Origin of the sequence: Dokdonia sp. Asnod3-C12, assembly GCF_045063975.1 — a bacterium.
Lineage (GTDB): Bacteria > Bacteroidota > Bacteroidia > Flavobacteriales > Flavobacteriaceae > Dokdonia.
Map to the genome: position 1 here is coordinate 2,265,957 of NZ_JBEFNY010000003.1, position 57,671 is coordinate 2,323,627.

At 36.8% G+C, this 57,671-nt stretch carries 47 protein-coding genes and 1 tRNA gene (2 of these 48 cut by a window edge); 17 read left to right on the plus strand and 31 right to left on the minus strand.

The window, feature by feature from the left end; all coding sequences use genetic code 11:
* From obgE to ACJJVW_RS10295, 4 genes are all read left to right on the plus strand, one after another.
* On the plus strand, positions 1–132 hold the end of the coding sequence (obgE, locus tag ACJJVW_RS10280) for a GTPase ObgE (protein WP_298326815.1). Its footprint begins 867 nt before the window's first position; only the last 132 of its 999 coding nucleotides appear in the window; its start codon lies beyond the left edge, outside the window; it ends in the stop codon at positions 130–132.
* A 112-nt stretch (positions 133–244) separates the two neighbouring features.
* Positions 245–4,384, plus strand: coding sequence for a T9SS type A sorting domain-containing protein (locus ACJJVW_RS10285; protein WP_405251715.1), 4,140 nt, complete (start codon positions 245–247; stop codon positions 4,382–4,384).
* A gap of 51 nt (positions 4,385–4,435) precedes the next feature.
* Positions 4,436–4,960: a DUF4136 domain-containing protein gene (locus ACJJVW_RS10290; protein ID WP_405226788.1), complete on the plus strand. Its 525-nt coding sequence runs from the start codon at positions 4,436–4,438 to the stop codon at positions 4,958–4,960.
* A 46-nt stretch (positions 4,961–5,006) separates the two neighbouring features.
* A complete protein-coding gene (locus tag ACJJVW_RS10295) occupies positions 5,007–5,969 on the plus strand; it encodes a tetratricopeptide repeat protein (RefSeq protein ID WP_405251717.1) in 963 nt (320 codons plus the stop codon).
* On the opposite strand, the gene ACJJVW_RS10300 is transcribed toward ACJJVW_RS10295, so the two are convergent.
* The 7 genes from ACJJVW_RS10300 to ACJJVW_RS10330 all read right to left on the minus strand — a co-directional run bounded on the left by ACJJVW_RS10300 (position 5,966) and on the right by ACJJVW_RS10330 (position 20,059).
* The gene (locus ACJJVW_RS10300) at positions 5,966–6,703 is read right to left on the minus strand and encodes a M15 family metallopeptidase (protein ID WP_405251719.1); all 738 of its coding nucleotides are present in this window, start codon (positions 6,701–6,703) and stop codon (positions 5,966–5,968) included. The genes ACJJVW_RS10295 and ACJJVW_RS10300 overlap by 4 nt on opposite strands.
* Entirely contained in the window at positions 6,700–7,665 is a 966-nt protein-coding gene (locus tag ACJJVW_RS10305) for a GNAT family N-acetyltransferase (RefSeq protein ID WP_405251721.1), read from the minus strand. The genes ACJJVW_RS10300 and ACJJVW_RS10305 overlap by 4 nt, the downstream gene beginning before the upstream one ends.
* A complete protein-coding gene (locus ACJJVW_RS10310) occupies positions 7,665–7,946 on the minus strand; it encodes a GNAT family N-acetyltransferase (protein ID WP_298326970.1) in 282 nt (93 codons plus the stop codon). The genes ACJJVW_RS10305 and ACJJVW_RS10310 overlap by 1 nt, the downstream gene beginning before the upstream one ends.
* Positions 7,947–8,013: 67 nt before the next feature.
* On the minus strand, positions 8,014–9,162 hold the full coding sequence (locus ACJJVW_RS10315) for a gliding motility-associated C-terminal domain-containing protein (RefSeq protein WP_405251723.1): 1,149 nt from the start codon (positions 9,160–9,162) through the stop codon (positions 8,014–8,016).
* 4 nt (positions 9,163–9,166) lie between these two features.
* A complete protein-coding gene (locus ACJJVW_RS10320; RefSeq protein WP_298326796.1) occupies positions 9,167–9,820 on the minus strand; it encodes a hypothetical protein in 654 nt (217 codons plus the stop codon).
* Between the two features lie 3 nt (positions 9,821–9,823).
* On the minus strand, positions 9,824–12,094 hold the full coding sequence (locus tag ACJJVW_RS10325) for a hypothetical protein (protein ID WP_405251725.1): 2,271 nt from the start codon (positions 12,092–12,094) through the stop codon (positions 9,824–9,826).
* A 9-nt stretch (positions 12,095–12,103) separates the two neighbouring features.
* Positions 12,104–20,059, minus strand: coding sequence for a beta strand repeat-containing protein (locus ACJJVW_RS10330; RefSeq protein WP_405251727.1), 7,956 nt, complete (start codon positions 20,057–20,059; stop codon positions 12,104–12,106).
* A gap of 335 nt (positions 20,060–20,394) precedes the next feature.
* Here ACJJVW_RS10330 and ACJJVW_RS10335 point away from each other — a divergent pair.
* Positions 20,395–20,470, plus strand: a tRNA-Gly gene (locus ACJJVW_RS10335).
* A gap of 130 nt (positions 20,471–20,600) precedes the next feature.
* On the opposite strand, the gene pepE is transcribed toward ACJJVW_RS10335, so the two are convergent.
* Positions 20,601–21,305: a dipeptidase PepE gene (pepE, locus tag ACJJVW_RS10340; RefSeq protein WP_405251729.1), complete on the minus strand. Its 705-nt coding sequence runs from the start codon at positions 21,303–21,305 to the stop codon at positions 20,601–20,603.
* Positions 21,306–21,430: 125 nt separating this feature from the next.
* On the opposite strand from pepE, the gene ACJJVW_RS10345 reads away from it, so the two are divergent.
* From ACJJVW_RS10345 to ACJJVW_RS10365, 5 genes are all read left to right on the plus strand, one after another.
* On the plus strand, positions 21,431–22,234 hold the full coding sequence (locus ACJJVW_RS10345) for a hypothetical protein (protein WP_405251731.1): 804 nt from the start codon (positions 21,431–21,433) through the stop codon (positions 22,232–22,234).
* Positions 22,234–23,031 (plus strand): carboxypeptidase-like regulatory domain-containing protein, encoded by a 798-nt coding sequence (locus tag ACJJVW_RS10350; RefSeq protein ID WP_405251733.1) that lies wholly within the window; start codon positions 22,234–22,236, stop codon positions 23,029–23,031. The genes ACJJVW_RS10345 and ACJJVW_RS10350 overlap by 1 nt, the downstream gene beginning before the upstream one ends.
* Positions 23,024–23,797 (plus strand): hypothetical protein, encoded by a 774-nt coding sequence (locus tag ACJJVW_RS10355; RefSeq protein ID WP_298326773.1) that lies wholly within the window; start codon positions 23,024–23,026, stop codon positions 23,795–23,797. The genes ACJJVW_RS10350 and ACJJVW_RS10355 overlap by 8 nt, the downstream gene beginning before the upstream one ends.
* A gap of 70 nt (positions 23,798–23,867) precedes the next feature.
* Entirely contained in the window at positions 23,868–24,368 is a 501-nt protein-coding gene (locus tag ACJJVW_RS10360) for a DUF6702 family protein (RefSeq protein ID WP_405251735.1), read from the plus strand.
* Between the two features lie 59 nt (positions 24,369–24,427).
* On the plus strand, positions 24,428–26,731 hold the full coding sequence (locus ACJJVW_RS10365) for a M1 family metallopeptidase (protein ID WP_405226747.1): 2,304 nt from the start codon (positions 24,428–24,430) through the stop codon (positions 26,729–26,731).
* A gap of 100 nt (positions 26,732–26,831) precedes the next feature.
* On the opposite strand, the gene ACJJVW_RS10370 is transcribed toward ACJJVW_RS10365, so the two are convergent.
* From ACJJVW_RS10370 to ACJJVW_RS10400, 7 genes are all read right to left on the minus strand, one after another.
* On the minus strand, positions 26,832–27,101 hold the full coding sequence (locus ACJJVW_RS10370; RefSeq protein ID WP_379952976.1) for a hypothetical protein: 270 nt from the start codon (positions 27,099–27,101) through the stop codon (positions 26,832–26,834).
* 270 nt (positions 27,102–27,371) lie between these two features.
* Positions 27,372–27,677 (minus strand): immunity 53 family protein, encoded by a 306-nt coding sequence (locus tag ACJJVW_RS10375; RefSeq protein WP_379952977.1) that lies wholly within the window; start codon positions 27,675–27,677, stop codon positions 27,372–27,374.
* Between the two features lie 8 nt (positions 27,678–27,685).
* Entirely contained in the window at positions 27,686–28,219 is a 534-nt protein-coding gene (locus tag ACJJVW_RS10380; RefSeq protein ID WP_405251738.1) for an NUDIX hydrolase, read from the minus strand.
* A 189-nt stretch (positions 28,220–28,408) separates the two neighbouring features.
* Complete coding sequence (gene arsB / locus ACJJVW_RS10385; protein ID WP_405251740.1) at positions 28,409–29,455, minus strand: ACR3 family arsenite efflux transporter; 1,047 nt, start codon at positions 29,453–29,455, stop codon at positions 28,409–28,411.
* Between the two features lies 1 nt (position 29,456).
* On the minus strand, positions 29,457–30,089 hold the full coding sequence (locus ACJJVW_RS10390; protein ID WP_405251742.1) for a low molecular weight phosphatase family protein: 633 nt from the start codon (positions 30,087–30,089) through the stop codon (positions 29,457–29,459).
* 25 nt (positions 30,090–30,114) lie between these two features.
* Positions 30,115–30,582, minus strand: a complete 468-nt coding sequence (locus ACJJVW_RS10395) for a DUF6428 family protein (protein WP_298326748.1) — start codon at positions 30,580–30,582, stop codon at positions 30,115–30,117.
* 48 nt (positions 30,583–30,630) lie between these two features.
* Positions 30,631–30,963 (minus strand): metalloregulator ArsR/SmtB family transcription factor, encoded by a 333-nt coding sequence (locus ACJJVW_RS10400; protein WP_339848068.1) that lies wholly within the window; start codon positions 30,961–30,963, stop codon positions 30,631–30,633.
* 662 nt (positions 30,964–31,625) lie between these two features.
* On the opposite strand from ACJJVW_RS10400, the gene ACJJVW_RS10405 reads away from it, so the two are divergent.
* On the plus strand, positions 31,626–32,300 hold the full coding sequence (locus tag ACJJVW_RS10405; RefSeq protein WP_405251745.1) for a class I SAM-dependent methyltransferase: 675 nt from the start codon (positions 31,626–31,628) through the stop codon (positions 32,298–32,300).
* Here the strand turns inward: ACJJVW_RS10405 and ACJJVW_RS10410 are convergent.
* The 15 genes from ACJJVW_RS10410 to gldA all read right to left on the minus strand — a co-directional run bounded on the left by ACJJVW_RS10410 (position 32,297) and on the right by gldA (position 51,255).
* On the minus strand, positions 32,297–33,751 hold the full coding sequence (locus ACJJVW_RS10410; protein WP_405251747.1) for an FAD-dependent oxidoreductase: 1,455 nt from the start codon (positions 33,749–33,751) through the stop codon (positions 32,297–32,299). The genes ACJJVW_RS10405 and ACJJVW_RS10410 overlap by 4 nt on opposite strands.
* Positions 33,752–33,779: 28 nt before the next feature.
* A complete protein-coding gene (locus ACJJVW_RS10415; RefSeq protein WP_405251749.1) occupies positions 33,780–34,670 on the minus strand; it encodes a hypothetical protein in 891 nt (296 codons plus the stop codon).
* A gap of 201 nt (positions 34,671–34,871) precedes the next feature.
* Entirely contained in the window at positions 34,872–35,747 is an 876-nt protein-coding gene (locus tag ACJJVW_RS10420) for a CPBP family intramembrane glutamic endopeptidase (protein ID WP_405251751.1), read from the minus strand.
* Positions 35,748–35,774: 27 nt separating this feature from the next.
* The gene (locus ACJJVW_RS10425; RefSeq protein ID WP_379952986.1) at positions 35,775–36,260 is read right to left on the minus strand and encodes a hypothetical protein; all 486 of its coding nucleotides are present in this window, start codon (positions 36,258–36,260) and stop codon (positions 35,775–35,777) included.
* A 207-nt stretch (positions 36,261–36,467) separates the two neighbouring features.
* A complete protein-coding gene (locus ACJJVW_RS10430) occupies positions 36,468–37,097 on the minus strand; it encodes a PH domain-containing protein (protein WP_379952987.1) in 630 nt (209 codons plus the stop codon).
* 317 nt (positions 37,098–37,414) lie between these two features.
* Positions 37,415–38,023: a hypothetical protein gene (locus ACJJVW_RS10435; protein ID WP_405251753.1), complete on the minus strand. Its 609-nt coding sequence runs from the start codon at positions 38,021–38,023 to the stop codon at positions 37,415–37,417.
* 115 nt (positions 38,024–38,138) lie between these two features.
* The gene (locus tag ACJJVW_RS10440) at positions 38,139–38,660 is read right to left on the minus strand and encodes a DUF695 domain-containing protein (RefSeq protein WP_405251755.1); all 522 of its coding nucleotides are present in this window, start codon (positions 38,658–38,660) and stop codon (positions 38,139–38,141) included.
* A 201-nt stretch (positions 38,661–38,861) separates the two neighbouring features.
* On the minus strand, positions 38,862–41,663 hold the full coding sequence (locus ACJJVW_RS10445) for a TrlF family AAA-like ATPase (RefSeq protein ID WP_379952990.1): 2,802 nt from the start codon (positions 41,661–41,663) through the stop codon (positions 38,862–38,864).
* 436 nt (positions 41,664–42,099) lie between these two features.
* Complete coding sequence (locus ACJJVW_RS10450) at positions 42,100–43,515, minus strand: PKD domain-containing protein (protein WP_379952991.1); 1,416 nt, start codon at positions 43,513–43,515, stop codon at positions 42,100–42,102.
* A 270-nt stretch (positions 43,516–43,785) separates the two neighbouring features.
* Positions 43,786–44,553, minus strand: a complete 768-nt coding sequence (locus tag ACJJVW_RS10455) for a hypothetical protein (RefSeq protein WP_405251758.1) — start codon at positions 44,551–44,553, stop codon at positions 43,786–43,788.
* Between the two features lie 283 nt (positions 44,554–44,836).
* Positions 44,837–45,922 carry a DUF1444 family protein gene (locus ACJJVW_RS10460; RefSeq protein ID WP_405251760.1) on the minus strand — a complete coding sequence of 362 codons (1,086 nt, stop codon included), beginning with the start codon at positions 45,920–45,922 and terminating at the stop codon, positions 44,837–44,839.
* 195 nt (positions 45,923–46,117) lie between these two features.
* Positions 46,118–48,322: a polyribonucleotide nucleotidyltransferase gene (locus ACJJVW_RS10465; protein WP_298326709.1), complete on the minus strand. Its 2,205-nt coding sequence runs from the start codon at positions 48,320–48,322 to the stop codon at positions 46,118–46,120.
* A 527-nt stretch (positions 48,323–48,849) separates the two neighbouring features.
* Complete coding sequence (gene rpsO / locus ACJJVW_RS10470) at positions 48,850–49,119, minus strand: 30S ribosomal protein S15 (protein WP_298326707.1); 270 nt, start codon at positions 49,117–49,119, stop codon at positions 48,850–48,852.
* Between the two features lie 259 nt (positions 49,120–49,378).
* Positions 49,379–50,221 (minus strand): bacteriorhodopsin, encoded by an 843-nt coding sequence (locus tag ACJJVW_RS10475; protein ID WP_298326704.1) that lies wholly within the window; start codon positions 50,219–50,221, stop codon positions 49,379–49,381.
* 137 nt (positions 50,222–50,358) lie between these two features.
* Positions 50,359–51,255 carry a gliding motility-associated ABC transporter ATP-binding subunit GldA gene (gene gldA, locus ACJJVW_RS10480; protein WP_298326699.1) on the minus strand — a complete coding sequence of 299 codons (897 nt, stop codon included), beginning with the start codon at positions 51,253–51,255 and terminating at the stop codon, positions 50,359–50,361.
* A gap of 395 nt (positions 51,256–51,650) precedes the next feature.
* On the opposite strand from gldA, the gene ACJJVW_RS10485 reads away from it, so the two are divergent.
* The 4 genes from ACJJVW_RS10485 (at position 51,651) to ACJJVW_RS10500 (ending at position 55,680) form a co-directional block, all read left to right on the plus strand.
* Positions 51,651–52,469, plus strand: a complete 819-nt coding sequence (locus ACJJVW_RS10485; RefSeq protein WP_405251763.1) for a prephenate dehydratase — start codon at positions 51,651–51,653, stop codon at positions 52,467–52,469.
* On the plus strand, positions 52,466–53,608 hold the full coding sequence (locus ACJJVW_RS10490; protein WP_405226680.1) for a pyridoxal phosphate-dependent aminotransferase: 1,143 nt from the start codon (positions 52,466–52,468) through the stop codon (positions 53,606–53,608). The genes ACJJVW_RS10485 and ACJJVW_RS10490 overlap by 4 nt, the downstream gene beginning before the upstream one ends.
* A gap of 78 nt (positions 53,609–53,686) precedes the next feature.
* Positions 53,687–54,538, plus strand: a complete 852-nt coding sequence (locus tag ACJJVW_RS10495) for a prephenate dehydrogenase (RefSeq protein ID WP_013749998.1) — start codon at positions 53,687–53,689, stop codon at positions 54,536–54,538.
* 59 nt (positions 54,539–54,597) lie between these two features.
* Positions 54,598–55,680, plus strand: coding sequence for a bifunctional 3-deoxy-7-phosphoheptulonate synthase/chorismate mutase type II (locus ACJJVW_RS10500; RefSeq protein WP_298326689.1), 1,083 nt, complete (start codon positions 54,598–54,600; stop codon positions 55,678–55,680).
* A gap of 77 nt (positions 55,681–55,757) precedes the next feature.
* Here ACJJVW_RS10500 and ACJJVW_RS10505 read toward each other — a convergent pair whose 3' ends face one another.
* Positions 55,758–56,411, minus strand: coding sequence for a hypothetical protein (locus ACJJVW_RS10505; protein WP_298326687.1), 654 nt, complete (start codon positions 56,409–56,411; stop codon positions 55,758–55,760).
* Between the two features lie 146 nt (positions 56,412–56,557).
* Here ACJJVW_RS10505 and rsgA point away from each other — a divergent pair, with 146 nt between their 5' ends.
* Positions 56,558–57,514 (plus strand): ribosome small subunit-dependent GTPase A, encoded by a 957-nt coding sequence (gene rsgA, locus ACJJVW_RS10510; protein ID WP_405251766.1) that lies wholly within the window; start codon positions 56,558–56,560, stop codon positions 57,512–57,514.
* Positions 57,515–57,516: 2 nt separating this feature from the next.
* Positions 57,517–57,671, plus strand: partial view of a D-aminoacyl-tRNA deacylase gene (dtd, locus tag ACJJVW_RS10515; protein WP_405251768.1) — the 5' end (the start) only. Its footprint extends 298 nt past the window's final position; only the first 155 of its 453 coding nucleotides appear in the window; it begins with the start codon at positions 57,517–57,519; its stop codon lies beyond the right edge, outside the window.

A 57,671-nucleotide genomic window follows, 5' to 3' on the forward strand; every position in this document is an offset into this window, starting at 1 on the left:
GAAGAACTAAAAGCAGAAGTCTCAGAAGAACTAGATAGAGAACTTCCAATACCGTACTTGTTTATTTCTTCTATTGCACAACAAGGTCTTGTAGAGCTTAAAGATGCATTGTGGAAAATGATGAATGAGTAGATTTTCGCTTTCGCGAAAGCGTGATAATTAGTCATTTAGTTATTTATTTATAAGTGGTTTCTTACGTCAATAATAGTTATTTAACTATTTTCGGCGGAAGAAACCATTTTTTATGAAACGACTATTACTCACCTTTTTACTTTCTTTTTTAATATTACCCTTAATTGCTCAATGTCCATCTAGTGGGTTTATACAACTACTTTCACAAGAAGATGTAGACTCTTTTCTTGTGGAATATCCTAATTGCACGGAGATTTTTCAAGAGTTACAAATAAATGGACTAGATATTACTAATCTAGCGGGATTACAAAACTTAACAGCTGTAGAAAGTCTTTCTATAATTAATAATGACAACTTAGAAAGCCTTGATGGGTTACAGAATTTAGAAAGTGTAGTAGGTACTCATTTTCGTATTTCTAACAATCCAGCTCTACAAAATTTAGATGGATTATCTGGTTTAACTACTGTAGATGGATTGTCTTTTGATATATCATTTAATGCATCTCTTAGTCAGATTGATGGCCTTGCAAATGCTTCAATCATCACCTCTGAATTTACAGTTGCTCATAATGCCGTTTTAGAAAATCTCAATGGACTTGTAGGTATCTCAGAAATAATAGATGCTCCGCTATTTAATATCGTGTATAATGCATCATTAATTTCAATTAGTGGGCTCAGTAATGCTCAGATTACAGGTGCTGGTCAATTCTCAATATCCCATAACAATTCATTAACAAGTCTACAAGGATTGGATGGTGCTTATGGGTTTATTGATATTCTTGAGGTAAGTAATAATAATGCTTTACAGAACATAAGTGCTCTTTCGGGAATAAGTGTAGCGGGTATGATTGTTATACTTGATAATCCCGTACTTACTTCCCTTGATGGTCTAGACGGAATCGAAAGTGGTTATAATAACTTTTTATCTTTTGATATTATTAATAACAATCAACTTGTAAATATAAATGCGTTAAATGGAATTGATCAGAATTTGATATCTGATTTTTCATTATTTAATAACCCAAACTTGTCAGAGTGTAGTTCTTTTTGGCTGTGTAACTTAATAGGCAATACGACCAACGCATTTTTGGATATTTATAATAATGCTCCTGGCTGTAATAGTATAGAAGAAGTAGAAGAAAACTGTGTTGCCTGTCCTTCTGGGGATCTTATCTTAAACTCTCAAGATGATGTAAACGCTATATCCATTAATTATCCTGATTGTTCAATAATCAGCGGACTAGTTATAGAAGGAAGTGATATTACAGACTTAACTCCATTATCTAATATTTCTGAGGTTCTTGGAAATATCATTATACAAAACAATACGGTTTTAGAAAATCTTCAGGGACTTGAAAATCTTGTATCATACTCTGGTGAAGAACTTATCATATCAAATAATCCAGAGTTGACATCAATAGAAGGATTAAGTAATCTTGTTAATGCAGTGTCTGATATAAATACGTTTGTGAAGGTTGAGAACAATTCATCTCTAAATTCATTAGAGGGATTGCAAAGTGTTGATTTTTCGTCTATAGGAGAAGTCTATATAGTAAATAATGATGCGTTAGAAAACTTAATAGGTTTAGAGCATGTCAGTTTTGTTTTTAGTTTGATACTATCAGATAATGAGAATTTAACTTCTTTATCTGGATTAGACAATTATAATGAAGGAATGGATCTCACACTCAATAACAATCCAAATCTTACAACTGTTAACTTGCCTAGTTTTGAAACTATTCATTATTTGACAATTTCAAACAATACTTTATTAGAAAACATAAGTGGTTTGTCTTCTTTGCAAAATGTATTTGTGGGTATTTCTATTGTCAATAACGATAGCTTAATCAATCTTGAAGGATTGAATGGAGTTGATTTGAGTTCGGGAATAGATGATTTAAATATTACAGACAACGATATATTAAGTACTTGTACGGCAGATTTTGTTTGCTCCTATATCGCAAATGGAAGTCAGGCTATTATTGCAAACAATGATGAGGGATGTAATTCGGTTGAAGAGGTCGATATGCTTTGTAGACCTTGTGACTTTCCAATAGTTTTAAGTAGTCAAGAAGAGGTTGATAATTTCCCTACGCTATATTTAAATTGCCCTAATGGGATACTTAACGGATTAGTTATAGAAGGTAATGATATCGTTGATTTAACACCGCTTAATGTAATTACAAGTGTAGAAAATGGATTGGTTATTTCTGGAAATCCTTTGCTAGAAAATCTTAGTGGCTTGGAAGAACTTGTAAGTGTAGACTTATTTGAAATTAATCAAAATGAACAATTGACTTCACTTGCAACATTTTCATCTGAACTTATTGTTGAACATTTAAGTTTATATGGAAACGCATCTTTAACGAATCTTTTAGGGTTTGATAATATTCAACGTATTGATATTTTAGGGATAATTGCGGCTACAGGGTTAACCTCTTTAAATGGATTTCCAAATGCACAGTCATCCATATTAGAAATTGATATTTACGGTACGAGCCAGCTTAGTGATATTAATGCTTTGTCAAATATTAATTCAGCAGCAATTATAAGTATAATATCAAATGAGATGCTTATCAATTTAAACGGATTTGATGGTCTTACGATAGTAGAGTCGGGTGTAATTATTAGTGAGAATGAGGTGTTAGAAAGTCTTCAAGGATTAAATAATTTGACTTCAGGTACAGAACAAATTGTAATCACAGCAAATCCTCTACTTACAGATATAGCTGCTTTAGGTAGCATGATGACAACCTCTCTTAACACGCTGCAAATTACGGATAACAACATATTAGAAATTTGCAGTAACCTAGCCATTTGTAATTATCTCAATAGTGGTGGAGTTGCGACAATTAACAATAACAGCGAGGGCTGTAATTCTATTGAGGAGATACAAGATGCTTGTGAAGTTTATTTCAATACAATTTCAGGTACTTTAGCTTTTGATTTTAACAATGATGGTTGTGATACTTCTGATTATGATGCGAGTAATATCATAATCAGCACAACTAATGGAATAGATACATACACCTCAATCACAGATAGAGATGGTTATTATGAATTAAATGTGCCTACAGGAGTTTATACTTCATCAGTGGTTCAGTCCTCACTGCCCGATGATTTTATAGGTTCACCTGATACAATTGAGACTATTTTTGAAAACTTGGGAGAGAATGAAGAAATTCTTTTCTGCCTTATCGCAGAAAATGAGAGAATTGATGTGAGTATTTCACTGTTACCATTACAAGATCCAAGACCAGGAGTAATAGCTTCCTATGTAATTCAATATGAAAACCTAGGTACACTACCCGTGACCGGGAATATTATATATGAATTTGATAATGAAATTATGTTTTATCAAAATTCATCACTGTCTACTACATCAATTAACGAAAACAGCATAGAGTGGGAATACGCCAACCTTGCTCCATTTGAGAGTAGAACTTTTGTTGTTAATTTTGAGTTGTTTGTACCGCCTACAGTACAAGGTGGAGAAGAGCTCAGTTCAGTAGTTCAAATTACACCTCTTAATGAAGATGTTAATACTAGAAATAACATTATAGCACTTAAAGAGATTGTTGTGAATTCATATGATCCTAATGATAAAGCGGTAGTTCAGGGATCAGAAATTTTAGAGGAACAAGTGGGGGATTATCTCGATTACCTTGTTCGTTTTCAAAATACTGGAACTGCAGATGCCCTTGAGGTTGTAGTGACAGACACTCTTAGTGAAAATTTAGATTGGAGTTCTTTTAGGGTTTTAGATGCAAGTCATGACTATAGAGTGGAGATAACTAATGGGAATGAAATTGCTTTTATATTTGAAGATATCAACCTGCCTCCAGAGGAAGTTGATGAGCCAGGTAGCAATGGATATATAGCTTTTGAGATTAAAACTAATGATAATCTTATAATTGGTGATTCAGTAGAAAACACAGCAAATATTTATTTTGATTTCAATGAGCCTATCATTACAAATACTGTTGTCACAACTGTTGTGGAACCACTTTCGATACAAAAGTTCACAAATAAAACAATACAGGTAATTCCAAATCCAAGCTCTAATTATTTTAAAATTGAATCAGAACATTCCTTAGAGATTAAAAACATAGAACTTTTCTCACTATATGGGCAAGTTGTTTTAAAAACTACATCAAAAGATGTTGATATTTCTTCATTATCTACAGGTCTTTACCTTTTAAAAGTAAATACAGATCAAGGGATATTTACTAAGAGAATAATTAAGAACTAGTATAACAACAATCTGCATAATCCTTTGTTATCTTTATACAAAACAAAGGATATGCGGATTTTTTTATGTCTTATCGCCTCATTAATGCTCACTAGCTGCGGGACGATGTATGTAGATTATGATTACGATACTAAGAAAGATATTGCTGGTTATAAAAATTACGATTACGACTTCTCTGAGCCATCAGGCTTATCAGAGTTTGACGAGCGTAGATTCTTAAAATATACAGATAGTATATTGCAATCTCGAGGTTTTGTAAAAACGCAGGAAAATGATATTTTCATCAAAATAAAAGCAGACGAATTTGAGACTAACTCTAGAAACACCATAGGCGTAGGTCTTGGTGGAGGTGGGGGTAATGTGGGAGTTGGCGTAAGTGGTGGGATTCCTATAGGAGGAGCCGAAAGGCACTTACAGCTTGTCTTTACCATTTATGAAGCTCAAAATGCGCAAGCTACCTTATGGGAGGCGACGAGTGAGAGCGATGTAAAGGTAAAAGCGTCTCCTGAAAAAAAGGAAGCTCATTTTAAGAAGCTGGCCGAAAAAATTTTAAGTAAATATCCACCTCAGAAGTAAATCAGTTTTGGCATCATATTGGTATATATTTGATAAAAATTTGAAAATGATAAAATGGATTCTCTTATTGTGTTTTCCTGTTTTTGTGGTAGCACAAAATGATACCGCTTTCGCGAAAGCGGAAACTCTTTTTAAGAAAGAAAAGTATCAACAAGCAAAACCATTTTTCAAAACATACTTATCTACGCATCCCACTCATGCAAAAACTATCGAATACTTAGGCGACATCGAAGGCTACGCCGAAAATTGGAATGATGCAATATCATATTATGAGCAGCTTGTAGAGCAATATCCTAACAGCGCAAACTATCATTATAAATATGGTGGTGTGATGGGTATGAAAGCGCTAGCAGTAAATAAGCTGAGAGCGGCGACGATGATAGGCGATATCAAGGAAGCTTTTGAAACTGCAGCTACATTAGACCCAAAACATATAGAAGCCAGATGGGCGCTTATTGAGTTTTATATTCAGTTACCAAGTATCATAGGTGGAAGTGAAGATAAAGCCATGAAATATGCAGATCAGCTTGCAAGCATATCACCAGTAGATGGGTATCTAGCTCATGGATATATTGCAGAGTATAATGATCGCCCTAATGACGCAGAGGTAAATTACAGAAAGGCAGTTCAAGTAGGTGGTTCTGTAACTTGTTACCAGAAATTACAAGAACATTACGAAAAAAACAATAAGCCGGAAGAGGCACTAGCTACGGTAAAGGCTGCTCAAACTAAGCATGAAGAAGATAATAGATTGCATTATCAGTTTGGAAAAATCGCTGGTCAATACGGTATAGGCCTAGATCAAGGAATATCTTGTTTACATAAATATATTGATAATTATACAGCCAAAGACGGAGTGCCAAAAGACTGGGCTTATTTGCGTCTAGCGCAGATTTATAAGCATAAAGGAGATAAAAGTAAGGCAGAGCAATGGATAGGTAAAGCCTTAGCCAGCCGTTCTGACTTTAAAGAAGCGCTACTAGAACGCAAAGAAATCCAGTTGCTTTAAGAGCGTAAGGCTGGATTAATATCCTTTACATTATCTCGAAGATAGCGATCTATAAATGCCTCTGTAAAATCCTCACTTCCTAATAATTTAGCTGATTCTAATTTGCTTTTGATATCAAGTTCTTGATACTTGTTGAGGTAATCTAGTGATAAGCTTTTAAAGCTGTAATGCCAAGGCTCGTAGTTAAAACCCTTACGATTTTGGTCATCTGTGTAGACTAAGTAAAATCCGTAAGTATTTGCATTATTATCCATCCATTCTTTAAACTTGCAGAAGGGCCCATTACCATGAAATTTAGATGGTACGAGTAGTCCTCCAGATACTTTTGGAGTGCCGTCTACAATATCTATATCTGTACCCCAGTGATGTCTTGAAGTTCCAGGGATGGTGGAGTATTCAATTATTTTTTCAATTGCCGCAGTAGGGTTGAGTCCGCTTTCGCGAAAGCGTTTGTATTTGCGTTCCCAGATTCTATTTTGGTGGTTATAGTCTCTATAACTAGATACTACTTGGAATTTGATTCCTTCCAGAAGCGCTGCACTTTTCATCTCTTCATAAGCAACTGCAGCTTCCGGTCGAAGTCTGTATGCTGAGGTCTTAGTAAGAAGCGGAGCACCTTTGCCAAGTAATTCATCTTCAGAAATACCTTGAAAAAATGACGTCGTTGCGTGAAGTGGGAGGGAAGCAGCAACGGCTCCTAGCAATGTTAATTTTGAAAATGTGCGTCTGTTCATATTAAGTCTTTTTTCATTCTAACATGTGGGCCTACTTGCGGAATATCAAATTCTTCTCCTATCATTGTATAACCTAGGTTTTTATAAAAGTCTAGTGCCACCGTACGAGCGTTAAACCATAAGATGTTGCGTTTTCTTTCCTTTAAGATTTCTTCACCCTTATTAAGTATTTGTGCGGCTATTCCTTTATTGCGATATTCTGGTAATACAGCCATTCCTCGTAAACGTGTTTGGACGCCTGTAAATTCCTCGTAAGTATCTCCCATAAAACTGGCTACACCAACAATTTTGTTATGGTGGTACATACCTAGGTGAAAAGTAGTAGCTTTTTCATCTGCCTCCATATATACATCTTCAAGGGGTCTTCCAGCTCGTAAAACAGGATGTCTTACTGGCCACGTATCTTGAGCGTCAATTTCCCGAAGTGAGTAATCTTCATTATCTAGACGATACAAGATTGAAGGATTATTGTCGTAATTAATCTTTTCTATTTCATTCATACTACACTTCTCTAAAACCTTGCGAGATTGTAGATTATCAACATGTGCGTGAGCAATTATAAATGGTAATTGTAGATTTAAAAAAGCGTAAGCTATACAACCTCTGGTACTTTCTGTAGCATATCCTTGTTTCCAGTATTGCTTATAAAACCGAAACCCTATATCTACTGCTCCTTTATCTTTATGTAGTTTAAGCCCACACCATCCTAAAAATGCGTTATCTTCTTTTCTAATGACAGCATATCTCGCCAAAGATTCTTTTGATGAATCTTTGGTTGTTTTAATAGTGCGCAACCCAATATATTCACTTATGAAATCCTGAGCTTCTTTTAGATTTTTGAACGCGCTATCTCCGGTGTATTTAATAACATCTGGATTGTTATTCATTTCATAAAGATGCCTAGCATCTTCATAGATAAATGCTCTTAAATATAAACGTTCTGTTTCCAGAATGGTAGTCATTACGCTAGAACGTCTTTAAATTCTGGGTTACGATCAAATTGAACCTCTGCAAAAGGACATAGCGGATTAATCTTAAGATTATTTTCTCTTGCAAATGCTACAGCGTGAGCCATAAGCTTTGAAGCAAAGCCTTGACCTTCCTGTGGGATTTTAGTCTCTGTGTGGTCTATGGTGATGATAGAGTTATCATCTTTAGAATAGGTTAATTCTGATATAATACCATTTTCACCTTTTATATAAAAGACACCTCTGTCTTCTCTTTCTTTATGCTGTATGGTCATCACTTTTTTATTTAAAAATATAAATAAAGAGTAAAGCAGCCTAACAAAGTTCGTTTTTGGGAAATATTTAGCGATTTATGTAAAATGCACCTGCTAGATCCTTTTGATCTTTAAGTTTGAGCACATAAAAGTAAGTTCCTACTGGCAGTTTGTCGTCTTGAGACACAGTCACCCTTCCCTGTGAGGTTCCATCAAAAGAGTTGTCGTAGTTTTTCATCGAGAAAACTTCTACACCCCATCTGTTAAAAATGAATAGTTCATTATCTGGACTGGTAGCTAATCCTTCTATGACAAAAGTTTCATTGATGCCATCACCATTAGGGGAGAAGAAGGTATAAACATTTATGGAGCTGCCTCCTCTCAAAACAGACCCGAGCGTAAGCGCAGAAAAACCATTTGGTTCAAAGATGTCAGATGTAATCTGACCATTAGTTTCATTTCCTGTAATCTGTGTATTTCCTAAGTCAACCCACCTATTTAGAACTTCAGAGTAACCCACGACTCTCAGAGACTCTATGCCATCTGCAAGTACCGGTACTTGTGTTTCTTCATCCCAAGTAAGTCTAGCTTGTACTGGCAGTGTGCCATTTAAATCCCAATATTCATTAGGGTCAATAATAGATAATGTGTTTTGAAAAGAATCCCTGTCAAAAGATCCAGAAAGAGTACTTGGAGTATTAGGATCTTCAAAGAAATATGCTGCCTGATACAAGTCACCAGCAGGATCTAGAGGAACTACTGTGAGTTGGCGTATTTTAAAATCATCACCTATAGGGAAGTCAAACTCTAGATTACCTTGATTTGTTACATAACCGTCCACATGGTTGTCATCACTTTCTCCTAAGTAAATTGCATCATTAGTAAAATCAAGATTAATTCCTAAGTCTTCTCGTGGGGTTGTGATTCTCCCGTTTATAAAATCTAAAAAGTTTGTAACACCCACAGACACCTCAAAGTTGAGGTCTTCTGGAACATCTACCTCCATATTGAAGAAAATAGGCTTGTTGTTACCTAAAATAAATAGTTCTTCGTCTTGATTGTAAAAACCTGCTAGACCTAAATTATTATCAAAGTCTCCGTCATTCACAAGATCACCATGAAAGCCTATTGATCCACTTTGATGAATCTGAACATTGCCAAAATTATGTGCGGTCTCTTGCGCTTTCGCGAAAGCGAAACCACAACAAGCCATGATTATTATTAATATATTTTTCATTGTATTACAATTTCGTTATTGACGCGTTTGTGAATACTGCATTGAGGCTAGATCCTCCAGCATTAATCACATATTGAAAATTTATACGATCTCCCGCATTGAGTGCGTATGAGATAGTCCCAGAAGCTCCCCAATAATCTCTGCTGGGTAAGGTTACAAAACCTCTTGATAAATACCCTATGAGAGTTCCATTGCGTCGTGCTGCCAAAATATATTTAGTATTACCCGCAGGCATATTACTGCTTGACAATGAAGCAGATAATGTGTAAAGACCATCTTGAGCAACTTCAATCTCTCCAGTACCTATTACAGTAAATAAACCTCCTTCGTTTGCTTGTATGTGAGATGCATTAATAGGCATGTCAAAGTAAGTGTTATTAGCAGTGGAAAGTATTCCAGACCCTCCATTTCTATTGAGGATTATACTTCCTCTAGATGGTGTACTCATTGCTTGCCATGTAGTGCCATCATAAATTTTTGCAACCTTTTGGTCACTGTCATAAGCCATAACACCGGCTTCAGCGCCAGTCGTATTGTTTATTTCTGCTGTTGTGCCATCATTCAATTTCAATAGCAACTGGGGATTTAATGTTTGCGCTTTCGCGAAAGCAAAAAATAAAAAAAAGCAAGCTGTAATATATAGGGATATTTGTTTCATACTTTATTTATATGCCGTAAAAATGACTAGTAATGCTTCGTTGTTAACATCTCCTGGTTGTATATCGACCAGAGCATTTGCGCTGTTTACTGTAATTACACCATCTGTATAATTTACATTTAGTGTAAAGCCATCAGTTGTAAACGCTCCAAATGCGGCTTCTATTTTACCAAGGCTACTTCCATTCTGGTCACCATAGCGTATACCAATGCAATTGCTGCTACTCGCATAGCGAGAAATATCGTTTATAGAGTTACCGTGACCTCCAGAATACATAGCTTGTTGTACTAAAGAGCCATTTATATTGCGAGCAAAACCATTCATCGTTCCATAAGCATTGTCAATACCTCTATCATTGTTACCTACGCCATTATCTGTATCTATATTGAGACTTTCAATATTTGCATTTGCAACAAAAGTTACTTGTGATGGCTCAAATGGAATTCCAGTTACCGTTACTGTTCCTTCTGCTGAGATAATGAACGTTCCTGTATAAACAGTCGGTCCTAAATAAGCACCACCATTAGTGCCTACTTGAATTTGATTGTTTGTATCATCACTTACCACTTGAGCCGTAAAAGGAACACCATCCTCGTCTGTGTATGTGATTTCTCCTGTTGCTGCTGGATTTACAGCAGTAGTAGTATCATCTTGCTCAAATGTAGTCACAGTTTCTAAGTTCTGTACAAGTGCAGTGAGATCTAATTGTGTGGTTGCACCATCCTCGGCTATGTAGTCTATATTAGCATTATCAGCATTGAGAGCGATACTTGTAAGTGTTTCGGCACTCATTATATCTATAGTTACTGGTGCTCCGTCATTATTATCAAATGTGAATGTTCCATCCACATTTTCGGTTAGGGTTGCTTTGTTTACTATATCTAAAGTTCCATCTGGATTAGAAAGGCTAAAAGAGCCATCACCATTATCTATAAGAGCTACGGTGTCTATATAGGCCTTGTTTGCGGCGTCACCACTATTTACTGGAGTAGCAATATTGAGAACACTGTTATTGCTCATGTTTAGATCACCTACCATTGTATCGCCTTGAACCTCTACATAACGGGGGTCATAAAGTACTGCATTAAATGGGTTTGTTAATATCCACGTGGTAGAGTCATTATCATAAACATAAGTTTTTCCTACTTCGCTTGCTGGTGTAGCTGAGTTGTTTACAATATAAATATCTCCCTCTACTGCGCCTGATGGCACCTCATTTGCCGAAATTAAAGCGGGGTCTACCGTGTCTCCAGTATAAACGCTGCCTATTGTAACAGCTACATTTCCAGATGCATCTGGGCTACTTCCGTTGACGGTAGCTACACGAGTACCATAGACCCAATCAGTGCCATTCCAATAAATTTCATCATTAGTTGTCGTTCCATTTGATAACATTGGTAATGTAATCTTATCAGTAAGGTCGACTAGGTTACTAGGAGTCGCTGGAGTTGTAAGTGATAATTCTGTACCCGTTAATTGGATATCTTGTAATTCATTTTCTACATCTGCATCTGCATCTTGGATATTGATATCTACACTACCTCCATCTTCTAGAGCTACATTAACCAATTCTAAAGGTGTTGTTACTGTTGAAGAAATAGCTTGATTATCTGTGCTAACGCTAGAAATGTCTATTGTTTGGTTTCCAGCCGAGTCGGTAATTGTCAATTCTGTACCATTAAAAGCAATACCAGTATTAGTCTCATTTAAAGGGTTTGCATCGGCATCCTCTATATTGATAGTTGTGTTTGTTCCATCAGATATTTGAATTTCAACTTCTTGGTTGGGTGTTACTACATCATTTGATAGATTTTGAAATTCATTTAAAGGATCAGCATCTGCATCCTGAATGTTAATTGTAGCGTTTGTGCCATCTGTGATATTAACACGTGCCTCTTCATTAGGTATGGTGACTGTTGTGCTCAAATCTTGAAATTCATTTGTAGCATCAGCATCAGCATCATTAATACTAAAAGAAGTTACAGTACTATTTTCTGAGGTATATGTGAAGCCATTATTACCATCGTCAATAAGTGTCGTTATTGTTTCGTCGGCTTGTGTTAGGATGGCTAGAAACCCAGTTGGGGTATATTCAAATATTCGATTTATATCTGTGTTGTAAACGAGCATACCTATTTCTAGATCAGCTATGTTAAAAGCATCAATTTCTGCTTGAGATGCCTTTTGGATGTTTACTAATAGGGCAGGGTCTGTGGTTTGCGCTTTCGCGAAAGCGTAACTACATAATAGAATAATAAATAAAAACTTTTTCATTGTGTTGTTTTAAAATCCAGGGATGGTAATTACAGTAAACATAAATTCTGAGTCAAAATCTGCTCTATCAGTTCCGCCATTATCATTGTCTCCAATATTAACAGTAAATCCATCAGCAGTTTGATTGTAATAGCTTGAATCTGGGTCGTCATTACCAGCACCGTTTCGATCTAGAACCGTTAATTGAATCACATAATTAGCACTTGGCAGCGGTGATGCGAATGTTATTCTATAATCCCCATTTGTATTTCCTCCACTAGTGTTATTTGTAGTAACCTTAACTGCTGTAGCGTTAAAAATAGCGCCTCCCCCAGCTGGGGCAACTTTACCTGTAGCGTATATAGTTGGTGCAACAGCTAAATATGCACCGCCGTCTGTTCCCACCGAAAGTGCGTTATCTGCATCTGCGCTTACAACCTGAGCCGTAAAAGGATTACCAGCTTCATCTGTATAAGTGATTTCTCCAGTTGCTGTAGCATCTGTAATAGTAGGAGTGTCGTTTTGTACAAAAGTGGTTACTGTTTCATTTATAGCAAAAGGATCTCCTTCTTCATTATTGTAAGTTCCAATCAGGTTTGTACTTGCAGCAGCATTTAAGTCTGTTACATCTGTTGCTGTTTCTTCTGCAGATACATCAACAAATAATGCTCCGTCAGTTCCAGCAGTAATGTTGTTATCTGCGTCTGCTGATATTAGGTTCACATTATCATTAGTTGCATCTTCATTTGCATAGGTAAGTTCACCGGCTGCGATAGCTATTGCTGTTACTGTTTCATTGATAGTAAAAGGATCTCCTTCTTCGTTATTGTAAGTTCCAATCAGGTTTGTACTTGCAGCAGCATTTATGTCTGTTACATCCGTTACTGTTTCTTCTGCAGATACATCAACAAATAGTGCTCCGTCAGTTCCTGCAGTAATGTTGTTATCTGCATCTGCTGAGATTAGGTTCACATTTGCATTAGTTGCATCTTCATTTGCGTAGGTAAGTTCACCTGCTGCGATAGCTATTGCTGTTACAGTTTCATTGATAGCAAAAGGATCTCCTTCTTCGTTATTGTAAGTTCCAATCAGGTTTGTACTTGCAGCAGCATTTAAGTCTGTAACATCTGTTACTGTTTCTTCTGCAGATACATCTACAAATAATGCTCCGTCAGTTCCTGCAGTAATGTTGTTATCTGCATCTGCTGAGATTAGGTTCACATTTGCGTTGGTAGCATCTTCATTTGCGTATGTAAGTTCCCCTGCTGCGATAGCTATTGCTGTTACTGTTTCATTGATATCTACTGGAGTTGCTGCTGGATCTTCATTAGTGTATGTTGCGATAGTATTTCCTGTTGCTGCTGTTGCTGTAACAGTAGTTACTGTTTCATTGATAGCAAAAGGATCACCTTCTTCATTGTTGTAAGTTCCAATCAGGTTTGTACTTGCAGCAGCATTTAAGTCTGTTACATCTGTTACTGTTTCTTCTGCAGATACATCAACAAATAATGCTCCATCAGTTCCTGCAGTAATGTTGTTATCTGCATCTGCTGAGATTAAGTTCACATTAGCATTGGTAGCATCTTCATTTGCGTAGGTAAGTTCCCCGGCTGCGATAGCTATTGCTGTTACTGTTTCATTTATAGCAAAAGGATCACCTTCTTCATTGTTGTAAGTTCCAATCAGGTTTGTGCTTGCAGCAGCATTTAAGTCTGTTACATCCGTTACTGTTTCTTCTGCAGATACATCTACAAATAATGCTCCGTCAGTTCCTGCAGTAATATTGTTATCTGGGTCTGCTGATATTAGGTTCACATTTGCATTAGTTGCATCTTCATTTGCATAGGTAAGTTCCCCGGCTGCGATAGCTATTGCTGTTACTGTCTCATTGATAGTAAAAGGATCTCCTTCTTCGTTATTGTAAGTTCCAATCAGGTTTGTACTTGCAGCAGCATTTATGTCTGTAACATCCGTTACTGTTTCTTCTGCAGATACATCAACAAATAGTGCTCCGTCAGTTCCTGCAGTAATGTTGTTATCTGCATCTGCTGAGATTAGGTTCACATTTGCATTGGTAGCATCTTCATTTGCGTATGTAAGTTCCCCTGCTGCGATAGCTATTGCTGTTACTGTTTCATTGATAGCAAAAGGATCACCTTCTTCATTGTTATATGTTCCAATAAGGTTTGTACTTGCAGCAGCATTTATGTCTGTTACATCCGTTACTGTTTCTTCTGCAGATACATCAACAAATAGTGCTCCGTCAGTTCCAGCAGTAATGTTGTTATCTGCATCTGCTGAGATTAAGTTCACATTAGCATTGGTAGCATCTTCATTTGCGTATGTAAGTTCCCCGGCTGCGATAGCTATTGCTGTTACTGTTTCATTGATATCTACTGGAGTTGCTGCTGGATCTTCATTAGTGTAGGTAGCAATGGTATTCCCTGTTGCTGCTGTTGCTGTAACAGTAGTTACAGTTTCATTGATAGCGAAAGGATCTCCTTCTTCGTTATTGTAAGTTCCAATCAGGTTTGTACTTGCAGCAGCATTTAAGTCTGTAACATCTGTTACTGTTTCCTCTGCAGATACATCTACAAATAGTGCTCCGTCAGTTCCTGCAGTGACGTTGTTATCAGCATCTGCTGAGATTAGGTTCACATTTGCATTAGTTGCATCTTCATTTGCGTAGGTAAGTTCACCGGCTGCGATAGCTATTGCTGTTACTGTTTCATTGATAGCAAAAGGGTCTCCTTCTTCATTATTGTAAGTTCCAATGAGGTTCGTACTTGCAGCAGCGTTTAAGTCTGTTACATCTGTTACTGTTTCCTCTGCAGATACATCAACAAATAGTGCTCCGTCAGTTCCTGCAGTAATATTGTTATCTGCGTCTGCTGATATTAGGTTCACATTTGCATTAGTTGCATCTTCATTTGCATAGGTAAGTTCCCCGGCTGCGATAGCTATTGCTGTTACTGTTTCATTGATATCTACTGGAGTTGCTGCTGGATCTTCATTAGTGTATGTAGCAATGGTATTTCCTGTTGTTGCTGTTGCTGTAACAGTAGTGACTGTTTCATTTATAGCAAAAGGATCTCCCTCTTCATTGTTGTAGGTTCCAATCAAGTTTGTACTTGCAGCAGCATTTAAGTCTGTTACATCCGTTACTGTTTCTTCTGCAGATACATCAACAAATAGTGCTCCGTCAGATCCTGCAGTGACGTTGTTGTCAGCATCTGCCGAGATTAGGTTCACATTTGCGTTGGTAGCATCTTCATTTGCGTAGGTAAGTTCACCTGCTGCGATAGCTATTGCTGTTACAGTTTCATTGATAGCAAAAGGATCTCCTTCTTCATTGTTGTAAGTTCCAATCAGGTTTGTACTTGCAGCAGCATTTAAGTCTGTAACATCTGTTACTGTTTCTTCTGCAGATACATCTACAAATAATGCTCCGTCAGTTCCTGCAGTTATATTGTTATCTGCGTCTGCTGATATTAGGTTCACATTTGCATTAGTTGCATCTTCATTTGCATAGGTAAGTTCACCTGCTGCGATAGCTATTGCTGTTACTGTTTCATTGATAGCAAAAGGATCTCCCTCTTCATTGTTGTAGGTTCCAATAAGGTTTGTGCTTGCAGCAGCATTTAAGTCTGTTACATCCGTTACTGTTTCTTCTGCAGATACATCTACAAATAATGCTCCGTCAGTTCCTGCAGTAATATTGTTATCTGCATCTGCTGAGATTAGGTTCACATTTGCGTTGGTAGCATCTTCATTTGCGTATGTAAGTTCCCCTGCTGCGATAGCTATTGCTGTTACTGTTTCATTGATAGCAAAAGGATCACCTTCTTCATTGTTATATGTTCCAATCAGGTTTGTACTTGCAGCAGCATTTATGTCTGTTACATCCGTTACTGTTTCTTCTGCAGATACATCAACAAATAGTGCTCCGTCAGTTCCAGCAGTAATGTTGTTATCTGCATCTGCTGAGATTAGATTCACATTATCATTAGTTGCATCTTCGTTTGCGTAGGTAAGTTCTCCTGCTGCGATTGCTAATTCAGTTACTGTTTCATTGATATCTACTGGAGTTGCTGCTGGATCTTCATTAGTGTATGTTGCGATAGTATTTCCTGTTAGTGCTGTTGCAGTTACAGTAGTTACTGTTTCATTGATAGTAAAAGGATCTCCTTCTTCGTTATTGTAAGTTCCAATCAGGTTTGTGCTTGCAGCAGCATTTAAGTCTGTTACATCCGTTACTGTTTCTTCTGCAGATACATCTACAAATAATGCTCCGTCAGTTCCTGCAGTAATATTGTTATCTGCGTCTGCTGATATTAGGTTCACATTTGCATTAGTTGCATCTTCATTTGCATAGGTAAGTTCCCCGGCTGCGATAGCTATTGCTGTTACTGTTTCATTGATATCTACTGGAGTTGCTGCTGGATCTTCATTAGTGTATGTAGCAATGGTATTTCCTGTTGTTGCTGTTGCTGTAACAGTAGTGACTGTTTCATTTATAGCAAAAGGATCTCCCTCTTCATTGTTGTAGGTTCCAATCAGGTTTGTACTTGCAGCAGCATTTAAGTCTGTTACATCCGTTACTGTTTCCTCTGCAGATACATCTACAAATAATGCTCCGTCAGTTCCAGCAGTAATGTTGTTATCTGTATCTGTAGAAATCAGGTTTACGTTTGCATTAGTTGCATCTTCATTTGCATAGGTAAGTTCTCCTGCTGTGATAGCTATTGCTGTTACTGTTTCTTCTATGTTAGTTAGTGTTCCGTCAGCTTCTGTGATCGTCGCAATAATCTTTCCGTCGTTAATATCTGCAACAACTATCCCGTTTGTGTTTATGACGACATCAGAACCATCGTTGTTAGTAAATGTATACGTTCCGTTTCCATTGTCTGTAATATCGGACTTAGCTACAGTTTGTGGATCTCCATTTTCATCTGTATAAGTAATTAAGCCATCCATTGCATCGGCAAATGTTGTTACAGTTTCATTAATATCTGTTGCATTTCCTGCCGCGTCAGTAACCGTTGCAATTGTATTACCTGCTACGGTATTTGTGATATTAAAGCCGTTGGTATCAATTACTGTGGTTATTCCAGTTTCATCGGTATAACCATAAGTTCCATTGCCATTGTCAACTAGCGTTGATACAGAAGTATCTGCGATAGTAGTTGTGGTTCCACTTGCGTCAGTGAAGTCGTATGTTCCGTCACCGTTATCCACGAGCGCTACTGTTCCTGCTGCTGCGTTGATTTCGTCGATTGCATCTTGCACATTTGTTGCTGCTAGTCCTGACGTTGTATTGTCATAAGGATTTGCAGAAGCGTTTGTGTCGATTACTTGCGTAGCTCCGGTTTCATCAGTGTAGGTGTATGTTCCGTCTGCGTTGTCTACGAGTGTTGAGATAGAAGTATCTGCGATGGTAGTTGTGGTTCCACTTGCGTCTGTAAAGTCATAAGTTCCGTCACCGTTATCTACGAGCGCTACTGTTCCTGCTGCTGCGTTGATTTCGTCAATGGCGTCTTGCACGTTTGTTGCTGCTAGTCCAGACGTTGTATTGTCATATGGATTTGCAGAAGCGTTTGTGTCGATTACTTGTGTTGCGCCAGTTTCATCTGTGTACGTATATGTTCCATCTGTGTTGTCAACTAGCGTTGATACAGAAGTATCTGCGATGGTAGTTGTGGTTCCACTTGCGTCAGTGAAGTCGTAAGTTCCGTCACCGTTATCTACTAGGGCAACTGTTACTGCTGCTGCGTTGACTTCATCAATGGCGTCTTGAACATTTGTTGCTGTTAGTCCTGAGGTTGTATTGTCATATGGATTTGCAGAAGCGTTTGTATCAATTACTTGCGTTGCTCCAGTTTCATCAGTGTATGTATATGTTCCATCTGCGTTGTCAACGAGTGTCGAGATAGATGTATCTGCGATAGTCGTTGTAGTTCCGCTTGCATCAGTGAAATCATATGTTCCGTCACCGTTATCTACAAGTGCTACTGTTCCTGCTGCAGCGTTGATTTCATCAATAGCGTCTTGTACGTTTGTAGCTGCTAGCCCTGAAGTTGTATTATCATAAGGATTTGCAGAAGCGTTTGTGTCAATTACTTGTGTTGCTCCTGTTTCATCAGTGTACGTATATGTTCCATCTGCGTTGTCAACTAGTGTTGAGATAGAAGTATCTGCGATGGTAGTTGTGGTTCCGCTTGCGTCAGTGAAGCTGTATGTTCCGTCACCGTTATCTACAAGTGCTACTGTTCCTGCTGCAGCGTTGATTTCGTCAATGGCGTCTTGAACGTTTGTTGCTGCTAGTCCTGACGTTGTATTGTCATATGGATTTGCAGAAGCGTTTGTGTCAATTACTTGTGTTGCTCCTGTTTCATCAGTGTACGTATATGTTCCATCTGCGTTGTCAACTAGTGTTGAGATAGAAGTATCTGCGATGGTAGTTGTGGTTCCGCTTGCGTCAGTGAAGCTGTATGTTCCGTCACCGTTATCTACAAGTGCTACTGTTCCTGCTGCAGCGTTGATTTCGTCAATGGCGTCTTGAACGTTTGTTGCTGCTAGTCCTGACGTTGTATTGTCATATGGATTTGCAGAAGCGTTTGTGTCAATTACTTGTGTTGCTCCTGTTTCATCAGTGTACGTATATGTTCCATCTGCGTTGTCAACTAGTGTTGAGATAGAAGTATCTGCGATGGTAGTTGTGGTTCCGCTTGCGTCAGTGAAGCTGTATGTTCCGTCACCGTTATCTACAAGTGCTACTGTTCCTGCTGCAGCGTTGATTTCGTCAATGGCGTCTTGAACGTTTGTTGCTGCTAGTCCTGACGTTGTATTGTCATATGGATTTGCAGAAGCATTTGTGTCGATTACTTGCGTAGCTCCAGTTTCATCAGTGTACGTATATGTTCCGTCTGCATTGTCAACTAGTGTTGATACAGATGTATCAGCAATCGTAGTTTCATTACCAAATACGTCAGTAAAAGTATATGTCCCATCACCATTGTCTACTAAAGTTACGTTTACAGCACTTAAAGCTCCTGTAATTTCATCTATAGCGTCCTGCACATTTGTTGCTGTTAGTCCAGAAGTTGTATTGTCATAAGGATTTGCAGAGGCGTTTGTGTCGATTATTTGAGTCGCTCCAGTTTCATCAGTGTAAGTGTAAGTTCCATTTCCGTTGTCAACTAATGTCGAAATAGAAGTGTCTGTAATTGTTGTAGTAGTCCCGCTAGCATCTGTAAAGTCGTAAGTTCCATCTCCGTTATCAACGAGTGCAACGGTTCCTACTGCGGCATTGATTTCTTCTATTGCTTCTTGTACGGTATCTGAGGAAAGTCCGGTGCCATTATTTTCAAAAATATTCCCAGATGCAGTAGTGTCAATTATTTGCGTTGCCCCAGTTTCATCTGTATACGTGTATGTTCCGTCTCCATTATCAACTAAAGTAGAAATTGAAGTATCTGCAATGGTAGTTGTGGTTCCGCTTGGGTCTGTAAAATTATAAGTTCCATCACCGTTGTCTACAATTGTAACATTACCTATTGCTGTATTAACTTCATCTATAGCATCTTGTACGTTTGTCCCTACAAGTCCTGAATTTGAGTTGTCATATGGGTTAGAAGAAGCTTGAGTATTGATAATTTGAGAGTTTCCATTGGCATCTGTATAAGTGTATGTGCCATCGTTATTATCAACAATCATTGAAGCTATCTGGCATAAGCTCTGCCAGTTTGATCCTGTGTATTGGAAAAAGCAATTTTCATCAGTATTGAATACTAAACCTCCAGAAAGTGGTGTGATTGCATTCATTTGACTTGTGCTTACTCTAGTGGCAACTAAGACCTTGTTGGTGCTCTCAAGTTCTAGTAGAGAAGAGCCATTAATTGTATTTGGATTGTCACCTATCTTTACCTGACCAAAGGCAGATATCGATAATAATAAAAAGCACGAAAGGATTAGTAATTTTTTCATTTAAGATGTAATTAAATAGGGTAATTTTATTCTAAATCAGTTGTCTTTATAGATGTTTTTAGGTCAACATATTTATGTCAAGAGCATCGGACTACTTCTAAAATAAACTTTTTTTTTATGTTGAATAATTGGTGTTTACAAGCCCTGTTGGCAATCAGTTGGTTGTAGATTAAGTGTTGTTTAGTATCGACGAAAGGCACTTTTTTGAAAAATGTTAGCTAGTAAATATTTTTTGTATTTTTCTTGCAAGTATCTAAAAAAAAACTATTTTTGCCACGCTTTAATATCAAACATGACTTGATGTTAATACCATTTGAAGTTAAACTTCAATAAATGCGGGAGTAGCTCAGTTGGTAGAGCGTCAGCCTTCCAAGCTGAATGTCGCCAGTTCGAACCTGGTCTCCCGCTCCAATAGAAAAGGCTCTACATTAATGTAGAGCCTTTTTTTTATGGATTTAAATCACTACACTATGTATATACGAGATTTAAACGTTTTAGGATCTGTGGGTTAAAAGAAGATGTTTTCGCGAAAGCGTAATTCTTAGAAAGTGAGAAGTGTATTTGTGTCTATCTCGTAGGGAGTTTTGTTTTGTTCAAATACTCTAGCCGAAAGAGTTCCTTCTAAAGTGATTTTTTTTCCTTCTACTCGAATCCAGCTTCCTTCTCTTATACCTATTACGGGTACCGTATTATAAGCGTGGTATTCCTTTATTCTAGTTTCTCTAGTCTCTCCCATGTGCGTAGAGTTTGTGTCTGGATCTAAATAATGCGGATTGATATTAAAAGGAACCATCCCTAGTGTCTTAAAGCTAGGTGGGTAACTTATAGGCATGTCATTTGTAGTTTGCATCGTAAGTCCACAAATATTACTTCCAGCACTAGTCCCTAAGTATGGAGTGCCTTTAAGTAATACTTCTCTGAGTGGTTGCATCACCGCATTTTTATAGAGCTGGTTTACTAAAACAAATGTATTCCCACCACCTGTAAAAATTCCTTGGGCAACCTTTATTGCTTCTGCAGCGTCTTTATAAGTATGAATCCCTATTACCTTTTTATTGATTTTTGAGAATGCTTTCTGAGCAATGGCTGTATAATCGTCATGAGTTATGCCTCCTGGTCGTGCGTATGGGATAAATAATATCTCATCGACACCGGTATATAGTTTTTTAAGGGTAGGGAGTAAATATTCTAGATAAGCACTGCCATGAATAGTGGAGGTGCTTGCTATGATAAGGTTTTTAGACATTGTAAAGCTTTGGGTAAAAATACAAACTAGTGATCATGTGATTGCCAATTAACAAAATTTTAGAGCTGTATTGATTGTTTTTTGGGGTAGTTACAGTTTTCTTTGAAAGGACTAACTGATTGTAAATGAGATTATTTTTGCTGGTAATGTTTATGTGTGGCACCATTTTAAATGGTCAAGAATCTCGTGAAATTACGGGGAAGTTACTTAATATAAAGGATGATGTAGGGCAAGTGACAGTAGCCAATATCACAACAAAAAAAGGAACCATCACTAGTGCTAAGGGGACATTCAATATTGAGGTACGCAAAGGAGATACCCTAATAATTAAAGCACTGCAGTTTAAAACAGAACAACTTACGGTTACTAATAAGATATATGATGGTGGGTTAATTGAAGTGTTTATGACTCCTGATGTGAGCGAACTACAAACGGTTCAATTATCAAATAATGGGCTATCAGGTAATATTAAGAAAGATGCAAAGGAAGTAAAACTTGTAGTTAGACCTAAGGCGCTTGGTGTTAAGAGAAAGCCCATTGCCGTCGAATATCGCAGATTGCATACAGCAACATCGAGACCGCCAGATCAAGTAGGAAGGCAAAATCTTAGGTTAGATGTTTCATTAGATGGAATTATCAATAAGCTTTCTGGAAAGACTAAACGTCTTAAAAGGGCGGTTGAGATTATGGAATATCAAAAAAGGGTTGATCAACTGAGAAACTATTATGCAGATGCTGTTTTTACTAGTTCGCTACAAATAGCAGAAGAATACATTGATGATTTTACATTTTGGGTGCTTAAAGATGACGAGCAGTTAACAGATGTTGATTTAAAAAATAAGCTGAGTACACTTGAATATTTACTATCTAAGCAAAAGGAATATAAGATCTTGCTCCTAGCACAAGGTGCGCAACTTAAAGGGAATTAATGAAAAGACTATTACTACTTATAATATCTACTGTTGCCTTTTCGGGATTAGGTCAAGAAGTAACAACCCTTACCGGTACCGTTCTTAACGATACGATAGGAGTAAGTCAACTCAATATTGTCAATCTTACGCTTAAAAGAGGTGCTACCACAAATGCAAATGGAGTTTTTGAAATTCCTGTAAGAGTGCATGACACAATCAATATTAGTGCTGTGCAATATGAGAGTAGACAGATTGTTGTGACTCCAGTAATATATGGTAGAGGCAAGATTTCCTTTTACTTAGAACCCAAGGTGAATGAACTTGACGAGGTTGTTGTAAGCAATATAACCTTAACTGGTGATTTGTCTAAAGATTTAAATGCTGTTCCTTTGCAAGTTTTTATTGATCCAAGAGACTTAGGTATTCCAGCAAATGCTAGACCTACAATGACTGCCGAAGAACGCAGGTTTTATGGAGCAACAGGAGGTGCAGGCCCACTAGGATCGCTTATAAATGCGATAACTGGTCGCACAAAAATGCTTAAAAAACAGCTCGAAATTTCAAAATTCAGAGCGTTGGTGGAGGGTAATAGGGATAACTTTAATGACAGTATGTACATCAAGTCACTCAATATTCCTGATGAGCTTATTTTAGATTTTGTCTATTATGTTTTTGAAGATGAGCAAGCAGAGGCAATAGCAAACGAAGGTAATACTTTGGGCTTGCTAGACTTTATGCTCACAAAATCTCCCGTATATTTGAAACTAAAAGCCGCCGAAAGCGTCTTACCTAAAAATGATGAGAACAATGAATAAATATCTATTAGTAGCACTATTATTTATGAGTGCGCTTACTGCGGTAAGTCAGGATACGATTATGCTAGAAGGACAGGTTCTTAATGATACTATAGATAAGGCAAATCTTACCATTGTAAACCTCAACATGCGACGCGGTACGATTACCTCCAGTAATGGACAGTTTTCTATAGAAACTCGTCTTAATGATACTATTAATATAAGCGCTGTACAATATGAGCCAAGACAATTTGTTGTAAATGAGACAATGTATAATCGAGGTAAGATTACCTTATATCTTATCCCAAAAATTACAGAGTTAGATCAGGTAAACATAAGCAATACAGACCTCACGGGAGATATTACTAAAGATATAGGGAGTACAACTTATGAGCGCACAATCACACCTACAGACCTAGGTATTCCAGAAAATACCGCGCCACCACGCACGGTAGAAGAACGTCGTTACCATACTGCGATCTCTAGTGGGGGAGGGATACCTATAGATGGACTCATAAACTCCATTACCGGAAGGTTGAAAATGCTTAAGAAGCATATTGAAGTTTCTCGTTTTGAAAAGTTAGTTCAAGAAAGCAGGTACACATTTTCAGATAGTATATATATGAATGAGCTTAATATTGAGAAAGAATATATAGAGGACTTCGTGTATTACACTTTTGAAGATCCAAAAGCTAAGGAACTTGTAGACGCAAATAATGCATTAGGTTTACTCGATTTCATGATAAAAAAATCTGCTGCATATAAAGCCTTGATGAAAAAAGATTAAGCTGTGGCATATTTGTTGACAACGAATAAGTACGCTTTCGCGAAAGCGTAACCCATCCATTAATTCCACTATGAAAAAAATCATTCTACTTCTAGTTGTTGCACCTTTAATTATTGCAGCATCAATACATAAGTACTATCTAAGTGTTACAGATCTCAATTATAATGAGGAGGCACAATCCATACAGATAATCACTCGATTGTTTTATGATGATCTAGAAGCTGTAATTCAAGAACGTTATGACACCGATGTTGTTGTAGATGCGGCATCAGATCAAGAAGAGCTTGATAAGTATCTCGTAAAATACTTTCAAAAAAAGATGCTTATTACTGTAAACGGAGAGCGACGCAAGATGAATTTTGTGGGTAAAAAGTATGAGGACGACTACGTAGTTTGTTATCTAGAAGTGCTTGATGTTACGGCAATAAATACGTTTGAAATTGAGAGCACATTACTTATGGATGTATTTCCAGATCAGAAAAATATGGTTCACACAACTATAGCTGGAAAAAAGAAAAGCTTTCTTCTTACTGCGGCAAATGCTAAAGGCTTGTTAAATTTTACCAAATAAAGCCTTAACCCCTTCATTGTTTGGCTATTTTTAAGCGATAAAACAAATTCAACAAACTTATGATTCGTTACACGTATATGCTGCTCGCGGCATTTTTACTTCTAGGGACAAGCGCTTTTGCTCAAGAAGAACAAACACAAGAGCGTCCTATGGGACACGAAAACACAAACAGGTTTAGACAACTTTACAATGAGATGTCTACTCCTAATGAGTATAGAACTGCTTCTGGTGCGCCTGGTCACGCGTACTACCAGAACACTGCAGACTATAAAATGTCTATTAACCTTAACGATGATACACAGATTATCCAAGGTTCTGAAACTATTACTTACACAAACAACTCACCAGACGATCTTGAGTACTTATGGGTACAACTTGATCAAAATGTGAGAGAAAAAGACTCTCCGGCAAAGGAGAAAAACGGTGAAGGAGTTGGAGCTGTATCTCAGCCAGGTTCTTTTGTTGGTTCTTTCATGAAAAGTGAGCCTTTTGACGGAGGTTTTAAAATCCAAGAAGTAAAAGCAAATGGTCGTGATTTAAAGCACACTATTAACTGGACAATGATGCGTATTGATATGCCACAACCACTTAAGGCTGGAGATACTTATACGTTTTCAATTAAATGGAATTACTTAGTTCCTGAGCACACGGTAGATCGTGCTCGTTCTGGTTATGAAACTTATGCAGATGGTAACAAGGGTTACATTATCGCTCAGTTCTTTCCAAGAATGGCGGTTTATAATGATGTAGAAGGATGGCAGAACTACCAGTTCTGGGGTAATGGAGAATTTGCATTACCATTTGGTAATTACGAAGTAGATATTACAGTTCCTAAAGATCACTTACTTGATGGTACTGGTGAGATTACAAACTTAAAAGACGTTTACAGTAAAGAAGAAATGAAGCGCTGGGAGCAGGCAAAGAAGTCTTACGACAAGCCTGTAATTATCCGTACACAAGCAGAGGCAGAGAAGCTTGCTGCAGGAAATGTAAAAGCAACACAAACATGGAAGCTTAAAGCAGAGAATGTACGTGATTTTGCATTTACATCATCTCGTCGTTATATTATGGATGCACAGGCAGTAAAATTCCCAGAACGTGATGTGATGGCAATTTCTATCTACCCTCCAGAAGGAAACCCATTATGGGAAGAGTATTCTACTAAGGCTATTGTACAAACACTTGATACATACTCAAAATATACATTTAACTATCCTTACCCTAAAGCAATCTCGGTACACGCAAAAGGACAAGGAATGGAGTACCCTATGATTTGCTGGAACTATGGACGTCCTAACGAGGATGGAACATATAGTGACAGAACAAAATTCGGGATGATCTCTGTAATTATACACGAGGTAGGTCATAACTACTTCCCTATGATTGTAAACAGTGATGAGCGCCAGTGGGGATGGATGGATGAAGGTCTAGATACCTTTATGCAATTTCTTACAGAGCAAGAATTTGGACAGAATTTCCCTAATGCAATCAAAGGAAATGACGCATACCCTTCTAGACGTGGAGCGCCATCTAAGATTGTAGGATACATGAAAGGAAATCAAGAATATATAGCACCTATCATGTCTAACCCAGAAAATGCTTTCAACCTTGGTGCAAATGCATATGGTAAGCCAGCAACAGCATTAAACATACTTCGTGAGACAGTAATGGGTCATGAGCTTTTTGATCATGCATTTAAAACGTACGCTCAGAGATGGATGTTTAAACACCCAAGCCCAGAAGATTTCTTCCGTACAATGGAAGATGCATCTGCAGTAGATCTTGACTGGTTCTGGAGAGGATGGTTTTATAGCACAGAAGCTGTAGATATAGGTCTTAAAGAAGTAAAGCAATACTATATTACAGATAATGTAACAGCAGCTGGTAAAGAATTACTTGCTCGTTACGGTGTTACAGATCCTAGCGCTATTGACGCAATCTATGTAGTAGATGAGGATAGCCCAGAGTTTACAGAAGATATGAGAGGTAGAGATATTTTAGAATCTTCATCTACACTTAAGGAGTATCTTATGGATAACTTTACTCCAGAAGAGCGTGCAAAAATCAATACACCTAAGTTCTTATACAAAGTTGTTTTTGAAAAGCCAGGAGGAATCCCAATGCCTATTATCGTAGAGTATGAGTATGCAGATGGTTCTAAGAAAAAAGTAACGTATCCAGCTCAAGTATGGAGAAAGAATGATGCAGAAGTAAGTAAAGCAATCGCATCAGATAAGGAGATCGTAAAGATTACCGTAGATCCAGATCTTGAAACAGCAGATATTGATACTGACAACAACAGCTGGCCAAAAGCTAAAAAGCTAGGTGAGTTTGATAAGTTCAAAAATCAAAATAAAGGATAATACTAGTTTCGCTTTCGCGAAAAAGTGAAAAACTGCTTCTCCATCGAGAAGCAGTTTTTTTTTACTATTATTTTATTAATGGGAAATAATGAAATTTGGATTACTTAAAACCAAGCGTATCACTTGCCGAAATTAATTGCTCTAACGCATTAATTTTGTTTTGTAATTTTTTAAGGAACATATGCTGCTCACGCTCACCTGCAGTATTTATAAATTTACTCTGTTGTAATTGCTCGGTAATGTAAGCATGTGCTTGATTACAAGTTTGACCGTCATAAGTTTGAAAATAACTTAGAAATGTAAAGGGAACGTAAAAGGCCTTTTTATAAGGAGTATTTATTAATACCGTACATAGCATATCTAGAATCAAATAATCTATCGTTATATAACTAATAGAATCACTGTATACTACGCTGCAAATTAGTTAATCACGTTTCAATTCAATAAGTATGATGTTTACATCAAGAAGCGATTTAGTATACATCTGTTGTAGTTGTTCTACATATTTCTGAGCAGTTTCAATAGTTCCAGATATTGTTGCTTTTCCACGCTTTCGCGAAAGCGTGCCTATTAAAAGTTAATATAGAGAAGGAAAATATGTAGTTGTTATTGAAGAGTAAAATCAATTTTTAAAAAGATCTTATGCATCCATTCCTTCAATTTTCTCTACAGTTTCTCTAAAGAGACCTAGTAAGAATTTCAATTTTCCAGCATCACCTGAAGCGCTGAATCTTTGGTTCTCAATTTTCACACCGTACCAATCATCTTTACTGTTTTCATTGAGAATCCATGGGATGGTGATCATAGCTAAAGAGGTGTTTGAGACGTCAATCTCTAGCTCCCATCCAGGGTTATCTAATGTTGTGATCTGGATAACTTCTCCTTGTTCCCAGTCGCCATCACAATTTCCTTTGAACCAATCTTGTATCCAGTCTATTATCTCCATGTTGTTTTTTATAAGTGGTTATTGTTGTTGAGCTGTGCGGCGATAAGGGTGAGTAAATAGGTTTCTCTCACGATAGACATTCCCTGTTTGCCACTAGTTGCTATCGTATGTTGGTTGTGAGCAATCGCCTCTTCAATGTCTATCCAAACAGCCTTCATTCCATTGCCTTTCTCGTAATCTTCCAGGCTTGAATCTCCTAGCGTTTCATTAATCTCACAAGTGTAGCAATATGAAATCATGTGCTGCACATCATAATCTGCTTTGTACCAAGGTCTATATTCTTCATAAATCCCGAAGGGTTTTATGTTTTGTATTCCCGTTGCACCAGTTTCTTCGTTGAGTTCTCTCATCATCCCAACAATCATATCTTCTCCTTCATCAAGACCTCCACCGGGGAGACTGTAATCCTCATATCGCTCAGTATACATGAGTAAGATGCGGTTACCTTGTGTGGTAATACTTCTCGTGCTCAACCGCTGTAAAATTTTTTTATTATCTAGCGTGGTGATATCAGGGTGAAAGTGAGTTTTTAAATGTCGCACAAAATGTAATTCAATGAACTTGCAAAAATAAGAACTGAATCCTACGCAAAGCGGCTTTTATGAAGTAAAATGACTTAGCGCTAGGGAGTTTGAAAGAAAAGATTACCGACCCCTAATTAATATTAAATAAAAAGAGAGGTTCACTTAATCACAAGTAGACCTCTCTTTTCTTACTGTAATAAGTTTGTACTATAATGCTGCTTTCTTGTAATATTTTTTACGCAACCAGTAGGAAACCCGCACCAGTAATATCAACGCCGGCACTTCTACTAGCGGACCAATAACGCCTGTAAATGCTTGTCCAGAATTAAGCCCAAACACTGCAATAGCTACTGCAATTGCTAGCTCAAAGTTGTTTCCTGCTGCTGTAAACGCTACAGCTGTTGTTTTGTCATAATCAGCTCCAGTAGCTTTGGTCACAAAGAAACCTATGATAAACATCAATGTAAAGTATATGAGCATTGGGATAGCAATAATTACCACGTCCATAGGTATTTGAACAATGAGCTCCCCTTTAAGTGAAAACATCACAATAATGGTAAAAAGCAATGCAATTAACGTCAATGGTGATATGGTTGGGATAAAAGTATTTGTATACCAATGCTCTCCTTTTAGTTTGACTAAGATAAGTCGGCTCAAGATACCTAGTAAAAAGGGTAGTCCTAAATAAATGGCTACGCTCTCTGCTATAGTAGCAATAGAGATATCTATGATTGCTCCCTCAAAGCCAAAGTAGGGTGGAAGCACCGTTATAAACAACCAGGCATAAAAGCTATATGCAAACACTTGAAACACGCTGTTAAGTGCGACAAGTCCTGCGCCATACTCGCTACTCCCTTCTGCAAGATCATTCCAGACTAGTACCATGGCGATACATCTCGCCAGACCTATTAAAATAAGCCCGACCATATATTCAGGATAATCTCTTAGGAATGTAATCGCTAGAATAAACATCAAAACCGGACCTACAATCCAGTTAAGTAATAGCGAAATAGAAAGAATCTTTGTGTTTTTAAACACTTTAGGTAATAAGGCATAATTCACTTTGGCAAGCGGCGGATACATCATCAATATTAATCCTATCGCGATAGGGATATTTGTGGTTCCGCTGTTAAATGAGTTAATGACATCTGGAAAGGAAGGTATAAAGTACCCTAAACCAACGCCTATAGCCATTGCTACAAAAATCCAAAGCGTAAGATTTCTATCTAAAAAATTTAATTTCTTTGGTGCCATGTTATGCTTTTATTTGAGCGAATACAAATAGTAATTCGGTTGCGATTTGTAGACTTCGTTCTTGATATTTTTCTACTTGTTGCGGAGTATTATCAAACGTTTTTGGGTCATCATAAGTTATAGGAAAACGTTTTTCTGCACCTGGCACAAAAGGACAGCCTTCATCTGCTTGGGAGCAAGTCATGATTGCTCCAAACTTACTACTAGGGTTGAAAGCATGATCTATTGTTTTTGAAAATCCGATTACTGGCTGCTCATTGCTTCCATATTTGATGCTGTACACTGGGTTTTCAGATGGTGACATCACCAATATTTGAAAACCTGCACCCTCAAGTGTTTGTGCTGCCATCGGGAAGAGCGCCGTTGCTTCCGTACCACCAGAATAGCAAGACACGTTTGATATATCAAAGTAGCCTGCCATTGCCTGTGCCCATACTTGCGACAGGTGACTCCTACGTGAGTTGTGAGTACAAATAAAATTAAGTCTAATGGCTTCTTTGTTGGAAGCCTTAGACTGTATATAATCTGCTAGTGGTTGCAAGACTGCTTTGCGCTCCTCAGATATCGAAGCAGTTGATAATCTTTCTATTGTTGTTACTATTTCTGGAAATAGTGCCGTTCTATTTATAGCCATGATGACAATGTTTATAAGAGATTTACTAGCAACATCCGCTACCTGGTTCACAAGAACTTCCTGCTGGTATATCAGCAAATTGTAGCTTGGTCTTTTCCTCAGGAATACCACAATTATCTTTTGCAAGGCAATCTGTTTGCTTACTTGTGAGTAAAAATGAAGTGCCATCAAAGTCAAGCCCAAATTTCCCTATCGTTTCTGCTTGGTACTCTACCTCAATCTCAAGATCTCCTATGTGTAACATCTTTTCAGAAAGTTGGATGATATCTAGTAACTTTCCTGGGTGAAGTCTGTGATCATAATCATCTGCATTCCAAAGTTGGAAATTTGCAACTTCTTCATAACGTACGGTACCTCCGCAGTCAATAAAATTCTTAGTGACTTTTCCCACTTCTGTAACGTGAAAGTGATTAGGAACTAAAGAGCCATCTGGCAACTGGAAAGAAATTGTTTTTAACTCTTGTAAAGCTGTTTTAATTTGTGATAGTTTCATAATGCTATTTGTTTATTGCGATAATGCGATTAATAAAAGTAATTTTTTTTAGCAGCACTCTCCGCTACTCTTAAGATCTTGGTCAAGAAAAGCTGTCATTACATTTTTCATGGCGGTCCAGTTTTCTTTATCTATACAGTAGCACACACTTGTACCTTCTACATTTCCTTTAATGAGACCTAAAAGTTTGAGTTCCTTTAAATGTTGTGAAATGGTAGGTTGCGCAAGCCCTATTTCGGCAACTAGGTCTCCGCATACACAAGAATCTATTTTAAATAAATGCTGTAGTATGGATACTCTAGCCGGATGACCAAAAGCTTTGGCAAAAAGAGAAATCTCATTTTGCTCATCTGTAAACATTTCAGTTTTTGCTAATCCCATGATTGAGTTATTTGTTGATTGCAATATTACGATTAATTATTGTTGTGCAATTTAATTGTGTGTTAATTTTTTTGTTGTCTCTTTGCGGACATCTCCCTAAATCCCTCTTCAAAGAGGGACTTTTTATTTGTTTTGTGGGTTGCTTTTTGCTCTTGACAGAGCAAGGGTTTTTAGTTTTTATTTATGGTAAGTTGCTATTGAGTTTCTCTTTGCGGACATCTCCCTAAATTCCTCTTCGAAGAGGGACTTATTTTCTTGTATGGGTTGCTTTTTGCTCTTGACAAAGCAAGGATTCTTTGTTTTTATTTATGGTAAGTTGTTATTGAGTTTCTCTTTGCGGACATCTCCCTAAATCCCTCTTCAAAGAGGGACTTCTTATTTTCTTATGTGGGTTGCTCTTTGTAGAGCAAGGGTTCTTTGTTTTTATTTGTGGAAAGTTGTTATTGAGCTTCTCATTGCGGACATCTCTCTAAATCCCTCTTCGAAGAGGGACTTTGTTGTTTTCTTGTGTGGGTTGAAATTTATAGTTTACGCTTTCGCGAAAGCGTGATACATCAATGTTCGTATAGCAAGAATAATAGCTGGATTTTTAATTCAACTATAACGATGGGTTGCAGGTAAAGGATAGATGTTAGTACTTTGAGCTTTATAAACGTTTTTAAATGTCAAAAGATAATCTCTCGGTAAAATCAAAAAAACCATGGCCAACAAAAAAGGCGATGGAGCAGGTGTATGATTTGAAGCTGTGGGGAGCAGGAATTTCTGACTTTTACTCTGGAGAAGGGTCGCACCATCCTGAGATTGTTGTTCCATATGTGGAGGCAGTTACGGCATTTCTTAGCTCTTTCGAAGAACCTCTTGCAGTGTGTGATCTGGGTTGTGGCGATTTTAATATAGGTAGCAAGCTAGTTCCTTACGCGCAGAAATATACAGGTGTAGATATAGTAGAAGATCTCATTGCGCACAATAAAACTACCTTTAAAAATGAAGGACTAGCTTTTAAGTGTCTAGACATTGCTACAGAAGTACTTCCTGAGGGCGATTGTGTGATTTTGAGACAGGTATTACAACATCTATCTAATCGTGAGATAGCCAGTGTTGTAGATAAATTAGCTTCCTTTAAATATGTGATTCTCACAGAGCACCTGCCCGAAGGTGATTTTACACCTAATCAAGACATCATTTCTGGTCAGGGGACGAGGTTAAAAAAGAATAGTGGTGTCCAGCTGCTCATGTCGCCTTTTAATATGAAGGTTATGCAAGAACGAGAGCTGAGTGTTACTCATCCAACTGATGGCAAAGGGCGAATTGTAACTACACTTTATACAATGTTTTAGTCCTTAGTTCTAAAGGACTTTCCGCGTGGGGAATTGTTTTTTTCAAGTACTACATGAGAATGTAAAAAAGCTGCTGCTTTTGAGGAGTCGGTTACTTTTGAGGCGGTGCGTTCTAGCATGCCTTCTTCAAAAGTGTTGAGTACGTTTTCTCGTAGTCCTCTTTCTTGCCAGTTTGATCCCTGTTTACAGCCTGCCGAGATTGCTCTGGCTAGCGCTAATGCATCAAGAAGTGCCTGGTTTGCTCCTTGTCCTTTAAAAGGACTCATAGGGTGTGCAGCGTCGCCTAGCAAGGTGATTGCTCCAGCATTTTGTAAAGTTTCAGGTTTTAATAATGCTCTGTCATATGCAGGATAGCCAGAAATTAAGGTTTCTGGAGTCATCGTCATTATTTGTGGGATAGGGTCGTGCCATTGTGTTCTTTTAATCGCTTCCTCTTTGAGTGCTCCGGGACCTGCTTGATTGAGCGTGATTGCTTCTTGCTCTGATATGGGGAAGCTAAGCTGCCACATGATAGCATTTTTGTCATAGGGCATCATATAGATCCGCTCGTGACCATTTGCAGTTTGAAAAACTGTTGCTTGATCTAGTAGGGTACTTTCTACATCATCTAGTTTATCTAGTGAACAAATACCTAAGATCACCATACAATCTAGGTATTGCAATGGTGACGTTTTCTCGTCTATAACGGTATTGCGCACTGCGCTGCGTATGCCGTCTGCGCCTACAATGAGGTGGGCGTTTGTGGTTTTAATATTTCCATCTACTTGGGATTTTATAGCTACAGTTCCATCTTGAGCGCTGCTGTGTTTCACATATTGATGTCCCCATTGTACGTGTGGCGAGTCGCCCAGTTGTTCTAGCAACGCAAGTCGCAATGACTGCCTGGCTATGTGAATATTTGTGCGCTTCGGGTTTGCATCATCATCTTCTTCCATCCACTTTCTCATGCCCCATTCTCCTACGACCGTACCTTCTGGAGTATGAACGAGATGCCTAGTGGATACAATTCCCTCGTCTAATTGAGTGATTCCAAAACCTTCGATTGCCTTGCTCGCTTGTTGCAAGGTAAGGCCGTAGCCTTGCGACCGTGCGTCAAAACTCTTATCGCGCTCATACAACGTAAACGGAATCCCACGATGTAAGCAAGCCACCGCCAGTGCTACACCACCTATGCCAGCACCTATAATTGCCACGTGAGGATAATGATCTGTATCTAGTGATGGTGGAGATGGTGCTGGGATGATACCGGAGCCATTACATGCAATGCATTTGCTTTGGTGCCTTTTTGGTCGAGTAGGAGCGATGCCTTTTTTATCTGATTCCTCATAAACCGCAACCGCTCGCTGGTAGGCTAAGCGCACTTTCTTACGAAGTCGCTGACTTTTGCTTCCTTGCCCATTACATGCAGTACAGGCAGTCCAACTTTGGTTTGTAGGTGATGAGGTGTTCACTCGGTTTGGGTAGTTATTTCTGTGCTATTTACTGCTTTGTTTTCTTCTTGACCGTCGTTGCTTTTGTATCTACCTTTTGTTGCATCATTAATTTTCCGCCAGGGGTAACACCAGCTTTATGCTCTAGGCCAGGTTTTCTTATCATTGCTCTGTTCTTATGTCTCAAGCGCTCAGAAACTCTTCTGTAATAGCCCTGTTTTTGTAGGTTTTCTTCTAGATTATAGATGTAGTTGTTTAAAACAAAATCTGGATTATCAACATGCTCACCTTGATTAGCAGTTACTCCATGAAATGTGGTTTCAAATTCTTGTTGAAATTGAGCAACCCTTGCCGTTATCAGCGCAGCTTCTAGTGCATTTATTTGCGTTATAAGCGGATTGTTTTCCGCATTAGGTAAGAGTTTACTACTTGGGTTTCTGTTAGAGATAATTTCAAGCCCAGTAGATGGATTGCTATCTTCCGTACGCATTTGTCTTATGGATCCTTGGTCTAGTGCTGCTTGAGCTTCTGCTACGCCATTACCAAGTTTTAACTTATTCGTTGTGTTGCCCACATCCACAACGGGTGGGAATTTTACAATTTCCTCAACATATACGCTAGGTGTCTTAAAGCCGCGCAAGTGCTTGATGTAGCCATTAAAGACATCATCCTTTGTGGCGTAACTAGATACATCTTGTGATAAGAATGAATCCTGAATCTTGATAGCCTCCATTTCTTTGAGATCGTTCTCTAGTACGTTGATTTTAGTAACAAGCGGATTGTTCTCAGGGTTAGCAATAGGCTCAATACTTGACGTTCTATGCGCTATCTTTTTTAAATAGACCGTATTGCTTTCAGGCTTAGGCTTAGCATCTTGCTTATTTTGAGTAAATCCAACTGCAGTAACCATGAGTGCGAGTACTAACGATATTTTCTTCATAGTAGTGATGTATAATGACCCAACTATCAACATTGAGATAGTTTCAGGGTAGATTTGACACGTGTATAGTGATCGACTTTGGGTTAAAAGTATGGAAAATTAAATCGTGAGACGTTGTGATGTGGGTAATCACGCTTTCGCGAAAGCGTACTCATTCCCCATAAGCTCTTATGAATCAATATGTAATGGTAGAAACAGTTGTTATGCTGGCACTGAAGAGTCCTTGTTTTTCTGGTAATACCACACGATGAAGATAATTGTAATCACCTGAAAAATGATAGAAAATATGGATCCTTCAAAACCGAAAAGGCCGCCGTTGAGTAGGTTATTTTCTGTGATGCTCATTTCAATAAGGTGATACGAATCAATACCACTTACATTGAAACCAAACAAGGTTTGAAAAAGGTTCCAGCTCAAATGCAGCGCAATAGGAAACCATAAATTCTTAGTGTACACATAAGAGATTCCCAGCAAGATACCCGCTAGGAATAAGTTGGCTAGCGCAAACATATCTACATTGGGATTTGCTGCGTGAAGCAGTGAAAACAGCAGCGCCGAAACAATAAGAGCGATGTACTTATTAAAAGAAATTATCAGGTTGCGCAGTACGTAACCACGCAGCAGCGCTTCCTCCAATATTGCAATATTTACAAACGTGAGGATGGCATACAGCAGCTGTGTAGCATCCCAATGGAAGCCCTTAAATTGAATTTCGTCCATCGATAACATGATAAGATAACCCAGCGCCATGATTGCCGCTCCTATAAGTAGACCAGCGATAATGTCTTTCTTCCTATTTTTTAGCGCAAAACCTAACTCAACAAATGGTTTTCTATCTACAAACTTTATAAAAATCCATATCACAGAAAGTGTTCCTAGTAAGGAGAATATGGTGCCTACAAATAACTGGAAAGGAGACTTCTGTGTAGGAAGCTCATTATAATCTATACCAATAACATAGTAGCCTATAAGCTGAATAATGGCAACAATAAATATATAGGGAAGGATAATGGCAAGTACTCGTATCCAGCCTACGTGCTTATTTATGGGTGGTTGAGGTGTGGTGTTTTGGGGCATTTAGTTATTGATTGATGATGTTGTATTTTAGTTTTTCGAAGGCATTGCTTTATCTATTTTTCCTTCAAGTCGGATAGTCTCTGCTTGAATCAATGGTTTTAAATCGAAGCTCTTAACCTTATTGATATACTCTTTTGCCTCATTATAATTCTTATTAGAAAATTCAATATCAGCGAGATTTAATAGCACGATAGATTGGTTGTTTTCTGTTCTTAAACCATTTTCTAATGCTTGAGTTAAATAATGATGGCTTTTGTCTAACTCTTGCTTGTCCAGAGAAATAATTCCTTTGGTAAAATAATAAAACCCTTTGTGCTCTTTTGAAAGGCGATCTGGGTTTTTAACTTTAGAAATTAATGCTTCAGCTTTTTTTAAATCATTCTTTTTCATTTGCTGAAATGCCGCATACACTGTCCCATATTTGAAATACCCGTAAATAAAAAGACCACTTGCTAATAGCATCATTGACATATTTACAAAATCATCTTTATAGTAAAAATAAATGGCTGCCATTAAACATGTTGCCGTTAATATAATCCGAACTAGAGGTGTGAACATTAATTATAAATTTATACAAACATATTACTTGATTAGAGTTTATGAAAAAATCTCCATCTAAATATAACATAGCATTAGTGCTTTAGATGGAGATTCATTAATGAAAATAAAAGTGCCCAGGTATCTGATTTTAATTGATAGAGGGTATTCTTGAAAATAATTTTAAAGTTTAGATAAGATATCTGCCTTTTTATTATCAAACTCTTGTTGACTAATTAAGTCCTGCTCTAGGAGTTGTTTTAATTTTTTGAGATTGGCAATTGGGTCATCACTATTGTTGTCATTTTGATTATTATCTGCACTTGGAGAGTTTACTATGATTCCACCGCCAGCCTTCGCTCTTGAATTTTCTAATTCTCTTTGTCTTCTGTACTCATCCATTTCTTCTTCCCTCTCTTGCGCATAACGATAAAGTAAACGGGCTTGTGATTTAGGTAAATAATCTAAAGAGAGAATACCTCCACCTTTCAGCTTTTTTACAGTAAATGTTGCACCAAGAATTCCTTCTTTCATATGGCAATCTGAAATTTCTTTCCACAATAAATCTTGAAAATTCATTGAAAGACCAAACGATTTAGGACGACAGAAAATGATTCTTTTATTTGTTAGTGCAATTGAGTCTGGTGATAAATTTACAGCCGGTTTTTTTTGAACTGCAACATATTCTACCGTTTCATCTTTAGTTAATAATTCACTGATTCTACCTAAAACTTTTTCAACAGTTTTTGGGTCTTGAGATTCGTTTAAAAATTTTTTTAAGTCCATTTGTTTTAAGTGAATTTTAAACTCCATTTCATCTTACTCTGATTCAAGTCAAAACTGTATCGTAGTAGATTCAAATTGTTGAAGTTGTAAGTTTATAAGGAACTAAATTAATAGCTTGATTTTGATTTGTTTTACGGTCAACCTCATTCTGCCTAAATTTTATAGTTTGTTTCTTTCAACTTCTATTTCAGCGCAACAAAAAAGCTATCCTTTTATGGATAGCTTTTTTGTCTGTTGAGTTATATGTTTTATAATTAACGAGCCTCCGACTCAGAGTTAATAGTTAGCTAACAGTAGTAAGTCCTTAAATCTTCTCTTAAAGATTAAACTCCTTTAACTACCGTCTACCTCGGCATAAACCTAGATGGATCTTCCTTTTCTTTGCGGATACGTTCTTTTTCAAGGGTGCGCAGGCGTTCTTCTTCTGTTGTGATTTCTGGAACTTCTGCTGCTGCTTTTTTCTTTGTGCGAGTTTTAATGCTTTTAGGAGCTGTTTTAGTTTCGCTAGTAGGGTCTTTGGGTGTCTTTGTTCTTTTTATGGTAGCTATCAAGGAGATTAATAATATGATAGCGAGCACTCCCCAAACAATCCCTATGAGTAGTTCAGAAATGGAGCTACCTTTTTTCTTTTCTCTTGCGATGGCTTCATAAGGATCTGCAGCGATAATGCTAGGGTCATCGCTTAGGTAGTAGATGTTGAGTTTGCTAGTATTTGGCACAGCGTTGAGCGTGATTTTACCAGTGTAAGACTTGCCATTGAGATCAAATCTGTAATCAAACTTATAAAGCTTGACCACACTTGCCACAGTGGACTCTGTATATTCATTTGATAAACTTGCAGTGACCACAGTGTTCTCACTAATCATTTGTTCTAGTTCGCTTATTTTATACTCATCACCACCATTTATATAGTCTGAGACGCAGGTTTTTGCGAGTACAATAAACAAAATCATAAAAACGATTCTGTATAAAAAGGATTTTGATTTTTCAAACATGAGGTGGTGGGTTTGGGGTTGTGAAGTATAGGAGGGTTTGTTTTATAACTCTGTCCTTTATTGGCAACTGGCTTTATTTATCATTCATAAAATTCCCAATTGTTTCCCAGTTTTTGTCTTTAATTAGTTCATAACTGAAAGAACGTTTTAAATTTTCTTTTTCGATTTCTCTTTTTAGCCACTCATCTATTTTATTTTTATCTCGAACGTATAGATAAATATCCAAATGATTACTGTTAAACAAATGTCCAACATTATGAACTGGTGAAATTTTAGACAAATTTTCAACTATTTCATTTTCAAGTTGATTAGCAAGGGCACTTTCATCATCTAAAGGAAGTCCGTTTGGATTGCATTTTTCAATATTCAATTCCATATTTATTATCAAACTCCAAGGATAGAAAGACTTTTCTTCATAGTCTTTATAACCTCTATTAAAAGCTCCAATTGCAAGACTTCCATCAGAATATTTAGCTTTTATAACTCCTAAATTTTCTACAGGATAAGTCACTTTAAAATCCTCTTTTTTTGAATCCTTGCAATTCCAGAATAAACCAAAAATTCCCATTATTAATATTATAATTCTACTTTTCATTTATTGTCTTTTTTTTAATTCACGCCAACGGCTTGTGTATGAAACGTAGCACTAAAAATAAGCTCTTAAAACAAGCCTTTACTATCGTAAAATCAGGAAGACCTTATGATGAAAATCATAGATCAGGATCAGCCTAAAAGCATGTGCTGAGCTCAGTTGAAGTAGGCTTGTTTTTTAACTCAGTTCTTTGTTACCAGCTGGCTATTTTATATGTTTATATCTTTCTGAACGCATATTAAAAGCTTTTTCACTTCCTTCCATAACGTCACAAATTTCTTTTTTAATTGTCGGTTCTTCAACTGTTCCAGAATATAGAACTTCTAGATTCTTACTTTCAGAATCCATTGATAAAATATATTCAGCATCTCCATTTACTGGAATATTTGCATTATGGGTAACTACTATGATTTGCCTATTTTCTTTAGCTTGTTTTAAGCGGTCAACAATTAATTCATATACTAATCTATTGTCTAAATCATCTTCTGGTTGGTCTAATAAAAGAGGTGTATTACCTTGAGAAAGAATAAAAGTCAAAATCGCTGTTGTTTTTTGACCTGCTGATGCTGTAGATAATGGCTTAAATGTAGACGAACCCGAAGGTTTGTATTGTACATCAATTTCATCTTCGGGAATTAGTAACTCAATTTCATCAATTTGAGATTCGGACATTCCCTTGACTAAATTCACAAAGTACCCACTAACATTTGTTACAGTTTCCTCTTTTTTAATTTTTAAAAAGATTTCGCGAACATCTTTAATTTTATGCTCAACATTACCATTAAAGCAAATGTTAACCAATGAATCGATATCAGTTTCGAAACCAGTCCATCTTTGGGTAATAGCTCTAATTTTATTTACAAAATCAGTTTTATTTCTAAATTGTCTAATTGAAACTTTTACTTTATCATCTTGCATTAAGTCAGCTACAAAATTTCTTCTCAAGACAGTAATGTCTTTAGTCTTTTGTAAGAATTGATTTTGTAGATTTCCTCTTTCAGCTATTTCAGTGATTAGACTTAGTTCAATAGTTATTATTTTTTCTAGCTCTAATTCTTTTGCTTTTTTAGCTTCTGAAAGTTTTTCATAATTAGAAATGTCATCAATTCCTTGAGTTTCTAATTCAATTTTTTTAGCGTTGAAATCAAGATTGTTTTGGTCGAAATCTTTTTTCCAGTTTGTTAAAGGTAATGAGGTGTTAAAGTCGGTTCTTAATTTCTCAGCTTTTTGTTTTAAAGCCTCTATTTCACGCTTGACTTCTTCATAACCTTCAACAACACCTTTACTTAATGGCGAAATTTCGTCAGAATACTTTGTGTCAAATTCTGTAAAATCAATTTCATCTATCTTAAGAGTATTGGAAAGATTTTCGATTTCATCTTCATTGTTTTTTGCTTCTAGAATAAATTCATCAATAGTCTTTTTTTGACTTGTGAATTTATTTTTTGAAGTTAGTAATGAAGCTATACCACTTTGTTGTAATAATTTAATCCGAGCGTCTAAATCTGTTATTTCAGTTTGTAGTTTTCCTTTTCCTGAAATTTGTTGTCTTATTGTTCTTATAGAGGCTGATTTCTCTAAAAACTCTTTTTTGATTATTTCTCTCTCATTTACAAGAGATTCCATTCCAGATATAGATTTATCAATTCTCTCTCTTAATGAATTAGGTTCTTGAGCTATTTCATAAATCTGTTTTTGAGAATATTGCTCATATTTAAAAAAGTCAATAAATGATTCAGCTTCCTCCAAAATCCAATCATCTGTTTCTGAATCGTATTTCTGAATAATGATTGTTTGATTAACTGAATTAGATATATCGCTTGCTATTATTTTATAAATAATACTATTTCTTATAAACTCTATTTCAATTGAAGAGTCTTCCTTGATAACACCTTTTTGAGTTCTAGTATCAAAACTTTTATAAAAGTGATTGTGGTCTTGAAGAATTTCTGTTAAATCGGCTAAATCATTTGTACGATTAAACAAGCCTCGAATAAATCTCAAAATACTTGATTTTCCACTACCACGACCTCCAATAATCGTAGTTAATTGTGGGTTGAAATCTATTTTTAGTGGAATGTTGTCTTTTGTTATTGTTGAATTAGAAACCGTAATGGATTTAATCCACAAGTCTGGAAGATTATAAGGAGAATTAGGCGAATTAAAATCATTCTTAATTCTGAAATCAGGTAATAAAAAGGCTTGTCTCAAACCTTCAAGTGAAGGCGTGTCACCCATTTTAATCCAAGTAAACCTAGTTCCAATTCCATCTAAGCCGTGTTTAGAGTTTTTTGGTGCGTGTGGGTTGTCGGAGAAAGTTACAATAGCTTTTTTAGATTCTAAGGCGTATTTTATAGAAGTGTACCATTCTTTAATCGTTGAATCTTCGACTGAAGGTGTTGGATAATTATAATAATCGTTCAACTTTACTTTCAAATCTACATTACCTGTCGTTTGTAAAGAAGGGTCTAAAAAATCCTTATGAACTACTTGAACCGCATTTATCTCATATTCGGCATATAGTTTTTTTAAATTCCCAACACTTACAGAGCCAAGTCCGTTGTATTCGTCAATATGTGCAGGAATTACTAAAGCACCATCTTTTATCGCTAATTCGGATATTTCAAAAATGCTAGAAATGGTTGCCGCCTCTTGTTTCCCAAAATCTTCTGCTTTGATATTCGCTCTAACAAGAAAATCTCTTATGTCCGCAGTAGTTTTAGTTATGTCAAAAATTATAAGCAAATGAACCTTACTTGCATCACAAGTTATTTCAACCCCTGGAAAGATTGTCAATGAAGTGTCTTTCGCAGCTTCTTTTATTTCATCAATACTTGCTCCTGTATTATGGTCAGTAACAGCAACACAATTCAAACCCTGATCAATAGCTCTGTCAACCCATTGTTGAGCGGTTACAGTTTGGTCTTCAAAACACTTACTTGCAGTTGTGTGTAGATGTAAATCACATTTAAACCATCTACTCCCTTTATAATTTAATTCTGTCATTTAGTTTGGGTTTTTGCTTGCTGGTAACTAGCATATAACAGCAAGTTTACTATTTATGGCCTGTAAGCCTTGTAAAACTGTATACTAGTTAGTTGTTTTAGTTTATAGGTTATATCTCGTTATTAGCTATAAACAATCAACTGTGTAATCAACTACTCTACAGCTCACTAAAATACACCACTATAACCTATCTCCTTTACGCATTTCCTCATTATGGTCAATTTTTTACAAGTTATTTTTATTGATGCCTTGGAAAGTGTTGTAGTTGCTCACATTTTCGCGAAAGCGTACCACAAAAAAAATCGGCTACCCTGTGAAGGATAACCGATTTTATGTGATTAATCAGAGATTAGTATGTGATTTTAATTTGTTTTGGTGACATCATCATAGCGAAGTTCGATTATCTTTTTGAAGTAATATGCTCCCGCAATTAGGATTAATTTAAGTTTATGATATTTAAATCTTTATCCATAGCTCCAATAAATGTTTTAAAAACCGAATAATTATTTTCGTCTATGATATAGCTTGAACTATAACCAGATGCAAAAAATATCTTGTTATCATTGAGAACTAAATTAGGTGTTGCTTTACCATTGAATTTTATGGATTTAATTAAGTTAGCATTAAGATCATATTTGTGCATATAATCCTTTGAAGAAATTATAAAACCTTCATTTTCTAGAGCCAGTAGACTCTGGACGCTACTTTGAGTAGGCAAATCTGACTTAATTAACTCATTACCTTGAGCATCGATGAGTCTAAATTCATTGTGGCTGTATAAAACATAATTATTAGTTGCAATTTTGGCTATGTTAAAGGACGCATTGAGATTATCATTGTCAATGGCAGCGATTGATGTATTTTCATATGTTACGTGACTTACATACTCGTAGTCATTATTTAAAAAGATAATTAGAGGTCTATAGTTTTCAAAAGTATTGAAGTCTATCGGGTCTGTTATACCTCCAAAGGCTATAAATCCATCATCTGTCTTTTCAAGGTTTCCAATAAATCCTTGCTCTATTTCATTGTACGTTTTTCTTTCTAAAATGATCCCCATATTATCACGAATATCAATTGAAGGACTCTTATATAAAGAAAAATCTGGGTCATTTGAACTGAAGTTTCTATAAGCACCGTAATATAAATAGTTGTCATTATCTTCAAGAACACCGTATAGCACTCTATAAGTGTTATTTTGAGTGCTTTGTGGTTGTAAACTAGAATTTAGTTTTACCTCTTTTAATCCTAATATAGATTGTAAAGACCTTGTTGAGTAAAACAACTTTTCATCATTACTGAGAGTACTTACAAAAGCATGACCAGAGTTATAACTTTTATTAGCTATATATGACTTATTAAAAGTATTATCGCTAAAATCAATTTTTACATAGTTAAATCTACCTGAGCTAGCTGCAAAAATGTTCCAGAAATTTTCAATATAGTAAAATGAATTATCTGAAAAACCAAAATTTATAGGGAAGATGTTGTCACCTTCAAGTACCGGTGCATAGAGATAATTTTCTTCAATGTCATTAACTCTTACGATTTGAGTTGTAATTTTTATTGCACCACTACTTGATGTTACTTTTAATTTAACTGTGTAAACACCGGACTCTTGATATGATACCAATGGTGCATCGTCAGTACTTGTAGTTCCATTTCCGAAATCAAATTCAAAAGAGCTGGCTCCAACTGAACAGTTTGTGATTTGAAATTCTTCCCCCACCTCTAGGGTGTCATTTGAAACATCGAAACAAGCGATTAATTGTTCTTCAGGCTGCTCACTTTCATCATTACTACATGATAAAAAAAGTAAAAAAATGGAAGCTAATAAAGTGATTTTTTTCATTCTTTAAATATTATAATTACTGATTTGAATTTGTTGATGTGACGCTGCTTTTAAAGAGAACAGCATAAAGCGATGGCTAAAATATATATTCTATTTGTTTTATGATTACGTATTTCCTCATTATAGCTTCATTTCTATAAGTTATTTTTAATGATGCCTTGGGGAGTAAGGTGGTTGCCATATTTTCGCGAAAGCGTAGTGCAAAAAAAAAATCGGCTATCTTGTAAAGGATAGCCGATTTTGTGAGATTATAATTAATAAGCTTTTTCTTTAATCTTTTATACCGTCAAAGAACCAATATTCATTGCGATTTACTAATTCTACAACAAAGTCCTTTGCATCTTCCGTAGAGCTACTGTCAACTAAAGAGGTTAAAACAAAGGCCTTATTTTTTTCTATCCTTACATTTTTCACCTCAATGCTGGTATCCTTAGATTCAGCCATAAGTTCAGCAAATTTCCTATGGGCTTTTCTATTGGAAATCAAGTTTATTTCGGGGAAGTATGAAAACATAAGAAACAATGAATGTGCGTCACTATAATCTTTTAAATATGGATCGTTAAAATATTTTAAGTCAGAAAATTTTCCGCTTGTAACTGATTCAAAAAGGTAGAGAACGACATCCTTTGGCGATTTTTGTAAAGGATAAACATATGCTTTTTTGCTTTCTGCCGATGCTAAATAGTTTTGTACGTTTTTCTGCATTGTAACAAAAACCTCTCTATTACTTTTTGCTTCAATAATATCTTTTTCATTTTTTACGGAATCATACCTATAACTATATCTTGAGTTACCACTAAGCGCATTTTCTAATGCATTTGATGTTTTAGCGTCAGCTTTAGATAGTATATCTTCTAGCTCCTTATTTCTTTGATCAATGCCGTCTTGTAAAAAGTACTTTTCTAATTGATCAGTGATATCAATTTTTTTACCTAGACTTTTTTGAATTGAACCGCTAGAATCTTTATTAGCATTTGAGTTGATATCGCTTTTACAGCTTAAGTTTAAGGCTAAAAGAATGAGTAATAGTTTTTTCATAATTTATTGACGATTTTAAATATTATAATTAGTGATTTGAGTTTACTGTTGCTATGGTGCTTTTAAAAAACAGCATAAAACGAGGACGAAAATATATATTCTATTCGTTTTATGATTACGTATTTCCTCATTATAGCCATATTTTTACAAGTTATTTTTAATAATACCTTTGGAAGTGTTGTGGTTGCTCACATTTTCGCGAAAGCGTATCACAAAAAAAAATCGGCTACCCTGAGAAGGATAACCGATTTTGTTATAATTGATGTTTAGATATTGTTTGTGGTTATTTCCAGAATTCCCACCATTTGTTACTCTTTCTTTCATTAGGCATTTTAATTCCGCGTTTTTCATACTCCTTCCTGAGTACGCTCATAGTTGTAAGTGCATCAATATTAGTTCTTGCGTTTGGGATACCTAATATTCGATTAAATTCTTTATCTAAATAGTCGTTTGAGACATTGGTGAAGTCTTTTTCGTTCGATGAAATCTTTTCTTTAAGTTCTGGCGCAATTTGTTTGTCATTATAGAAAAATTTCAGTTTTACTTCGCTGGCTGCTAGTGCTTTTGAAATTGATTGCAACAATTCATTCTTCTCAATTTGTTGTACGTAAGAATTGCATTTGTCTTTAAGGGCTTGATTTAAAACAATGCTGCTACTCAATTTATACGTTATTTCTCCACCAAATAATTTTCTTTGCATGATCATCGCAAGAACCTGTTGAAATGATGTATTTACATCCTTTGTTAATTCTTCGATATTTTTACTGTTCAATTCGACTGAGTAATTTTGCTTTTTATTTTCTGAAATAACAAAATTATTCAAGTTATCATTTTGAGGTAAATCTTCCCCACCAATTGCAACTACTTCCCCATTTTGAACTAAGAAAACCTTGTCAGATATTCTATCCTGTTGTGGATTGTCAAAATATTGTTTGACAATCACGGGAAGCTTTAATCTCATTGGGGAGTTTGAGTCTATTGCAATTAATAGCCCTTTGAATGGAATGCCGACCATTAAACCACCACAATTCAATTCCTCGGCAATTTTAATCATAAAATCTTTGTCTAATATTTTTTCACTCGCATATTCATTTCCCTCGGCAAATAAAATTTTAGTTCCTTCTGCATCTGTAATTTGATAGCTTACATCAATTAATTTAAGGTTAGATATTGCCTCTTCTTTAATTTTTGGAAACTTCAAATTAAGATCATTTTCATCAGAGGCAGACTCATAAGTAACCATTCTTCCACTGTCTGTACCATAAGCAATAACAGGTGAAATTTTACTTTCAAATAAGTATTCCTTAAAGAATAGCTTATCGTCTTTTCTGTAGTCTGAAGTTTTTAAAATTGGTATTAATTTATCCATTTGATTGATTTTGATTGATTGTCTAAATATACATTTATTTATGAATCTCTCAATGTTCGTAGTTTTTTATGATTGTTTCTCAGGTACAACTTTCGCGAAAGCGCACCACAAAAAAAATCGGCTACCCTGTGAAGGATAACCGATTTTCTATAATTGACTAGTGTAAGTGTTTAAAGACTTACAGCTATATAAGAATTAATCTCTCTTACGATCATCTCTTCTAGGTGGACGACGGTCAGAACTGCTGCGCTCTCTAGGAGCTGGAGCTACATAACCTTCTGGCTTCTCAAGCAATGCTTTACGAGAAACTTTTTCCTTACGAGTACGCTTGTCTATACCAAAGTATTTTACGTCAAGCTCGTCTCCCATAGAAACTACGTCAGAAGCATTTTCTGTACGTTCCCAAGCAAGCTCAGATACGTGAAGAAGTACTTCGTTACCTGGAGCGTCAAGATATTCTACTACTGCACCAAAATCTAGCATCTTGATTACCTTCACCTTGTACGTATTACCTACGACTGGCTTGAATGTAATAGAGTCTATCTTTGCAAGTACGGCGTTGATACCTTCTTGACCTGTACCTAAGATTTCTACAATACCTTCTTCTGTTACTGGATCTTCGTTGATAACGATAGTGGTTCCAGTTGCTTTTTGAAGTTCTTGTATTACTTTTCCTCCTGGGCCTATTAATGCACCAATGAATTCATTAGGAATACGTACACCTACCATTTTTGGAGCGTAGTCTTTTACATCCTCACGTGGAGTTGCAATAGTCTCTACAATCTTATCAAGTATGTGTAAACGACCATCTCTAGCTTGCTTTAAGGCAGCTACAAGAATCTCGTATGATAATCCTTTTACTTTAATGTCCATCTGGCAAGCAGTAATACCGTCTGCCGTACCTGTTACTTTAAAGTCCATGTCTCCTAAGTGATCTTCATCCCCAAGGATATCAGAAAGTACTGCATACTTACCAGAAGCACCGTCAGATATAAGTCCCATTGCGATACCAGAAACTGGCTTCGTCATCTGGATACCTGCATCCATCATTGCCATAGTACCTGCACATACTGTTGCCATAGATGAAGAACCGTTTGATTCTAACACCTCAGACACCACACGTACTGTATAAGGACAATCTGCTGGGATCATTCCTTTAAGACCACGTTGCGCAAGGTTACCGTGACCTACCTCACGACGTGAAGTACCACGTATAGGTCTTGCCTCACCTGTACAGAAAGGAGGGAAGTTATAGTGAAGGTAGAAGTTTTCTTCTCCTTCATAAGATGGCATATCTATTTTATTTGCATCTCTAGAAGTACCTAGTGTTACTGTAGCAAGTGCCTGAGTTTCTCCACGTGTGAAAATTGCAGATCCGTGTACAGATGGTAAATAATCTATCTCACTCCAGATAGGGCGTATCTCTGTAGTCTTACGACCATCAAGACGAAGTCCTTCGTTAAGTGTAAGATCACGTATGGCAGCCTTTTCGGCAGCACGGTAATACTTAGATACAAGTCCACCAAAGTCTTCAAGTTCTTCCTCAGAAAAAGTTGCTTTGATTTCTTCTTTAATTTCTTTAAAAGCAGCGCTACGCTCATGCTTTGCAGATCCGGCTTGTGCGATTGCATATACCTTATCATACGCCATGTCGTGTACCTTTTGCTTAAGGTCTGCATCTTCTCTTTCGGCTGGGTACTCACGTACTTCTTTTTTACCAAAAGCTTCTGCAAGACGAAGCTGTGCAGCACACTGTACTTTAATGTGATCGTGAGCAAATTTAATTGCGTCTGCCATTTCTTCTTCAGAAATTTCATCCATCTCACCTTCTACCATCATTACAGAATCTGCCGAAGCTCCAATCATCATGTCGATGTCAGACTCTTCTAGCTGTGCTCTTGTAGGGTTAATGATAAACTCACCGTTTACACGTCCTACTCTAGCCTCAGAGATAGCACACTCAAATGGGAAGTCAGATAATTGGATAGCAGCACTTGCTGCAAGACCTGCCATTGCATCTGGCATAACGTCGTCATCATGAGACATTAACTGGATCATCACCTGAGTTTCAGAGTGGTAATCTTTTGGGAATAATGGACGTAGTACACGATCCACAAGACGCATTGTTAATACTTCACCGTCAGATGGACGAGCTTCTCTCTTAAAGAAACCACCTGGGTAACGACCTGCTGCTGCAAACTTCTCACGGTAATCTACCGTAAGTGGTAAGAAGTCAAGATCTTTTTGTTCGTAGTTTGATACTACAGTACAAAGCAACATACACTTTCCAGACTGTACTACTACAGATCCGTGTGCTTGCTTTGCAAGTTTTCCTGTTTCGATAGAGATTTCTCTTCCATCACCAAGGTCGATGACCTCTTTGTAAACCTTTGGAATCATAAAATTTGTTTTTCACCTCGATCTATGTCGAGATATTCTCACGTGCAAAGGATTATTGTAATCCCGCTTTCGCGAAAATTGTTAATGGTAGAACACCCTTCGTGGATATTCCATGTGTCGTTGCGTTGTGTAGTTGATGTATCTGTAAAAAGATACGGGATGATTAAAGGGTAGTTACTTCCCAAAAATCGGACACCAATGAAAAACTAGCTGTGAAAGCTTTCTTTGTCGTTCTATACATAATTACTTGTGTATAAAAGGACTTGGAGTATTATATGCCTTTCGGCGAAAATCTGCTTTGTATCAAATGAAGCTTTTATAAACTTATTTTTTAATACTGAGTAGATAATGATCCGTTCTCGTTTAAGATAAGATAGTCATATTATGACCATCAAAACTAGAGGAGAACATCTGTAATGTTTTATGCTTTTGCAAGAGGCTACAATTTATAGCGATGTACCCTTGCATGGTTTTCTTATTAAAAGGAATAAAAAAGGAGCTCCGTTAGGAACTCCTTTTTTAAAATATTATTTACGGATACCAAGCTCCTTAATAATAGCTCTGTAACGTAATACGTCTTTCTTGATTAAGTAATCAAGTAATGAACGACGCTTACCTACTAGCATTACTAGTGAACGCTCTGTAACATAATCTTTACGATTTGTTTTCAAGTGGTTAGATAAGTGTGAGATACGTTGTGTAAAGATTGCGATTTGACCTTCTGCAGATCCTGTATCGTTCTTTCCTTTACCGTGCTTTGCAAAAAGCTCTTGTTTTTGTTCTTTTGTTAAATACATTCCAGTATTGTTTTAAATGAAATTCATGTATATGATAGCGATTCTATCAGCGTGCAAAGATACATTATTCTTTGTATTATCAAACTGTTGGGGCTTAATTTGCAGTCAATTCCCTAAATAATAGCCTCTAGCGTTAGTTTTTCAATGAAATTACAAGGTTGTGAGTTGTTTGTAAAGCACAAAAATCACGTTAAATGGCATGAGTAATACCAATTAACGCGATTTTGTTATTATTGAGTTTGTGAGTTGCTACTTATAATTAGCTATTTGCTTTAACCAACTCTTTGTTCTTACTTAATGTAATTGCTAGGTTACCTAATAATACACCATAGATAACTTTAGAACTTACATCTGCAATAGTGTATACTAGTTGTCTAGCCATCACGCCATCTTCACTATATAAAAATCCGTCGACTCCAGTAAGGTATGGCATTAAGTAAGCTCCTGGATATAAAGTCCATGATATTAAAAATAAGATCCAGATATTAGAAAGTATTTTTTGTCCTGCAGGAGAAATGCCTTCTTTTCCTTCTTTGATTACTTTTTTCATTACCCATAAAATATGGAAGAAAAATGCAGATGAAATAGCTCCCCATACTAAAAAGGCAGTCAAGTTACTTACTTCATAAAACTGACCAATGTATCCAGTAATAATCATCATTGCCCCAGAAAACCAAAATTGGTTACGTACAGAGCTAAATTTTGAAGAAGTTAAGCTTACCACAAATAGAATTTGGAATAAAAGCATAGGTACATCGATGAGCCAGTTGAGATAACGATATCCATTATTAAATAAATCTCCACTTGGATCTAGAAAATATCTTCCTACTTCTTCATTATAGGTGAAACTTGATGTCCAGTTTTGCGCCTGCGCATATAAAAGTAAAAATGCCGATACCATTACCACAGCTGATAATATGTTCGACATTTGGAATTTTTTATCTACATTTTTGATGGTAAGGATAAAGTAGAGTAAGCCTGCGAGCATTACTGCATATCCTAATGTAAGAATATGTGATGTAAATTGATAAGCAATCTCAGAGAAGCCTTCTGTAGCGCCTATAAAGTTTTCAAAATTTGCATTTCCTAGTTCTTGTGTCATAGCAATTTTTTATGGTTTTTCTTTTTTCCATAAAATTACGACTAACGATTACTTTGTTTAAGTTATTTAATATTTAATTAAACAAAATTAAGAAAACAATAAGAGTGCTAGGTGTATATGCGACTTATAAGGTGCTTTTAGGAGGAAGTGAGTTCTGTAAATAATCCCTCTAGGCTTACGTTTTTCTGATTGAGTTGTAAGATTTTAAGGTCGTTATCATGTGCAAAGTCAAAGACCTTTGCTCTCATATCATCTTGAGTGCTAAAGGTTATTTCATAAGTAAATCCTGTAGTGTTTTTTACAGAAGCTACTTTGTCTAGCCTGCTTAATGCAACTTCTTCTACGCGGTAATCAAACTCAGCAATAACTATTTGCTGCTGTCCATCGCGTAGCTCCGTCATTTTCTTGTCGGCTACTATAATACCCTTATTAATGATAATCACGCGATCACAAATGGCTTCTACCTCTTGCATGATGTGCGTACTCATTAATATCGTTTTTTCCTTACCTATATCTTTAATGAGATTTCTAATGTCTAATAGCTGATTAGGATCTAGCCCTGTAGTAGGTTCATCAAGAATCAATACTTCTGGGTCATGTAGTAAAGCAGTAGCAAGACCTACACGCTGTCTGTAACCTTTTGATAGTTGGCTTATTTTTTTGTGTGCCTCAGAGGTTAGTCCTGTGAGGTTGATAACTTCATCTATGCGTTCTTTTGATACCTTATAAACTCCTGCATTAAACGCTAGATATTCTCGCACATACATTTCCACATAAAGCGGATTGTGCTCTGGTAAGTATCCCACAGCGCGACGCACTTCTTGAACATTACTTTTGGTGTCGTGGTGATGTACTGTGGCTGTTCCAGAAGTAGGGGTGAGGTAGGTGGTGAGTATTTTCATTAATGTACTCTTACCAGCACCGTTAGGACCTAGAAAGCCTACAATCTCACCCTTTTGTAAGGAAAAGGAAATGTGATCAAGCGCTTTCTGAGTGCCGTACATTTTTGTGATGTCTGTTACTACAATGGACATAGAGGAGTATTTAATACTGTAAATGTAAGAATTGATAACGGGAGGATACATTTAAAAGTGTGACGATCATCTAAGCTAAAGAGATTTTAATATAGGAATATGTATCATATTCTCATTTTCACTAGTTTATAGATGTTTGATTGATAATTCCTCAAAATCTATGCTCAATAAAAAATATTTCATAAAAGGTTGTAAATAAATTGGCTCATTAGATATTTTTTCTACTTTAGCAGTCAAATAAGTTAACATGTTATCAAACGTTTATTATTGGAACAATTTTTTCTATTTCTTCTTTTACGGGAAGAGATCAGGATTGATATTGTGCTAATTTAATAACACTCAATATTTCAATAAGTCCTGATAAATTTTTATCAGGGCTTTTTTTTTGCACAATTATGAAAATAGCAATACAAGGCGTACAAGGATCATTTCATCACAAGGTAGCTCAAGAATTTTTTGGGAGAGACGTTGCTGTGGTGGAGTGCATGTCTTTTCCTAGGCTAGTAGACGCACTGGTAGAAGGCGAAGTACAAGATGCTGTGATGGCTATAGAAAATAGTATCGCAGGGGCAATACTCCCTAATTATGCATTACTAGATAAACATGATTTACACATAGAAGGAGAGTTCTACCTTGATATCCAGCACCAGTTAATGGCGCTACCAGGTCAAGGCATAGAAGATATAAAAGAAGTGTGGTCACACCCTATGGCAATCTTACAATGTCGTGAGTTTTTTAGAAACTACCCAGATATAAAACTTGTAGAAGATACAGATACCGCAGGTGTAGCACGTGAGATACAAGAAAAGCAATTACAAGGAATAGCAGCCATAGCCAGTACAGCCGCAGCAAGTATTTACAAACTAGAAATCATAAGGGAGTCCATACAGACCATCAATGAGAATGCAACGCGATTCTTTATCTTAAATAAGGATAAGAAACAAGTAGAAGGTGTTATTGATAAGGCATCTCTAAGATTTTCGGCAGATCATAAGCGAGGTAGTCTAGCGGCAATTTTAAATGTGCTGAGTGATTGCAAGATGAATCTTACAAAAATTCAGTCCATGCCTATTATCGAGAAGCCGTGGAAGTATGCATTTTTTGTAGATGTAACTTTTGAAAAAATAGAAAGCTTTAATAAGGCAGTACAATTACTAGAGATCATGGCAAATGATTTTAAAGTACTAGGAGCCTACAAAAACAGAAAGCAATGATGCAACCAGCAAATAGGTTACAGGAAACCAAGGAATACTACTTTTCGCGAAAGCTAAAGGAAGTTCGCGCACTCATTGCAGACGGTCATCCTGTGATTAATATGGGAATAGGAAGTCCAGATATGCCAGCGCCTCCGGCAGCCGTTGCAGCAATGCTCAAAGGATTGCATGATAGCGTAGCTCACCAATACCAGAGTTACACAGGTATTCCTGAGTTGCGAGGAGCCATGGCAGATTTCTATAAAAAACAATATGGAGTAATCGCAAATCCAGACACTGAGATATTGCCACTCATGGGTTCTAAGGAAGGGATTATGCACATCTCGATGGCATTTTTAAATCCTGGTGATAAAGTCCTTTTTCCTAACCCTGGATACCCTAGTTATGCTGCTGTAACAAGACTTGTGGAGGCAGAAGCAATTACATACGATCTTAATGAGGAGAACGGATGGTTGCCAGACTTAAAAGCGCTGGCGGCTCAAGATCTTTCGGGTGTAAAGTTAATGTGGGTAAATTATCCTCATATGCCTACGGGGACTAAGGTGCCAGATGGGTTTTTTGAAGAATTGATCGCTTTCGCGAAAGCGCAACACATACTAGTAATTAACGATAATCCATATAGTTTTGTACTTAATGATAATCCGCAATCACTGCTAGCAGTACCAGGAGCCTCTGAAGTAGCCTTAGAGCTTAACAGTCTTAGTAAGACTTTCAATATGTCCGGATGGCGTGTAGGAATGGTACTAGGAAGTGCCGAAAACATAGGACATGTATTGCGTGTAAAATCTAACATGGATAGCGGTATGTTTTATGGCATACAGAAAGGAGCTGTAGCAGCCTTAGGCTTAGGAGATGACTGGTTTGAGCATATCAATACCATTTATGGACGCCGCCGTAAACTAGTTTATGAGCTTGCCGAAAGGTTAGGTTGTACATACGACAGAGATGCTGTAGGATTATTTGTCTGGGCAAAACTGCCAGAAGGAATCGATGCCGAGGCCTTTATAGATAACATCTTACTGGAGAAATTCATTTTTATCACACCAGGAACCATTTTTGGAACGATGGGAAAAGGATACATCAGGTTTAGTCTTTGTGTAAAAGAAGAAGAAATTAAAGAAGCAATACGTAGATTTTAAGATAATTAATAGCTGGATATGAGGTGTTTTTATCAGTAAGGCACTGAATTTGAGCAATTAGAGAGTAATATTTAGATAATGAAAGACATTTACATCATAGGGTTGGGGCTTATAGGAGGATCATTTGCGCGAGATTTGCGCGAGCAAGAACCTGCGGCAACTATTTATGGTATAGATGCAAGTGAAGCTCACGTAGCCGAAGCATTGTCATTAGGTTTTATAGATAAAGGCGCCGTACTAGAAGATATTAAAACAGCAGACCTCGTAGTGCTAGCAATCCCAGTAGATGTTGCTATTCATGTACTACCAGACGTTCTTAATCATATAGGGGAAGATACGATTGTGGTAGATATGGGTTCTACAAAGCAAGCCATTTGTGAAGTAGTAGCATCACACCCTAGACGTCGCAACTTTCTTGCATGTCATCCTATTGCAGGAACAGAATTTTCTGGGCCTAGTGCAGCGATTACAGGCTTATATAATGGGAAGACTAATATTATATGCGAGGTAGAGAAAACAGCTTTTAAGCTGCAAGAAAAAGTGCTCGACCTCTTTAAAAATATGGGGATGCGCATACGTTACATGGATCCTGTGTCTCATGATAAACATATTGCATACGTGAGTCACCTCTCACACATAAGCGCGTTTATGCTAGGTAAGACGGTGATACAAAAAGAGAAAAATGAGCGTGATATTTTTGACATGGCGGGCAGCGGATTTGCATCTACCGTACGCTTAGCAAAAAGTAACCCAGTAACATGGACCTCAATTTTTAAACAGAATAAAGAGAATGTCTTAGAGACGTTAACTGAATATATTGCAAATCTCAGCGATTTTAAAATGCTTTTGGAAAATGACGATTTTCAAGGAGTACATGATGAGATGGAAAACACGAACCACATTAAGGAAATATTAAACGGAATTAAATAGTTTTGCGCTTTCGCGAAAGCGTAAATATCAAAAGCCCGAAGCGGCACAAATTAAATGTTATGGAAAATAAGAAAGAACTTAGAAATTGGTTAGACGCTTTTGGCCTTGATCACCCTCTTGTAATTGCAGGACCTTGTAGTGCAGAGACGGAAGCGCAGGTGCTTAAAATCGCTCACCAACTTAAAGACACAGATGCTACAGTACTACGTGCAGGAATCTGGAAGCCAAGAACGCGTCCAGGAAACTTTGAAGGAGTAGGAGCACTTGGACTTAAATGGTTGCAAAAAGCCAAAGAAGAAACAGGAATGCTTACTACGACAGAGGTTGCAAATGCAAATCATGTAGATCTAGCTCTTGAGGCGGATATTGATATCTTATGGATAGGTGCTCGTACAACAGTATCTCCATTTATCGTTCAAGAAATTGCAGAAGCTCTTAAAGGAACAGAAAAAACGGTACTTATTAAAAACCCAGTAAACCCAGATCTAGCCCTATGGTTAGGAGCGGTAGAGCGTTTTTATACTCAGGATATTAAAAACTTAGGAGTAATACACAGAGGTTTCTCTACGTATGAAAAGACACGTTACAGAAATAATCCAGAATGGCAGATAGCGATTGATCTTCAAAATAAATTTCCAGATCTTCCTTTAATTCTTGATCCATCACACATTGCTGGACGTCGTGATATTATTCATGATTTATGTCAGACAGGACTAGATCTTAACTATGATGGTATTATGGTAGAAACACACTATGATCCAGATAATGCATGGAGTGATGCTGCGCAGCAAATCACACCAGCGGCTTTAGTACAGATGATGGTTGATCTTAAAATAAGAAAAGAAGTAGGTACAGAGCTTGAGTATACAAACAAGCTTAATACACTACGCACGCAGATTGATGTAATAGATCACCAGCTTATTGAAAGCTTAGGAAAGCGCATGAAAATCTCTGACGGTATTGGTGAGCTTAAGGCAGATAATAATGTTTCTATCTTACAAACTAAGCGTTGGAATGAAATTCTAGGTAAGATGATTCTAGAAGGAGAGCAAAACAATCTTAGTGAAGAGTTTATACTACGTGTGTTTAAAGCAGTACACCAAGAGTCTATAAACCACCAGAAAAAGGTGGCGAGGTCGTAAGATTTTAGATAGCTACTTATAAAAAAAAAGGCTCAACATGATGTTGAGCCTTTTTTGTTTGTTGGAAAGTTAATTGATTAATCTTTCTTAGTGTAAGCAAGTCTTCTAGATGCTTTTCTCATTAAGACATTTACTAGGTCCTCAGGAGAGCTACCTAATCCACCACGTACTTTTTTGTTGTAGTTCCATAAAAGTTGGCCATCTGCTCCATTATTTACGTTCATGTTTACAATAGCGCTATTTGTAGAACCACCAAAGCCTATTAATAAAGAAAGTGCAACGCTTGCTCCTTCACTCATAGGTTTGTTGGTCTCATAATCTCCAGATATGATTGCATCTACTTCAAGAATTTTTGCAAGTTCGTCAGATGTATATTCATAAATATTGTCATAGTCAATACCTTCCTTTTTTAGTAAAGCATTTGTTCTAGAAGGTTGTTGGATTTCTAGTGTTGTAAGTTTCCCTCTCTTCTTTCTCTTTAGAAACCAAGAAAACATACCAGTTTGTAATCCCTCTCCTTCGGCTTTTTCAAGACGGCTTAGTTGCTCATCTGTCATGTCTTTCATCTGCCTAGGTCTAAGTTTTACCTGGGTTTTAAAGGGTACGATTGCGATAATTTTATGCTCCTTAGCAATTTCATCAAACGCTGGGTTTTCGTACAGACTTGTTTGGGCTGCAAGAAATGGAGTCATCAAAATAAAAGCTGCAATAAAAAGAATTGATTTTTTCATTAATATAATTTTTGATTGATTTATTGCGCTAAAATATTAAAATCTTGCTGTAAATTCCTACAATTCTTAAAATTATGACAAGTAGTTTTTCTAATATTTCTAGTGAGTAACTAAAAAGAAGGTATTTTTGTACCTGACACAAACGTATGACAGGAACTGTATATAAATCTACTGGAAGTTGGTACACCGTAAAAGCGGATGACGGCCAGTGGTTTGAATGTAGAATAAAAGGAAAATTCCGTATTCAAGGAATTAAGAGTACAAACCCAGTTTCGGTAGGTGATGTTGTAGACTTTGATCTTGACACCAAAAGTGATGTAGAGACAGGAGTAATTACAAAAATTCACGATAGAGATAACTACATTGTACGTAAGTCTGTTAACCTTTCTAAACAAACTCACATCATTGCTAGTAACGTAGACACAGTGTTCTTACTAGTGACGCTTAACAATCCGCCTACTTTTACGGCATTTATAGATCGTTTCCTGGTAACTGCAGAGGCCTATCATATTAAAGCTGTATTGCTTTTTAATAAGATAGACACTTATAATGAAGAGGAGATTATGGAGATAAAATATCTTGCGGCAATGTATCGTGAGATAGGGTATGAGTGTGTAGGGATTTCGGCAATTACAGGAAAGAATATCGATACTGTAAAGGAGATGATGATCGGGAAGACGTGTATGTTTACAGGTCATTCTGGAGTAGGAAAATCTACGCTAGTAAACGCCATCGAACCTACGCTAGATCTTAAGACTAAGCAAATTAGCGTGCAGCACAGTCAAGGGCAGCACACGACTACTTTTGCAGAGATGTTTGATTTACATTTTGATGCACGTATTATCGATACTCCTGGAATTAAAGGGTTCGGAATAGTAGATATGGAGCGGGAAGAAATAGGAGACTATTTTCCTGAGTTTTTCGCTTTAAAAAGTGAGTGCAAATTCAATAACTGTTTACATCTTGAAGAACCTAAATGTGCTGTAAAAGAAGCGCTAGATAATGATGAGCTTCACTGGTCGCGTTATAAAAGTTATACACAGATGCTAGAAGGAGATGACGAGCAACATTACAGGAAAGATCACTACCCAGAAGAGCAATAATAATGAAGGCAGTAATTCAGCGAGTAACAGAAGCCTCTGTCACTATAAATGGAGTTGTAAAATCTGAGATTGACCACGGATTACTTGTATTGCTAGGTGTTACTCATGATGATACCAAAGAAGATATTGAGTGGCTGACTAACAAAATTATAGGCTT

Excerpts from the sequence above, each read along its gene's own strand:
- ACJJVW_RS10305 (WP_405251721.1), bottom strand. The coding sequence starts at position 7,665 with ATGACTACCATTCTGGAAACAGAACGTTTATATTTAAGAGCATTTATC.
- ACJJVW_RS10375 (WP_379952977.1), bottom strand. The coding sequence starts at position 27,677 with ATGGAGATAATAGACTGGATACAAGATTGGTTCAAAGGAAATTGTGAT.
- ACJJVW_RS10460 (WP_405251760.1), bottom strand. The coding sequence starts at position 45,922 with ATGGATAAATTAATACCAATTTTAAAAACTTCAGACTACAGAAAAGAC.
- pepE (WP_405251729.1), bottom strand. The coding sequence starts at position 21,305 with ATGTCTAAAAACCTTATCATAGCAAGCACCTCCACTATTCATGGCAGT.
- ACJJVW_RS10310 (WP_298326970.1), bottom strand. The coding sequence starts at position 7,946 with ATGACCATACAGCATAAAGAAAGAGAAGACAGAGGTGTCTTTTATATA.
- ACJJVW_RS10350 (WP_405251733.1), top strand. The coding sequence starts at position 22,234 with ATGAAAAGACTATTACTACTTATAATATCTACTGTTGCCTTTTCGGGA.
- ACJJVW_RS10360 (WP_405251735.1), top strand. The coding sequence starts at position 23,868 with ATGAAAAAAATCATTCTACTTCTAGTTGTTGCACCTTTAATTATTGCA.
- ACJJVW_RS10455 (WP_405251758.1), bottom strand. The coding sequence starts at position 44,553 with ATGAAAAAACTATTACTCATTCTTTTAGCCTTAAACTTAAGCTGTAAA.
- ACJJVW_RS10320 (WP_298326796.1), bottom strand. The coding sequence starts at position 9,820 with ATGAAACAAATATCCCTATATATTACAGCTTGCTTTTTTTTATTTTTT.
- ACJJVW_RS10505 (WP_298326687.1), bottom strand. The coding sequence starts at position 56,411 with ATGAAAAAATCAATTCTTTTTATTGCAGCTTTTATTTTGATGACTCCA.
- ACJJVW_RS10355 (WP_298326773.1), top strand. The coding sequence starts at position 23,024 with ATGAATAAATATCTATTAGTAGCACTATTATTTATGAGTGCGCTTACT.
- ACJJVW_RS10405 (WP_405251745.1), top strand. The coding sequence starts at position 31,626 with ATGTCAAAAGATAATCTCTCGGTAAAATCAAAAAAACCATGGCCAACA.
- ACJJVW_RS10325 (WP_405251725.1), bottom strand. The coding sequence starts at position 12,094 with ATGAAAAAGTTTTTATTTATTATTCTATTATGTAGTTACGCTTTCGCG.
- ACJJVW_RS10295 (WP_405251717.1), top strand. The coding sequence starts at position 5,007 with ATGATAAAATGGATTCTCTTATTGTGTTTTCCTGTTTTTGTGGTAGCA.
- ACJJVW_RS10445 (WP_379952990.1), bottom strand. The coding sequence starts at position 41,663 with ATGACAGAATTAAATTATAAAGGGAGTAGATGGTTTAAATGTGATTTA.
- ACJJVW_RS10465 (WP_298326709.1), bottom strand. The coding sequence starts at position 48,322 with ATGATTCCAAAGGTTTACAAAGAGGTCATCGACCTTGGTGATGGAAGA.
- arsB (WP_405251740.1), bottom strand. The coding sequence starts at position 29,455 with ATGGCACCAAAGAAATTAAATTTTTTAGATAGAAATCTTACGCTTTGG.
- ACJJVW_RS10485 (WP_405251763.1), top strand. The coding sequence starts at position 51,651 with ATGAAAATAGCAATACAAGGCGTACAAGGATCATTTCATCACAAGGTA.
- ACJJVW_RS10420 (WP_405251751.1), bottom strand. The coding sequence starts at position 35,747 with ATGCCCCAAAACACCACACCTCAACCACCCATAAATAAGCACGTAGGC.
- ACJJVW_RS10415 (WP_405251749.1), bottom strand. The coding sequence starts at position 34,670 with ATGAAGAAAATATCGTTAGTACTCGCACTCATGGTTACTGCAGTTGGA.
- ACJJVW_RS10500 (WP_298326689.1), top strand. The coding sequence starts at position 54,598 with ATGGAAAATAAGAAAGAACTTAGAAATTGGTTAGACGCTTTTGGCCTT.
- ACJJVW_RS10285 (WP_405251715.1), top strand. The coding sequence starts at position 245 with ATGAAACGACTATTACTCACCTTTTTACTTTCTTTTTTAATATTACCC.
- ACJJVW_RS10495 (WP_013749998.1), top strand. The coding sequence starts at position 53,687 with ATGAAAGACATTTACATCATAGGGTTGGGGCTTATAGGAGGATCATTT.
- gldA (WP_298326699.1), bottom strand. The coding sequence starts at position 51,255 with ATGTCCATTGTAGTAACAGACATCACAAAAATGTACGGCACTCAGAAA.
- ACJJVW_RS10475 (WP_298326704.1), bottom strand. The coding sequence starts at position 50,221 with ATGACACAAGAACTAGGAAATGCAAATTTTGAAAACTTTATAGGCGCT.
- ACJJVW_RS10430 (WP_379952987.1), bottom strand. The coding sequence starts at position 37,097 with ATGGAGTTTAAAATTCACTTAAAACAAATGGACTTAAAAAAATTTTTA.
- ACJJVW_RS10435 (WP_405251753.1), bottom strand. The coding sequence starts at position 38,023 with ATGATTTTGTTTATTGTACTCGCAAAAACCTGCGTCTCAGACTATATA.
- ACJJVW_RS10440 (WP_405251755.1), bottom strand. The coding sequence starts at position 38,660 with ATGAAAAGTAGAATTATAATATTAATAATGGGAATTTTTGGTTTATTC.
- ACJJVW_RS10400 (WP_339848068.1), bottom strand. The coding sequence starts at position 30,963 with ATGGGATTAGCAAAAACTGAAATGTTTACAGATGAGCAAAATGAGATT.
- rsgA (WP_405251766.1), top strand. The coding sequence starts at position 56,558 with ATGACAGGAACTGTATATAAATCTACTGGAAGTTGGTACACCGTAAAA.
- ACJJVW_RS10290 (WP_405226788.1), top strand. The coding sequence starts at position 4,436 with ATGCGGATTTTTTTATGTCTTATCGCCTCATTAATGCTCACTAGCTGC.
- rpsO (WP_298326707.1), bottom strand. The coding sequence starts at position 49,119 with ATGTATTTAACAAAAGAACAAAAACAAGAGCTTTTTGCAAAGCACGGT.
- ACJJVW_RS10490 (WP_405226680.1), top strand. The coding sequence starts at position 52,466 with ATGATGCAACCAGCAAATAGGTTACAGGAAACCAAGGAATACTACTTT.
- ACJJVW_RS10315 (WP_405251723.1), bottom strand. The coding sequence starts at position 9,162 with ATGAAAAATATATTAATAATAATCATGGCTTGTTGTGGTTTCGCTTTC.
- ACJJVW_RS10395 (WP_298326748.1), bottom strand. The coding sequence starts at position 30,582 with ATGAAACTATCACAAATTAAAACAGCTTTACAAGAGTTAAAAACAATT.
- ACJJVW_RS10330 (WP_405251727.1), bottom strand. The coding sequence starts at position 20,059 with ATGAAAAAATTACTAATCCTTTCGTGCTTTTTATTATTATCGATATCT.
- ACJJVW_RS10365 (WP_405226747.1), top strand. The coding sequence starts at position 24,428 with ATGATTCGTTACACGTATATGCTGCTCGCGGCATTTTTACTTCTAGGG.
- ACJJVW_RS10390 (WP_405251742.1), bottom strand. The coding sequence starts at position 30,089 with ATGGCTATAAATAGAACGGCACTATTTCCAGAAATAGTAACAACAATA.
- ACJJVW_RS10425 (WP_379952986.1), bottom strand. The coding sequence starts at position 36,260 with ATGGCAGCCATTTATTTTTACTATAAAGATGATTTTGTAAATATGTCA.
- ACJJVW_RS10345 (WP_405251731.1), top strand. The coding sequence starts at position 21,431 with ATGAGATTATTTTTGCTGGTAATGTTTATGTGTGGCACCATTTTAAAT.
- ACJJVW_RS10450 (WP_379952991.1), bottom strand. The coding sequence starts at position 43,515 with ATGAAAAAAATCACTTTATTAGCTTCCATTTTTTTACTTTTTTTATCA.
- ACJJVW_RS10300 (WP_405251719.1), bottom strand. The coding sequence starts at position 6,703 with ATGAACAGACGCACATTTTCAAAATTAACATTGCTAGGAGCCGTTGCT.